The organism is Aquibium carbonis, assembly GCF_003970795.1.
GTDB classification, from domain to species: Bacteria; Pseudomonadota; Alphaproteobacteria; order Rhizobiales; family Rhizobiaceae; genus Aquibium; species Aquibium carbonis.
Map to the genome: position 1 here is coordinate 1 of NZ_RWKW01000093.1, position 55784 is coordinate 55784.

At 65.8% G+C, this 55784-nt stretch carries 57 protein-coding genes and 1 tRNA gene (1 of these 58 running past the window's edge); 38 read left to right on the top strand and 20 right to left on the bottom strand.

Going from position 1 to position 55784, the window contains the following annotated elements:
• Positions 1-72 precede the first annotated feature (72 nt).
• The 5 genes from EJC49_RS20790 to EJC49_RS20810 form a co-directional block, all read right to left on the bottom strand.
• Positions 73-149 (bottom strand) — tRNA-Arg (locus EJC49_RS20790).
• 106 nt (positions 150-255) lie between these two features.
• On the bottom strand, positions 256-1455 hold the full coding sequence (locus EJC49_RS20795; RefSeq protein WP_126701850.1) for an acyltransferase family protein: 1200 nt from the start codon (positions 1453-1455) through the stop codon (positions 256-258).
• Positions 1456-1619: 164 nt separating this feature from the next.
• Positions 1620-3443: a monovalent cation:proton antiporter-2 (CPA2) family protein gene (locus EJC49_RS20800; RefSeq protein WP_126701906.1), complete on the bottom strand. Its 1824-nt coding sequence runs from the start codon at positions 3441-3443 to the stop codon at positions 1620-1622.
• A 91-nt stretch (positions 3444-3534) separates the two neighbouring features.
• Positions 3535-4404 (bottom strand): N-carbamoylputrescine amidase, encoded by an 870-nt coding sequence (gene aguB / locus EJC49_RS20805; RefSeq protein WP_126701851.1) that lies wholly within the window; start codon positions 4402-4404, stop codon positions 3535-3537.
• On the bottom strand, positions 4401-5438 hold the full coding sequence (locus tag EJC49_RS20810; RefSeq protein WP_126701852.1) for a histone deacetylase family protein: 1038 nt from the start codon (positions 5436-5438) through the stop codon (positions 4401-4403). The genes aguB and EJC49_RS20810 overlap by 4 nt, the downstream gene beginning before the upstream one ends.
• A gap of 259 nt (positions 5439-5697) precedes the next feature.
• Here EJC49_RS20810 and EJC49_RS20815 point away from each other — a divergent pair, with 259 nt between their 5' ends.
• From EJC49_RS20815 to EJC49_RS20845, 7 genes are all read left to right on the top strand, one after another.
• Positions 5698-7365, top strand: coding sequence for an amidohydrolase (locus EJC49_RS20815; protein ID WP_126701853.1), 1668 nt, complete (start codon positions 5698-5700; stop codon positions 7363-7365).
• Between the two features lie 142 nt (positions 7366-7507).
• Positions 7508-8602 carry an ABC transporter ATP-binding protein gene (locus EJC49_RS20820; RefSeq protein WP_126701854.1) on the top strand — a complete coding sequence of 365 codons (1095 nt, stop codon included), beginning with the start codon at positions 7508-7510 and terminating at the stop codon, positions 8600-8602.
• 4 nt (positions 8603-8606) lie between these two features.
• Positions 8607-9527, top strand: coding sequence for an ABC transporter permease (locus EJC49_RS20825; RefSeq protein ID WP_126701855.1), 921 nt, complete (start codon positions 8607-8609; stop codon positions 9525-9527).
• Complete coding sequence (locus tag EJC49_RS20830; RefSeq protein ID WP_126701856.1) at positions 9520-10320, top strand: ABC transporter permease; 801 nt, start codon at positions 9520-9522, stop codon at positions 10318-10320. The genes EJC49_RS20825 and EJC49_RS20830 overlap by 8 nt, the downstream gene beginning before the upstream one ends.
• A gap of 38 nt (positions 10321-10358) precedes the next feature.
• On the top strand, positions 10359-11393 hold the full coding sequence (locus tag EJC49_RS20835; protein ID WP_126701857.1) for an extracellular solute-binding protein: 1035 nt from the start codon (positions 10359-10361) through the stop codon (positions 11391-11393).
• Positions 11394-11606: 213 nt separating this feature from the next.
• The gene (locus tag EJC49_RS20840; protein WP_126701858.1) at positions 11607-12188 is read left to right on the top strand and encodes a hypothetical protein; all 582 of its coding nucleotides are present in this window, start codon (positions 11607-11609) and stop codon (positions 12186-12188) included.
• Between the two features lie 53 nt (positions 12189-12241).
• A complete protein-coding gene (locus EJC49_RS20845) occupies positions 12242-14167 on the top strand; it encodes a methyl-accepting chemotaxis protein (protein ID WP_126701859.1) in 1926 nt (641 codons plus the stop codon).
• 27 nt (positions 14168-14194) lie between these two features.
• On the opposite strand, the gene EJC49_RS20850 is transcribed toward EJC49_RS20845, so the two are convergent.
• Positions 14195-14653 carry a DUF302 domain-containing protein gene (locus EJC49_RS20850; RefSeq protein ID WP_245453500.1) on the bottom strand — a complete coding sequence of 153 codons (459 nt, stop codon included), beginning with the start codon at positions 14651-14653 and terminating at the stop codon, positions 14195-14197.
• A 92-nt stretch (positions 14654-14745) separates the two neighbouring features.
• Between EJC49_RS20850 and EJC49_RS20855 the strand changes: the two genes are divergently transcribed.
• On the top strand, positions 14746-15693 hold the full coding sequence (locus tag EJC49_RS20855; RefSeq protein ID WP_245453501.1) for an MBL fold metallo-hydrolase: 948 nt from the start codon (positions 14746-14748) through the stop codon (positions 15691-15693).
• Here EJC49_RS20855 and EJC49_RS20860 read toward each other — a convergent pair whose 3' ends face one another.
• The 3 genes from EJC49_RS20860 to EJC49_RS20870 all read right to left on the bottom strand — a co-directional run bounded on the left by EJC49_RS20860 (position 15694) and on the right by EJC49_RS20870 (position 17721).
• Positions 15694-16785: a YeeE/YedE thiosulfate transporter family protein gene (locus EJC49_RS20860; RefSeq protein ID WP_126701860.1), complete on the bottom strand. Its 1092-nt coding sequence runs from the start codon at positions 16783-16785 to the stop codon at positions 15694-15696.
• Positions 16786-16836: 51 nt separating this feature from the next.
• A complete protein-coding gene (locus tag EJC49_RS20865) occupies positions 16837-17223 on the bottom strand; it encodes an ArsR/SmtB family transcription factor (RefSeq protein ID WP_126701909.1) in 387 nt (128 codons plus the stop codon).
• Positions 17224-17352: 129 nt separating this feature from the next.
• A complete protein-coding gene (locus EJC49_RS20870; RefSeq protein ID WP_126701861.1) occupies positions 17353-17721 on the bottom strand; it encodes a thioredoxin domain-containing protein in 369 nt (122 codons plus the stop codon).
• Positions 17722-17811: 90 nt separating this feature from the next.
• On the opposite strand from EJC49_RS20870, the gene EJC49_RS20875 reads away from it, so the two are divergent.
• From EJC49_RS20875 to EJC49_RS20925, 11 genes are all read left to right on the top strand, one after another.
• Positions 17812-18546 (top strand): cytochrome c biogenesis CcdA family protein, encoded by a 735-nt coding sequence (locus tag EJC49_RS20875; RefSeq protein ID WP_126701862.1) that lies wholly within the window; start codon positions 17812-17814, stop codon positions 18544-18546.
• Positions 18547-18555: 9 nt separating this feature from the next.
• A complete protein-coding gene (locus EJC49_RS20880; protein WP_126701863.1) occupies positions 18556-19152 on the top strand; it encodes a thioredoxin family protein in 597 nt (198 codons plus the stop codon).
• 164 nt (positions 19153-19316) lie between these two features.
• Complete coding sequence (gene soxX, locus EJC49_RS20885) at positions 19317-19781, top strand: sulfur oxidation c-type cytochrome SoxX (protein WP_126701864.1); 465 nt, start codon at positions 19317-19319, stop codon at positions 19779-19781.
• Positions 19782-19796: 15 nt separating this feature from the next.
• A complete protein-coding gene (gene soxY, locus EJC49_RS20890) occupies positions 19797-20252 on the top strand; it encodes a thiosulfate oxidation carrier protein SoxY (RefSeq protein ID WP_126701865.1) in 456 nt (151 codons plus the stop codon).
• A 27-nt stretch (positions 20253-20279) separates the two neighbouring features.
• On the top strand, positions 20280-20603 hold the full coding sequence (soxZ, locus tag EJC49_RS20895) for a thiosulfate oxidation carrier complex protein SoxZ (protein ID WP_126701866.1): 324 nt from the start codon (positions 20280-20282) through the stop codon (positions 20601-20603).
• Between the two features lie 37 nt (positions 20604-20640).
• A complete protein-coding gene (gene soxA, locus EJC49_RS20900; protein WP_126701867.1) occupies positions 20641-21507 on the top strand; it encodes a sulfur oxidation c-type cytochrome SoxA in 867 nt (288 codons plus the stop codon).
• An 87-nt stretch (positions 21508-21594) separates the two neighbouring features.
• A complete protein-coding gene (soxB, locus tag EJC49_RS20905; RefSeq protein ID WP_126701868.1) occupies positions 21595-23295 on the top strand; it encodes a thiosulfohydrolase SoxB in 1701 nt (566 codons plus the stop codon).
• A 116-nt stretch (positions 23296-23411) separates the two neighbouring features.
• Positions 23412-24677, top strand: a complete 1266-nt coding sequence (gene soxC, locus EJC49_RS20910; protein WP_126701869.1) for a sulfite dehydrogenase — start codon at positions 23412-23414, stop codon at positions 24675-24677.
• Positions 24661-25779 carry a c-type cytochrome gene (locus tag EJC49_RS20915; RefSeq protein ID WP_126701870.1) on the top strand — a complete coding sequence of 373 codons (1119 nt, stop codon included), beginning with the start codon at positions 24661-24663 and terminating at the stop codon, positions 25777-25779. The genes soxC and EJC49_RS20915 overlap by 17 nt, the downstream gene beginning before the upstream one ends.
• A 37-nt stretch (positions 25780-25816) precedes the next feature.
• Positions 25817-26230, top strand: a complete 414-nt coding sequence (locus tag EJC49_RS20920; RefSeq protein ID WP_210211830.1) for a c-type cytochrome — start codon at positions 25817-25819, stop codon at positions 26228-26230.
• 29 nt (positions 26231-26259) lie between these two features.
• Positions 26260-27549, top strand: a complete 1290-nt coding sequence (locus EJC49_RS20925; protein ID WP_126701872.1) for an NAD(P)/FAD-dependent oxidoreductase — start codon at positions 26260-26262, stop codon at positions 27547-27549.
• Positions 27550-27600: 51 nt separating this feature from the next.
• On the opposite strand, the gene EJC49_RS20930 is transcribed toward EJC49_RS20925, so the two are convergent.
• The 6 genes from EJC49_RS20930 to EJC49_RS20955 are packed head-to-tail and all read right to left on the bottom strand — an operon-like array spanning position 27601 to position 32992.
• Entirely contained in the window at positions 27601-28914 is a 1314-nt protein-coding gene (locus EJC49_RS20930; RefSeq protein ID WP_126701873.1) for a TRAP transporter large permease, read from the bottom strand.
• On the bottom strand, positions 28911-29483 hold the full coding sequence (locus EJC49_RS20935) for a TRAP transporter small permease subunit (RefSeq protein WP_126701874.1): 573 nt from the start codon (positions 29481-29483) through the stop codon (positions 28911-28913). Before EJC49_RS20935 ends, EJC49_RS20930 begins: the two co-directional genes overlap by 4 nt.
• A 30-nt stretch (positions 29484-29513) precedes the next feature.
• Positions 29514-30593, bottom strand: a complete 1080-nt coding sequence (locus EJC49_RS20940) for a C4-dicarboxylate TRAP transporter substrate-binding protein (protein ID WP_126701875.1) — start codon at positions 30591-30593, stop codon at positions 29514-29516.
• Positions 30594-30614: 21 nt separating this feature from the next.
• Complete coding sequence (locus EJC49_RS20945) at positions 30615-30998, bottom strand: YciI family protein (protein WP_245453502.1); 384 nt, start codon at positions 30996-30998, stop codon at positions 30615-30617.
• Between the two features lie 22 nt (positions 30999-31020).
• Positions 31021-32166 carry a CaiB/BaiF CoA transferase family protein gene (locus EJC49_RS20950; protein WP_126701876.1) on the bottom strand — a complete coding sequence of 382 codons (1146 nt, stop codon included), beginning with the start codon at positions 32164-32166 and terminating at the stop codon, positions 31021-31023.
• A gap of 10 nt (positions 32167-32176) precedes the next feature.
• On the bottom strand, positions 32177-32992 hold the full coding sequence (locus EJC49_RS20955; protein WP_126701877.1) for a citryl-CoA lyase: 816 nt from the start codon (positions 32990-32992) through the stop codon (positions 32177-32179).
• Positions 32993-33136: 144 nt separating this feature from the next.
• Between EJC49_RS20955 and EJC49_RS20960 the strand changes: the two genes are divergently transcribed.
• From EJC49_RS20960 to EJC49_RS21005, 10 genes are all read left to right on the top strand, one after another.
• A complete protein-coding gene (locus tag EJC49_RS20960; protein WP_126701878.1) occupies positions 33137-33994 on the top strand; it encodes a dioxygenase family protein in 858 nt (285 codons plus the stop codon).
• Between the two features lie 11 nt (positions 33995-34005).
• On the top strand, positions 34006-34821 hold the full coding sequence (locus tag EJC49_RS20965) for an IclR family transcriptional regulator domain-containing protein (protein ID WP_126701879.1): 816 nt from the start codon (positions 34006-34008) through the stop codon (positions 34819-34821).
• Between the two features lie 187 nt (positions 34822-35008).
• A complete protein-coding gene (locus tag EJC49_RS20970) occupies positions 35009-36508 on the top strand; it encodes an amidohydrolase family protein (protein ID WP_126701880.1) in 1500 nt (499 codons plus the stop codon).
• 59 nt (positions 36509-36567) lie between these two features.
• Positions 36568-37605: a uroporphyrinogen decarboxylase family protein gene (locus EJC49_RS20975; protein ID WP_126701881.1), complete on the top strand. Its 1038-nt coding sequence runs from the start codon at positions 36568-36570 to the stop codon at positions 37603-37605.
• A gap of 322 nt (positions 37606-37927) precedes the next feature.
• Positions 37928-38404 (top strand): DUF3830 family protein, encoded by a 477-nt coding sequence (locus tag EJC49_RS20980; RefSeq protein ID WP_126701882.1) that lies wholly within the window; start codon positions 37928-37930, stop codon positions 38402-38404.
• A gap of 87 nt (positions 38405-38491) precedes the next feature.
• Complete coding sequence (locus EJC49_RS20985) at positions 38492-39520, top strand: ABC transporter substrate-binding protein (RefSeq protein WP_126701883.1); 1029 nt, start codon at positions 38492-38494, stop codon at positions 39518-39520.
• Positions 39521-39584: 64 nt separating this feature from the next.
• On the top strand, positions 39585-40406 hold the full coding sequence (locus EJC49_RS20990) for an ABC transporter permease (RefSeq protein WP_126701884.1): 822 nt from the start codon (positions 39585-39587) through the stop codon (positions 40404-40406).
• Positions 40399-41199, top strand: a complete 801-nt coding sequence (locus tag EJC49_RS20995; RefSeq protein WP_126701885.1) for an ABC transporter permease — start codon at positions 40399-40401, stop codon at positions 41197-41199. Before EJC49_RS20990 ends, EJC49_RS20995 begins: the two co-directional genes overlap by 8 nt.
• Positions 41200-41205: 6 nt before the next feature.
• Positions 41206-42231 (top strand): ABC transporter ATP-binding protein, encoded by a 1026-nt coding sequence (locus tag EJC49_RS21000; protein ID WP_126701886.1) that lies wholly within the window; start codon positions 41206-41208, stop codon positions 42229-42231.
• A complete protein-coding gene (locus EJC49_RS21005) occupies positions 42228-43196 on the top strand; it encodes a LysR family transcriptional regulator (protein ID WP_245453503.1) in 969 nt (322 codons plus the stop codon). Before EJC49_RS21000 ends, EJC49_RS21005 begins: the two co-directional genes overlap by 4 nt.
• Before the next feature lie 58 nt (positions 43197-43254).
• Here the strand turns inward: EJC49_RS21005 and EJC49_RS21010 are convergent, their stop codons facing one another.
• Positions 43255-43668 carry a carboxymuconolactone decarboxylase family protein gene (locus tag EJC49_RS21010; RefSeq protein WP_126701887.1) on the bottom strand — a complete coding sequence of 138 codons (414 nt, stop codon included), beginning with the start codon at positions 43666-43668 and terminating at the stop codon, positions 43255-43257.
• A 126-nt stretch (positions 43669-43794) separates the two neighbouring features.
• On the opposite strand from EJC49_RS21010, the gene EJC49_RS21015 reads away from it, so the two are divergent.
• Positions 43795-44490 (top strand): GntR family transcriptional regulator, encoded by a 696-nt coding sequence (locus tag EJC49_RS21015; protein WP_126701888.1) that lies wholly within the window; start codon positions 43795-43797, stop codon positions 44488-44490.
• Positions 44491-44525: 35 nt separating this feature from the next.
• On the opposite strand, the gene EJC49_RS21020 is transcribed toward EJC49_RS21015, so the two are convergent.
• The 4 genes from EJC49_RS21020 to EJC49_RS21035 all read right to left on the bottom strand — a co-directional run bounded on the left by EJC49_RS21020 (position 44526) and on the right by EJC49_RS21035 (position 48142).
• Positions 44526-45281 carry an SDR family NAD(P)-dependent oxidoreductase gene (locus EJC49_RS21020; RefSeq protein WP_170314812.1) on the bottom strand — a complete coding sequence of 252 codons (756 nt, stop codon included), beginning with the start codon at positions 45279-45281 and terminating at the stop codon, positions 44526-44528.
• A gap of 16 nt (positions 45282-45297) precedes the next feature.
• On the bottom strand, positions 45298-46086 hold the full coding sequence (locus EJC49_RS21025) for an SDR family NAD(P)-dependent oxidoreductase (RefSeq protein ID WP_126701890.1): 789 nt from the start codon (positions 46084-46086) through the stop codon (positions 45298-45300).
• A gap of 2 nt (positions 46087-46088) precedes the next feature.
• Positions 46089-47273 (bottom strand): serine hydrolase domain-containing protein, encoded by a 1185-nt coding sequence (locus EJC49_RS21030; protein WP_126701891.1) that lies wholly within the window; start codon positions 47271-47273, stop codon positions 46089-46091.
• A gap of 68 nt (positions 47274-47341) precedes the next feature.
• Positions 47342-48142 (bottom strand): N-acyl homoserine lactonase family protein, encoded by an 801-nt coding sequence (locus EJC49_RS21035; protein WP_210211831.1) that lies wholly within the window; start codon positions 48140-48142, stop codon positions 47342-47344.
• A 138-nt stretch (positions 48143-48280) separates the two neighbouring features.
• Between EJC49_RS21035 and dctP the strand changes: the two genes are divergently transcribed.
• The 8 genes from dctP to EJC49_RS21075 form a co-directional block, all read left to right on the top strand.
• Positions 48281-49297, top strand: a complete 1017-nt coding sequence (dctP, locus tag EJC49_RS21040) for a TRAP transporter substrate-binding protein DctP (RefSeq protein WP_126701892.1) — start codon at positions 48281-48283, stop codon at positions 49295-49297.
• Between the two features lie 58 nt (positions 49298-49355).
• On the top strand, positions 49356-49886 hold the full coding sequence (locus EJC49_RS21045; protein WP_126701893.1) for a TRAP transporter small permease subunit: 531 nt from the start codon (positions 49356-49358) through the stop codon (positions 49884-49886).
• The gene (locus tag EJC49_RS21050) at positions 49879-51192 is read left to right on the top strand and encodes a TRAP transporter large permease (protein ID WP_170314813.1); all 1314 of its coding nucleotides are present in this window, start codon (positions 49879-49881) and stop codon (positions 51190-51192) included. The genes EJC49_RS21045 and EJC49_RS21050 overlap by 8 nt, the downstream gene beginning before the upstream one ends.
• A gap of 16 nt (positions 51193-51208) precedes the next feature.
• Entirely contained in the window at positions 51209-52138 is a 930-nt protein-coding gene (locus tag EJC49_RS21055; RefSeq protein WP_126701895.1) for an NAD(P)-dependent oxidoreductase, read from the top strand.
• The gene (locus tag EJC49_RS21060) at positions 52135-52851 is read left to right on the top strand and encodes an SDR family oxidoreductase (protein WP_245453504.1); all 717 of its coding nucleotides are present in this window, start codon (positions 52135-52137) and stop codon (positions 52849-52851) included. The genes EJC49_RS21055 and EJC49_RS21060 overlap by 4 nt, the downstream gene beginning before the upstream one ends.
• A gap of 454 nt (positions 52852-53305) precedes the next feature.
• The gene (locus tag EJC49_RS21065; protein WP_126701896.1) at positions 53306-54646 is read left to right on the top strand and encodes a class I SAM-dependent methyltransferase; all 1341 of its coding nucleotides are present in this window, start codon (positions 53306-53308) and stop codon (positions 54644-54646) included.
• Positions 54647-54648: 2 nt separating this feature from the next.
• Entirely contained in the window at positions 54649-55623 is a 975-nt protein-coding gene (locus tag EJC49_RS21070) for a rhamnan synthesis F family protein (protein WP_126701897.1), read from the top strand.
• A 4-nt stretch (positions 55624-55627) separates the two neighbouring features.
• Positions 55628-55784: the start of a methyltransferase domain-containing protein gene (locus tag EJC49_RS21075; RefSeq protein WP_126701898.1), read on the top strand. Its footprint extends 1460 nt past the window's final position; only the first 157 of its 1617 coding nucleotides appear in the window; it begins with the start codon at positions 55628-55630; its stop codon lies off the right edge, out of view.

Below are 55784 nucleotides of genomic sequence, written 5' to 3' on the forward strand. Positions count from 1 at the left end.
CGGCACGAGGTTGTCACCCATGTCTTAGGTACAAACTGTCACCCATGTCTCCGAGTCGTACACGGGAAGAAATGGCGCACCCGGTTGGATTCGAACCAACGACCTCTGCCTTCGGAGGGCAGCACTCTATCCAGCTGAGCTACGGGTGCGCGCCGCGAGGATCGGATCCCCGCATCGGCCCGGTCCGCCAGGAAGCGGCACGGGCACTGGCTACATAGCCGAAGCCGCGCGGCGCTTCAACAGCCGATGTCGGTTCTAGCGCACCGTGCGGGTCGTCGGCCCGGCCGGCGCGGCGCGACGCGCCGGGCGATCGCCGAAGCCGAAGGCCAGCCGCAACGGCCAGGGCAGGCGTTCGGCCGCCATCGCGATGGCGAGCGACAGAGCGACCGTGACGAAGACCACCAGCCCGAGCTTGGTCCAGGCGCCGGCCTCGATCGGCAGCACGTGGTAGAGCGCCCACACGATCACCGTCTGGTGAACGATGTAGAGGGCGAACACCTTGCCGTTCAGCCAGGACAGCGCAGCACTGCGTCGGTCGAGATGGATCGCGGCAAAGCCGACCGCCGTGAGGATCATCGTCCAGGCGAGCGCGAAATCCAGCGCCTTGAACACAGGCGTCTGGTTTTCCCACGAGCCGAGCGATCCAGCCGATCCGGCGGCGGGCACGAAACAGAAGGTGTAGAGCGCAACCGTGAGGACGAGCGCCAGTCCGGCGCTGACCCAGCGGCGGGCCACGACGGTGCCGATGATCTCGGCATGATGGCGCGCGAACAGGAAGCCGAAACCGAACCACGACGCCCAGACCGCGAACCAGGCGCCGTCATTGTAGAGCGCGTTGGTCTGGCGCGGATAGAACGGCGACAGGGCCAGGTTGAGCGCCAGCGGCACCAGAAAGACCAGATGGACGAAGGGCGAGCGGACGACCGCGACGAACAGGCGGGAAACCGGCGCCCCGCGCCCCGACTGCAGGAACCGGAAGATCGGGTACAGCCCGACCGCCATGACCAGCAGATAGGCGACGAACCACATGTGCGCCCAGGTGATGTTGCCGGCGGGATATTTGCCCTCGGTGAAGTAACGCTCGATCCAGAAGGTCCAGAGCGAGCCGCGATAGCCCTCCTCCATGACGCGTTCGAGCCAGACCTGCGGCACCACGACCACCGCCATGGCGAACAGGAGCGGCACAAGCAGGCGCACGGTGCGGTCGCGCAGGAAAGCCCGGCCGGGCGAGGAGCGGAATGCGAACCACGTGCCCATGCCCGAGACGAAGAAAAGCAGCGCCAGCCGCCAGGCGCGCGGGAAGTCCATCGCCCAGGACAGGGCCTGGCTGGTCTGGGCGCTCTTCACCAGCCAGGACATGTCCGGAAAGAAGGCGACCGAGCAGTGGTAGAGGATGAGAAGGCCGAAGGCGAGAACCCGGAGCCAATCGACATAGTGGAGCCTGCCAGTCGTCACGACATTCCATTCCGTTCAATGCCGCGAAGCGGCGTCTGCGCGAAGATGTCTAGCAGCACAACCTTAACGACCCTGCCGCCGGTCGCGAAAAGTCTTATGAATTCTTAGTGGGTGGTGAAACCGGCCGAGCGCCGCGCCGGACCGGGCTAGGCCGCTTCGGCCGGTCAGCCGCCTGCTTCCGGCGAGGACGGTGCCGCGCCGGGGTTCATCACTTGACCGGGTTGCCTCGGCTGGGCCAGCGGCGCGGGCGTCGGAGCATTTCCTTTCAACAGCCCGGTTCCGGCGTAGAGGCCGCCGGTGAGCTGCATCTCGAGCCGCTCGGAATCGCGGCGGCGGACGTCCTGCATGATCTCGTTCGCCTCGGTTTCGTCCAGACCGAGCGTCTTCAACGTCGCCTCGCCGAACACGAAGGCGGATTCGAGCATTTCGCGGATCTGGAAGTCGACGCCGGCGTGGATCAGGTCGAGCGCGGCGCCGCGATCCCAGGCGCGGGCCAGAACCGGAACGAGCGGAAACTCCGCCTTCAGGTGCTCGACGATCCGCACGGTGGTCTCGGCCTTGTCGACGCAGACGAGCACGGCGCGCGCGCGGCCCGCGCCGGCGGCGTGAAGGATGTCCAGCCTGGCGCCGTCGCCATAATAGACCTTGAAACCGAAGGTGGCGGCGACCTTGATCATCTCGACGTCGTTGTCGATGATCGACACGTCGATGCCCTTCAGAAGCAGCGGCTGGCTGGCGACCTGGCCGAAGCGGCCAAAGCCGATGACGAGCACGCTGCCGTCGAGCCCGTCGACCATGTCGACGCCGTTCATGTCGGGCGTCGGTCGCGGCATGAGGCCGCGCAGGCCCAGGATCGCCAGTGGGGTCAGCACCATCGAGATGATGACGATCGCGGTCAGCACGGCATTGGTCTCGCCGTCGATCAGGCCGACGCCGGCCGCCGCCGAATAGAGCACGAAGGCGAACTCGCCACCCTGCGCCATCACGACGGCCCGCTCCAGCGCCTGGCCATGGCCGTGGCGCAAAAGCCGGGCGACAGCATAGATGCCGGCCGCCTTGACGATCATGTAGACCACGACCGACAGCGCCACGATGACCCAGTTGGCGGCGACGACCGACAGGTCGAGCGACATGCCGACGGCGAGGAAGAACAGGCCGAGCAGGATGCCGCGGAACGGCTCGACGTCGGCTTCCAGCTGGTGACGGAAGCTCGATTCGGACAGGAGCACGCCGGCCAGGAACGCACCCATGGCCATCGACAGGCCGCCGAGCTGCATGGCGAGCGCGGAGCCGAGCACGACTAGGAGGGCCGCTGCCGTCATCACTTCACGGGCATGTGCGTCGGCCAGGATCCGGAACATCGGGTTGAGCAGCCAGCGCCCGGCGACGAGCAGGCCGACGATGGCGCCGACGCCGATGCCGACGTCGATCAGGCGCGACGAGAGGGTGGCTTCCTCGCCGCCTGGCGCCATGAAGGCGATCAGCGCCAGAAGCGGAACGATCATCAGGTCCTCGAACAGGAGGATCGAGACCATCCGCTGGCCGGGCTGGGTCGCGATGTCGCCCCGTTCCTCGAGCAGTTGCATGACGATCGCCGTCGAGGTGAGCACGAAGCCGGCCCCGGCGACGAAGGCGACGACGGGCGGCAGGCCGAGCGCCATGCCGACGCCGGTCAGAAGCGCCGCGCAGAGCGCGACCTGGAGCAGGCCCAGGCCGAAGATCTCCTGGCGCAGGCCCCAGAGCCGGGAAGGCCGCATTTCGAGGCCGATGATGAAGAGAAACATCACGACACCCAGTTCGGCGATGTGGAGGATCGCCTCGGGATCGTCGAAGAGGCCGAAGCCGAAGGGGCCGATGATCAGTCCGGCCGCGAGATAGCCGAGGATGGAGCCGAGGCCGAGCCGCTTGAAGATCGGCACCGCCACGACACCGGCCGCCAGCAGGACCACAACCTGGACCAGTTCGTTGCCGCCCGCCTCGCCAGCCATGCCGCCGGATCCCGTTACGCCGAAGCCTCGATACAGCACAGTTGCGCCGCCGGTGGTAGCATCCTGCCGCATGGCAGGCATCACGAAGCGGTCAACCGCCGTCGGTCGTCGCCAGCGCTGAATAGAGTTCGGGCCGACGGTCGCGGAACAGGCCCCAGGCCGCGCGCTGGCGGGCGAGTGCGGCGCGGTCGAAACGAGCGGTGAGGACCGCCTCGCCATCCCGCCCGGCCTCGGCGACAAGCTCGCCGGACGCGCCCGCGATGAAGGAGGAGCCGTAGTAGGTCTGGACACGCCCGCCGACGATCTCGACGCCGATCCGGTTGGCGGCGGCCACCGGCATCAGGTTGGCGCCGGCATGGCCGCGCATGGTGATGCGCCAGTGCTCCATGGAATCGAAATCCGGCCGGCCGGGCTCGGAGCCGATGGCGGTCGGATAGAGCAGCATCTCGGCGCCCATCAGCGCCATGGCCCGTGCGGCCTCGGGAAACCACTGGTCCCAGCAGATGCCGACGCCGATGGCGCCGAAGCGGGTCTGCCAGACCCTGAATCCGGTGTCGCCGGGGGTGAAATAGTACTTCTCCTCGTAGCCCGGCCCGTCTGGAATGTGCGACTTCCGGTAGACGCCGAGCACCGAACCGGTGTCGTCGACCATGGCGACGGCGTTGAAATAGGCCTGGTTGCGGCGCTCGAAGAAGGAAACGGGGATCACGATGCCCAGTTCGCGCGCCAGGGCCGAGAAGGCCGCGATCGTCGCATGCCCCTCCGATGGCCGGGCCCGGGCGAAGTGGCTCGGGTCTTCCTCCTGGCAGAAATAGAGCCCTTCGAAGAGTTCCTGCACGAGCACGACGTTTGCGCCGCGCCCCGCCGCGTCGCGCACCAGTCTGGAAGCGGTCGCGAGGTTTTGCGCCACGTCGTCGGTGCAGGCGAACTGGACGACGCCGAGCGTGACGGTGTTGCTCACGTGTTGCCTTCCTCGAAGCCCGTCAGAACGCCGACGGCGTTGACGCCGATCTCCTCGACGGCGTAGCCGCCTTCCATGACGAAGAGGGTCGGCAGGCCCAGCGCCTCGATGCGGCGGCCGATCTTGGGGTAGTCCTCGGTGACGAGCTTGAACTTCGAGATCGGATCGCGCTCGAACGTGTCGACGCCGAGCGAAACGACGACGACGTCCGGCCCATAGGCGACCAGTTTCAGGCAGGCATCGACGAGGGCCGCGCCCCAGCCGTCCCAATCCGTGCCCCAGGGCAGCGGATAGTTGTGGTTGAAGCCTTCGCCCTCCCCTTCGCCGCGTTCGTCGGCATGGCCGAGGAAATAGGGGTACTCCACCTTCGGGTCGCCGTGCAGGTTCAGCACCTGGACATCGCCGCGTCCGTAGAAGATTTCCTGCGTGCCGTTGCCGTGGTGATAGTCGACGTCGAGGATCGAGACCTTGCCGGCCCCGTGGTCGAGCAGCCATTGCGCAGCGATCGAGGCGTTGTTCAGGTAGCAATATCCCCCCATGAAGGCGCGGCCGGCGTGGTGGCCTGGCGGCCGGCAGAGCGCGAAGGCGGCACGCTCGCCCCCGGAGACCAGGCTGGCGGCCGTCAGCGCCACGTCGTGCGACGACCTGATGGCATCCCAGGTTCCCTCGACGAAGCCCGCGCCCGCGTCGAACGAATAATAGCCGAGCTGCGCCTCGATGGCGTCGGGCACGACGTCCCCGCGCAGGCCACGCGTCGGCCAGGTGTAGGGCAGCGCCGTGCCGTCGAAGCCGGCCGCCGTCCAGCGTTCCCAGACCGTCGGCATGAAGTCGACATAGGCAGGGTCATGGACGCGGCGGGCGGTGTCGAGGTCGAACGCGTCCGGCGGCAGGATGGGCCCGAGGCCGACCTCTTCGGCCCGCGCCCGGATGAACTCGGCCCGCGACGGCATTTCGAAGGCCGGCATGATCTTGCCCGTCATCAACTCGACATTGCCGGCATGACCCGCGTGCCGGGGCGAAAAGATGGTCTTCATGCTGTCCCCACTGGTCGATCGTCACTGCGGCAAAACCCTAATCAGACTTGTGCGGCTTCGCCAACGTCGCGCCCGCCGGCACCCTTCTCCGCATCCGCTTTTCGCGTGGAAAACGGTCAGACTGCGTCGCGAGGCGCGGCAGCCACGATCCCGCGCGTCCCCTCATGGACGACTGGGCCAAAGCGCCCCGGCGGGCTGGCATGGCGCCGAGGCGGGAGTCGGTGCTAGCCTTTCCCAGAAACCGGGGAACGATCACACCATGCCAAGTCCCGCCGATCTCATCGTCACCAACGCCCGTGTCCTGACCATGGACGACGACACCCCTCGCGCGGAAGCGCTGGTGGTGTCGAACGGCGAAATCGCCTTCGTCGGCGCGGCCTCGGAGGCGGCGAAATGGGCCGGACCGGAAACCACCATCATCGACGCCAGGGGCGCCTCGGTTCTGCCAGGCTTCATCGAAAGCCACGTTCACCTGTTCATGGGCGCGGCCGAACTCGTTCACCTGCAGCTCTTCGGCGTGCACGGCTTCGATGCGCTGAGCCACAAGCTCAAGGCCTATGCGGAGCAGCGGCCGAACGACAAGGTGCTATTCGGGCAGGCTTGCGACTACACGGTGCTCGGTGGCGGCGAGACGCTGACGCGGCATCACCTCGACCGGATCATCGCCGACCGCCCGGTCGCTCTGGTGGCGCCAGACCACCATACGATGTGGGCGAACACGAAGGCACTGGAACTGGCCGGCATCCTCAACGGAAAGGCCTGCAACCCCGGCAACGAGGTCGTCATGGGGACAGACGGGCTCGCCACGGGCGAGCTGCGCGAATCCGAGGCGATGACGCCTGTGGTGCACCTGGCCGGCGAAAGCCGGGTGCGGCTCGGCATCCAGACCGGCGGCGAGCCCGACCGCAAGCCGACGCCGCAGGAGTGGGAGGCCGACAAGGCGATCATGTGCCGCGGCCTGGAATATGCGGCCAGCCATGGCATCACCTCGTTCCACAACATGGACGGCAATCTCTACCAGCTCGAGATCCTGGCGGAGATCGAAAAGGAAGGCAGGCTGCTCTGTCGCGGACAGGTCCCGTTCCACTTCAAGAAGCCGATGACGCTCGCCGACCTGGAGAAAGCCTCAGGGATGGCTAGGGACTACTGCTCCGAATGGGTGTCGTCCGGCATGGTCAAGGTCTTCATGGACGGCGTGCTGGATTCGGGCACCGCGCACATGATCGAGCCCTATGCCGACATGCCGGGATGGCGCGGCGAACCTTATTTCTCGGATGCCGAGTTCGCCGATCTCGCCACCGAGATCGACGGGCGCGGGCTGCAGATCGCGGTGCATGCGATTGGCGACGCGGCCGTGCGCACGGTGCTCGACGGGTATGCTGCGGCGCGCGAGGCGAATGGTCCCCGTGACAGCCGCCACCGGATCGAGCACATCGAGGTGACGACCGACGCCGACATGCCGCGCTTTGCCGATCTCGGCGTCATCGCCTCGATGCAGCCGCCGCATCCGCCCGGATCCATGGGCCTGCCGCTCGAGCCGACGGTCTCGAAGATCGGCCGCGACCGCTGGCGGCTGGCCTATGCCTGGCGCACCATCAAGGAGACCGGCGCCCATGTCGTCTTTGCCTCCGACTGGCCGGTGTCGCCGATCGACCCGATTGCGGGCATCCAGGCTGCCGTGCTGCGCAAACGATGGGCAGACGACCTGCCCGACCATGCCTTCAGCCTGCACGAGGCGATCGCCGCCTACACCGTCGAGGGCGCCTATGCCGAATTCATGGAGCACCGGAAGGGACGCATCAAGGCGGGTTACCTCGCCGACATCGTGGTGCTGTCCAGCGATATCGAAGCGGTCGCGCCCGAAGCGCTGCACGAGGTGCGGCCGGTCACCACCATCTGCGGGGGAAGGATCACCTACCAGGCCTGAAGCTGGCATGGTCGTTGCGTGGTGACCACCGTCGTCTGCGCCGAAGGCTTGGTTGCCAAGCGCGATGCCATGTGGTGACATTGGCCGCAAGAACAACCATCCGCGGCCAACGGCGGAGACGGGTTCGCGAGAGGGGTGCATTTTGCCGGAAAAACCGGACCAGATCGCCATCGACGTCAGGCATGTGACGAAGGTCTTCGGCTTCGGCCCCGACAAGGTTCACGCCCTCAAGGACGTTTCCGTCGCGATACGGGAAAACGAGTTTTTCACGCTTCTGGGTCCGTCCGGCTGCGGCAAGACCACACTTCTGCGGCTGATCGCCGGTTTCGATTTCCCGACAGACGGCGAAATCCTCCTGCACGGTCAGGACATCGCGCCGCTGCCGCCTTACAAGCGGCCCGTCAACACCGTGTTCCAGAGCTACGCGCTGTTCCCGCATCTGACGGTCGCGCAGAACATTGCGTTCGGCCTCGAGATGCTCGGCCGTCCAAGGGCCGAAATCGATGCGCGCGTCAGTCAGATGCTCACGCTCGTGCGGATGGAAGAGTTGCGCAACCGGTCGACCGCCCAGATCTCGGGGGGCCAGCAACAGCGCGTCGCACTGGCCCGGGCGCTGGCGCCGCAGCCCAAGGTTCTGCTCCTCGACGAGCCGCTCTCGGCGCTCGACTTCAAGCTGCGCAAGGAGATGCAGATCGAGCTCAAGCGCCTCCAGCACGAGACCGGCATCACCTTCATCTTCGTCACCCACGACCAGGAGGAAGCGCTCACCATGTCGGACCGTATCGCGGTCATGTCGGCGGGCAACATCCTGCAGGTCGGTTCACCGAAGGACATCTACGATCGTCCGGCAGTGCGCTTCGTGGCCGACTTCATCGGTGAAACCAACTTTCTCGAGGCCGCCATGGTGTCGTCGACCAAGGACCGGGCCAGCGTGCGGCTCGGCTCCGGGGCCGTCATCGACGCATCGGTGCCAAAGGGCTTTTCGCCGTCCGGAAAGGTCACCGTGGTGATCAGGCCCGAGCATGCGCGGCTGGCGGACGACGGCGGCGAACTCTCGGGCAGGCTGGCGAACATCGTCTATTTCGGGACCGACACACATTTCCACGTCGATCTCGACGGTGGCGGCAGCTTCATCGTTCGCCAGCAGAACACCCGGGACGAGAGCAGGCGCGCGCAGGAGGGCGACAAGGTGTCGATCGTGGTCGGCACAGGCGCCGCCCAGGTTCTGAGGGACTGACGGCATGGCGAGCGCCGCAGAAACCGCCCGCAAGGCCGAACGCGACGACATCCGCAAACGCTGGCTACTTTCCGCTCCCGCGCTCCTGATCATCTTCTTCGCCGCCGCAGGGCCGCTCGGAATCGTGATCGTCTACTCGTTCCTCGAACCCGGTTCCTACGGAGACGTGCGCTGGAGCTTCTCGACCGACGCCTGGGTGAGCGTCGTCCTGCAACGCGACATCTTCGACGAGACGCTGTCCATCGCCGACGCGCATGTCGCGATCTTCTGGCGATCGGTGACGCTGTCGCTGGCCACCACCGTATTCGCCTTCATCTTCGGCTTCCCGACGGCCTACTTCATCGCCACGCGCCCGGAGCGCACGCGCGCGCTGTGGCTGTTCCTGATCACGATCCCGTTCTGGACCAACCTCCTGATCCGCACTTTCGCGATCCAGGAGGTGATCCGCAACGAGGGCCTGTTCAACATCGTGCTCCTGAAGCTCGGGCTGATCTCGACCCCGATCCAGATCATCTACACCGACACCGCCATCATGATCGGCATGATCTACGTCTATCTGCCGCTGATGGTGCTGCCGCTCTACGCCTCCATGGAAAAACTCGACTTCCGGCTGGTCGAGGCGGGCTACGACCTCTACGCGACGCGTTTCCAGGTTCTTCGGCGCATCATCCTGCCGATGGTGAAGCCCGGCATCGTCGCCGGCTCGATCCTGGTGTTCATCCCCTCGCTCGGCGCCTATGTGACGCCGCGGATCCTGGGTGGCGGACGCAACCTGATGCTGGGCAACCTCATCGAGTTGCAGTTCGGCCAGGGTCGGAACTGGCCTCTCGGCGCCTCGCTGTCGATCACGCTTCTGATCATCGTGCTGGCGGCTCTGCTGATCTACATCCGCTATGCCGGCACCGGGGCGCGCAATCATGGCTAGCCGGTTCGACATCCGCCGGCAGACCGGCTTCCCGACGGTCGCCCTGTTCTGCTTCTTTCTGCTCTACCTGCCGCTGTCGGTCGTCGTCATCTTCGCCTTCAACTCCGGAACGTCGATCGCCGTGTGGGAAGGGTTCTCGTTCCGCTGGTTCGTGCAGGCGTGGAGCAACCAGCAGGTGGTCGACGCCTCGATCCGTTCCGTGCAGATCGCCAGCGTGGCCGCGGTGATCGCCACGGTGGCCGCCACCATGGCGGCGCTCGCCACCACCCGGACGCGGCCCTATCGGGGGCTCACCTTCAAATATGCCTTCATCAACCAGCCGCTGATGGTGCCGGAGATCGTCACGGCGGTGGCGCTGCTGATCTTCTTCTCGCGCATCAAGATCGCGACCGGTTATTCCGGCCTCGGCTACCTGATGATCGCGCACGCGGCCTTCTGCATTCCCTTCGCCTATCTCCCGATCCGGGCCCGGCTCGAAAGCATGGATACCGCGCTGGAGACCGCCGCGGCCGACCTCTACGCCACGCCCTGGCAGGCCTTCCGCCGCGTGACGCTGCCGCTGCTGTGGCCCGGCATCATCGCCGGCCTGATGCTGGCTTTCGTGATCTCGCTCGACGACGTCGTCATCACGGAGTTCGTCAAATCGGCCGGTCAGGATACACTGCCCACCTACATGCTCGGGCAACTGCGTCGCGTCGTGACGCCCGAGATCAATGCGATATCGACCGCCTTCCTTGGCATATCGGTCGCTATCGTCACCGTATTCTTCCTCATCAGCAGGAAGAAGACCTGAGCAACGATACAACGACGCCAATGAATGGGAGAACGACGATGCACTGGAAACTGACCGCGACCGCTGCGGGCGTCGCTATGCTGGCCTCTTCCGGGCTGGCGAACGCCGCCGGCGAACTCAACATCTACAACTGGGGCAACTACACCAGTCCCGAACTGATCAAGAAGTTCGAGGAAGCGCACGACGTCAAGGTGACGCTCACCGATTATGATTCCAACGACACCGCGCTCGCCAAGGTGCGCCAGGGCGGCCACGGCTTCGACATCGTGGTGCCGTCGGCGAGCGTCATCCCGATCTGGATCCGGGAAGACCTGCTGCTCGAAACCAATCCGAACGAGATGGAGAACTTCAAGAACGTCGCCGACCGCTGGAAGGACGTGCCGTTCGATCCGGGCCGCAAGTACACCGTGCCGTGGCAATGGGGCACCGTCGGCCTGTCGGTGAACACCGCCGACTACAAGGGCGACATCAACACCTCGGCGATCTTCCTCGATCCGCCCGCCGAACTGGAAGGCAAGATCAACGTCATTCCAGAGATGGCGGACGTGATGCATCTGGCCATCACCTATCTGGGCGGCGAGCCCTGCACGTCGGACCGGACGATCCTCAGGCAGGTGCGCGACAAGCTGCTGGAGGCCAAGCCGAAGTGGATCTCGATGAACTACGGCAACATCGAAGCCATGACCAAGCGTGACTTCCTGGCGACGGTGAACTGGAACGGCGCCTCGCTGCGCATGCGCGAACAGGATCCCAACATCAAGTACGGCTATCCGAAGGAGGGCTATCCGATCTGGATGGACAACGTGGCCGTGTTGAAGGACGCACGGAACGTCGAGAACGCCAAGCTGTTCATGAACTTCATCATGGATCCGGAGAACGCGGCCATGATCTCGGATTTCGCGAAATACGCCAACGGCATCGACGGGTCCGAGGAGTTCATGCCGGCCAACATGAGCGACGCGCCGGAAATCGTCGTTCCGGAAGAGCTTCAGGCGGCGGGAACCTTCGCGCTGACCTGCCCGGAAGAAGCCCGCAACCTCTACACGGCGATCTGGACCGAGTTGCAGAAATAGCGGCCACCGCCCGTCTGACCACCCCGCCCCGGCGCGACGCGCCGGGGTTTATTCTTATAAAACCATTGGATTTCCACCCATGTAAGGGTTCGTTCATAATTGATTAAGTTTCGCGAAACTTTTCTCGCGGATGCTCCGTCGGGTGAGGCGATTCGCGGCCGGGACACGGCGTGTTCCAAGCGGGAGAATCGTCAGGCACCAAGGGGGTGAAACATGAAATTTCTTGCAGCGACGGCCATGTCGGCCGTCATCTGGGCAAGTGCATTCGGCGGCCAGGCATTGGCGCAGGACCATGTCGGTCCGATCACCGACTACGTGAAGGCCAACATCGAGCCCTGGCTCTCCGATCCCGTCGTGATCGGCGCGATCAACGAACAGAACGCCGCTCATGCCGGGCTGACCCAGGCCGACATCGACGCTCTCGACAAGCAGTGGCGCGCGGAGGTGGATGCCGGATCCAAGCCGCTCATCGACAAGGTCATGGGCAATGCGCTGTCGAAGTTCCTCGCCGCCAAGCAGGCCGAAGCGGGCGGCATGATCACCGAAGCCTTCGTGATGGACAACAAGGGCCTCAATGTCGGCCAGAGCGAGATCACCTCGGACTACTGGCAGGGCGACGAGGCGAAATGGCAGAAGTCCTATGCGCTCGGCGCGGGAACCATCTTCGTCGACGATGTCGACAAGGACGAGTCCACGCAGAGGCTGCAGTCGCAGGTCAGCGTCGCCATCAGCGATCCGGCCACCGGCCAGGCCATCGGCGCGATCACGCTCGGAATCGACGTCGAAGGCCTCTGAGGCCTTCGCGGGGCGCGTTGTATCGGGCGAAGAGTATGGGGGTTGTGTCTGGCATGTTCGGCAAGCGATCGATCACGTTCAAGCTCGTGCTGGCTGCGCTCGGCGTCAGCCTCGCGGGCCTCGGTGCATCCGTGACCCTCATCGACCGGACAGCCAAGAGCAGCCTCCACGATCTGGCCACCGACGCCTGGATCATCCAGACCGGCCAGATCGCCACGGCCGCGGCAGGCGGCATCCGCTGGAAGAAGCCCGAGGTCGTCGCCGATGCCTGGGCGGCCTACCAGAACAACCCGGACCGCATTCTCTCGCGTGCGGTCGCTTTCGATACGACCGGCAACGTGATCGCCGAATTCACCGCTCCCGGCGTTTCGGCCGCGGCGATCGACACGTCGCTGCGGCGTCTGCTTGCCGCGCCGAGCGAAGGCACGGCCGTCGAGGCGGTGGGCGGCAACGTGCTGATGGTGACCCCGGCCGGCACCAGCGCCGAAGGCAAGCCGCTCGGCTATGTTGCCGTTGCGTGGAACACCAGCACCCTGGAGGCCGTCCGGTCCTCGCTCTGGCTCGGCGCCACCGGCGTCCAGTCGATCTCGGCCCTCATCCTGGTGGTCCTGCTGTTCATCAGCATTCGTTTCGTGGTCGGTCGTCCGCTGGGCGAAATCACCCAGCGCATCGAGAAGCTCTCGAACGGCGACCTGGAGTCGACCGTGCCGAACCTCGATCGATCCGACGAGGTCGGCGTGATCGCGCGGTCGCTGGAGGGCTTCCGCAAGGCCTCGCTCGACAAGCTCGAGGCCGATCGGGAACTCGACGCCCAGCGCCGCCAGATGGAGGAGCAGCGCGACGAGAACGACGCCTCCCGCAGTTCGGCCGCCAAGCTGCAGGCAGCGGTCGTCAAGCTCATCGGCGCAGCACTCGCACGACTGGCCGATGGCGACCTGACGACCCGGCTCAAGGTGGACTTCCCGCCGGAGTACCGGAAGATCAAGGAAGACTTCAACACCGCCATGGACCGGCTGCAGGACGCCATGCAGCAGATCGTCGCCACCGGGCGCCAGCTCGAATACGGCACCGACGAGATCAGCCGCGCAGCCGATGAACTCGCCCGCCGCAGCGAGCAGCAGGCGGCCACGATCGAGGAGACGGTGGCCGCCGTCGGCGAGATCACCCGTTCGGTCTCGGCCACCGCGGCCGGAGCCGGGGAGGCCCGTGCAGCCGTGATCGACATGACGACCGACACCGGCCACAGCGACAAGGTGGTGGGCGCCGCCATCTCGGCGATGGGCGGCATCGAGAAATCGTCCGAAGAGATTTCCAAGATCATCGGCGTCATCGACGAGATCGCATTCCAGACCAACCTCCTGGCGCTCAACGCGGGCGTCGAGGCGGCGCGCGCCGGCGAAGCTGGCCGCGGTTTCGCCGTGGTCGCGCAGGAGGTTCGCGGCCTGGCGCAGCGCTCGGCCGACGCCGCGCGCGAGATCAAGCAGCTGATCCAGACGTCGGCCGGCCAGGTGAAGACGGGCGCGAAGCTGGTCGGCGAGACCGGCGACGTCATCGGCCGCATCGCGGCACGGGTCGAAAGCATCAGTTCGATCGTCACCGAGATCGCCCGCGGCGCAGAAGAGCAGGCCGCCACCCTGCGCGGCATCAATTCGGCGATGAACGGCATCGACACCGCGACTCAGCAAGGCGCGGCGATGGCGCAGCAGTTCACCTCGACCAGCCGCGGCCTCGCCCGTGACGGCGAGGAGCTGAACCGGCTGATGTCGCATTTCCGCGGCGCGGAAAGCCATGTCGACGAACGCCCGGCGGCGCATCGCCCGGCTCAGGCCCGCCGGGCGCCCGCACTTGCGACCGTTGCCACGAGCCGCCGGCCCGAGCCCGCGAACACCTGGCGTGAGCCACCTCGCGCCCGCCCGGCCACCCTCGGCGCCAACGCGCTCGACATCGAGGCCGAGTCCGACGGCTGGGAAGAGTTCTGATACGCTCAGGCCTTCCTTTGCGGCCGCTCAGAGCCCCTCGGCAGCCTCCGAGACGATCTCGTCCAGCAAGGCGTTGACCTCGTCGCGCCCCGGCCCGGCCGGCAGCCGACGGAAGCCCACCACGACCTTGCCCGGCTCCGCCTCGGTTTCGTAGGCGAAGAGGACATAGGGGCAGAAGGCGATGTTGCCCATGTCGGCTTCCATGGCCTTGCGCGACACCACCGCCGAGCAGAATTGCAGAAACTCCGCTTCACGATAGAGCGGCATGGCGGCGCCGACATCTCCCGCCGTCCGCTTCAGCATCTCGCCGATATGGCCGTGATAGTCGATCACGTAGCCGCGGTTGACCACCGCGTCCTCGAGATCGGCGATCACGCTGGCGAAGGGCGACTGCGTTTCGTGAGTCGTGACCATGTCGTCCGCCAGCGCCGGGCTGGCCAGGCCGAGGGCTGCGGCCAGCGCCGCTGCCATCACATTTGCGCGCATCTTTTCCTCCCGTGAGGCTCATTGCCCCTCGACAAGCGTAGTCCAGTCCTCATAAATATGCAAAAAATAATATATTTGCATGGGAGGACGACATGAACTTCACGCGTATGCCCCTGCCGGGCGTCGACCGGCGACGCTTTCTCGCTGCGACGGGTTCGGCGGCGCTCATTGCCCTCTCCGGCGGCCTGCTTCCGACGCGCACGGCGCGCGCGCAGCCGCTGTCGACCGGCTCGGCCGAGATTACGATTCTCAGCGACGGCAATCTCGTGCTGCCGATGGGCTTTGCGTTTCCCGCCGTCGATCAGGGCGAACTGGCGAAGCTGCTCGCCGACAACGGAATGGCCACGGACGCACTGCTGCCCGACTGCAACGTGACGCTGGCGCGGATGGGCGACAGGCTGGTCATCTTCGACGTCGGGGCCGGCGCCAACTTCATGCCCAGCGCCGGCAAGCTCGCCGACAGCTTGGCTGCGGCCGGCGTCGACCCGGCAGACGTGACGGACGTGATCTTCACGCATGCGCACCCGGATCATCTCTGGGGCCTGATCGACGATTTCGACGAACTGGTGTTCCCCAACGCCGAGTATCGGATCGGGCGGGCGGAATGGGATTTCTGGTCGGCACCGGATGCGATTTCGCGGGTGCCGGAGGATCGCCAGACCTTCGTGATCGGCGCCCAGAACCGGTTCGCGGCGATCGAGGACCGCGTGATCTTCATCGAGGGCGGGCAGGACGTGCTGCCGGGGATCGAGGCGGTCGCGACGCCAGGCCATACGCCTGGGCACCTGTCCTTCATGATCCACGGCGCGGAGCCGGTGCTGATCGTCGGCGACGCCATCACCAATTCGGTGATCTCGTTTGCGCGGCCCGACTGGCCGTCGGGCAGCGACCAGGATCCCGGGCTCGGCGCGCAGACGCGACTGTCGCTGCTCGACCGCCTGGCCGCGGACAAGGCGCGCGCGATCGGCTTCCATTTTCCGCATCCGGGGGCGGGGTACGTGGAACGCAGCGAAGGCGCCTATCGCTACGTGCCGGCCTGATCACTCCGCCGGGCCGGCCGCGGCGCGGAAGGCGCCGAAGGGCGAGCCCTCGATGAGATAGGCCAGGCCCATGCGGGCGCCGAGGAAGATCGAGGCCAGCACGACAGGGGCGGATATCGCCAGCGCCGATACGGCGGTTACGCCCTGACCGATGGTGCAGCCCATGGCGAAAACGCCGCCGACCCCCATCAGCACCCCGCCCGCCAGGTGGCGACCGAGTTCGCGCGCGTCGTCGCAGGCCTCCCAGCGCACGTCACGCTTCCACAGCGCGCAGCCAGCCGCGCCGAGCACCACCCCGACGACGAGCCCCACGCCATAGTCGGGCAGCACGCCGGTGAAGGTGACGAACTGGAGAATCGTGTCGGAGACCGGGACGACGAAGGAACCGGCCTCGATCTGGACGATCTCGAACGAATGCGCTGCGGCGTGGCTGGTCGCCCACCAACCGAATCCGATGACGAGGCCGACCGTCGCGCCCGTCGCGATGGAATCGAAATGGCGTCGATAGTCGGCGGACGAGAAGATCCAGCCCGTCAGGACGAGGGCCACGAGCGAAGCGACGGCCAGGTTGATGTCCGCGCCGGAGAAGTGTCCGGCGATGGCGCCCAGCGACTGCCCGCCGACGCCAGAGAGGTCTATGGCGAAGTTGTCGGAGAGCGCGACACGCGCCTGCGCGATAACGCCCTTCTGTGCCGACATGGCGGCCAGCCCCAGCACGATCAGCACGATCAGCGAACGCAGGCTGCCGCCGCCGAGCCTGACCAGAGCGCCGAACCCGCATGTGCCCACCAGCGCCATGCCGAAGCCGAAGCCTATTCCCCCGACGATGGCTCCGATCCAGGCGAAGTCAGAGCGGATGTAGAAGCTCTCGGCCGTGTCGACGTAGCCGGCCGCCTGGAGCGCCTGGGTCGCGACCAGAGCGACCACCGCCGCCAGCATCCAGGTTCTCAGCCCGCGCCCGTCACCGGCGTACCAGTAACGCTCCAGACCGGACATGGTGCAAAAGTGGTTTGCCCTCGCGGCGAAGCCGAGAACGGCGCCCGCACACAGGCCGGCAACCGGAAGGAACCACGCGTGGGTGGCCAGGCTCATCCATCCCTCCCTCGGGCTTGCGCCCAACGGCAGGTCTCGAGCCTGCCTCGTTCAGTTGGCGTCGTTGGCCGACGCCTCACTCTTGTCGTTCTTCTCCGGATTTCGAACCGGAGCGCAGAAGAGATTGTACAACGTTTCGATGACCGAGGACACTTCCTTGCTGGCGATCGAATAGTAGATGACCCGCCCTTCCCGGCGCGTGTTCACCAGTCGGTCGAAACGCAGGCGTGCAAGCTGCTGCGACACGGCCGCCTGGGGCAGGCGCATCGCCTCCTCGAGCTCGGACACCGACTTCTCGCCTTCCGAGAGCAGGCACAGGATCAGCAGGCGCCCCTCATGCGCGAGCGCCTTGAGAAGTTCGCTCGCCTCGCGCGCCTGCGCGAGCAGCTCGTTGAACTGCTCGGGGGTCTGGGCATCCTTGATGTTTGGAAGGCTCATGAGAACGGAAAGGTTCATCGGTTTCTTTGGCGCCATTTCGACATGGCGCGAACCGTGCCAAATGTCCAGATCGCGAGGCATGATCCAGGTCAAGCGGTCGTGATTTCCCAAGCCCACGGTCAGGAAGCGTCAGGGCTGCTCCGGGAGACGTGCCAGGAGTTCCCCGATGCGGAACCAGAAAAACTCGTCGCCGACATAGCCCCGAATGCGGCCGACTTCGCGACCTTCGTCCATGAGGACGAAGGTCGGCGTGAACCGTTCCTTCGCAATACCGTCGAGGTCGGCCGGCCAAGGCCTGGTGATGTCGACCCGCCTGAGCGGCGCGCGGCGCCCCTCCTGCGTCTTCGGCCAGGCGGGCGCGATCTGCGCGTTGAACTGCGCGCACCAGACGCAGCCCGGTTGCTCCAGCATCAGGAGTTCCGCTGCCTGCACCTTCGCCGACAGCGCAACAATGCTCGCCGCCACGAGGCCGCACCGAGCCAATCCCGCAAGCTTCATGATCCAGCAGTCCTCCGTTGCATATAAATATAGCATTTTTTGAATGCTTCTGCCAAGGTGATGCCCTGTCGGACGGCGGTGGGAGGAACGATGCTGGATGTCAGTCTTGGGGCAGCGCTGCTGGCGGGGCTGCTGTCGTTCGTCTCGCCTTGCGTGCTGCCGATCGTACCGCCCTATCTCGCCTGGCTGGCGGGCGTCAGCTTCGACGAGCTGAGGGACGACGAACCGGGAACTGCGCAACGGCGGCGCGTCGTCGTCGCCGCGATCGCTTTCGTGCTCGGCTTCGCCACGGTGTTCATCGCGCTTGGGGCAACGGCCAGCGTCGTCGGCAAGACCATCGCGCAGTACTTCGACACGCTGTCGGTCATCGCCGGCGTCATCATCATCATCATGGGCCTGCACTTCCTGGGCGTCTTCCGGATCGGGATGCTGTATCGCGAGGCGCGCGTGCAGGTGGCCAGGAAGCCGGCCGGCGTGATGGGGGCCTATGTCATCGGGCTGGCCTTCGCCTTCGGCTGGACGCCCTGCGTCGGGCCGGTGCTTGCCGCCATCCTGTTCATCGCCGGAAGCGAGGGAAGCGCAGCGCAGGGCGCGCTTCTGCTCGCCGCCTATTCTCTGGGCATCGGCATTCCCTTCGTGCTCGCCGCCCTGTTCGCCAGCAGGTTCCTCGGCTGGGCCGCACGCTTCAAGCGCCACATGCACAAGGTCGAGATGGCGATGGGCGCCCTGCTCGTCCTCACCGGCATCCTGTTCATCACCGGCCAGATGTCGACCATTTCGTTCTGGCTCCTCGAAACGTTCCCGATCTTCCAGACCATCGGATAGGAGGTTCCCATGTCCCGGATCGCATCGCTCGTCGTCACCCTCGTCGCGGCAACCTTCGCCCTGCCCGCCCTGGCGGTCGAGATCGGCGGGGACGGCCTTCACAAGCAGGAGTGGTTCACCATCACCTTCCGCGACATGGCCGAGGACATCGAGCAGGCGCGCAGCGAGGGAAAGCGGCTGGCCATCACCTTCGAGCAGCGCGGCTGCATCTATTGCCGCGACATGCACGAGAAGCTGCTCTCCGACCCCGAGGTGCGCGACTACATCCGCGAGAACTTCATGATGGTTCAGTACAACATGTTCGGCGACGAGGAGGTCACCGACCTCGACGGCAGCATCCTGACCGAGAAGACCGCCGCGCGCAAATGGGGCTACGTGTTCACGCCGACCATCGTCTTTTTGCCGGAAGTGGCCCCCGAGGGCGGCACCGCGGCGCAGGCGGCGGTCGCGACGATGCCCGGGGCCTTCGGCAAGTGGACGTTCCTCAACATGTTCAAGTGGGTCAACGAGAAGGGCTACGAGAGCGGCGAGCACTTCCAGCACTACCACGCCCGCATCATCAACGAACTGCGCGCGGAAGGCCGGCTCGGCGAAGGCGAGAACTGAGGTCGCAGCCCGGGACCGGGCGCCCCGCAGGGCTGTCGGCGGGCGCATTTCTCAATACATGCAGAAATTCATATTTTTGTATTGATTAGCATCATGACCCGATCTATCGTCGTCGATGGAGGAACGGATCACCCAGGCGATCCGACAGGTTGGAGGAGAAAAACATGAGGCGCATTCTCGCGGGCGCGGCCTGTGCCATCGCGCTGGCCGTCCATCCGCTGGCGGCATTCGCCGACGAGATCGCCCCCGCCGACGTCGCGTTCGACGACATGAAGGTGACGACGTCGCTGACGGGCGTGCCCGGCAATCCCGAGGAAGGCGCGAAGGCATTCGCGAACCGGGGTCTCGGCAACTGTCTCGCCTGCCATGCGCTGGAAGCCCTCTCCAAGGAGCAGTTTCACGGCGACGTGGCGCCAACGCTCGACGGTGTGGCGGACCGGTGGTCGCCCGAGGAGCTTCGGGCCATCATCGTCGATGCCAAGCAGGTCTTCACGGAAGAAACCATGATGCCGGGCTTCTACAGCCTGAACGTCGGGTTGAACGTGCGCAAGGATCTCGTCGGAAAGACGGTCCTGACAGCGCAGCAGGTCGAGGACGTCGTGGCCTTCCTGGCCACGCTCAAGGAATAGGAAAAGGAGGTTCGCATGCCCCTGTCGAGGCGTCGTGTGCTGATGCTGGCCGCCGGAGCGGCGGCCATTCCCGCCCTGCAGCTTCTTCCGGGCGCGGCCTTCGCCGCGGCCGAGGACGTTGCCGCGATGATGGCGGATTTTTCCGGCGGCAAGGAGCCGCAGGCCGGCAAGATCACCCTGACGGCACCGGAAATCGCCGAGAACGGCAACACCGTGCCGATCTCCGTGGACGTCGCGAGCGCCATGGAAGGCGACGACATGGTCGATGCCGTCCTGATCCTCGCCGATGGCAACCCCCGTCCCGAGGTCGCCACCTTCCACTTCACGGCCATGAGCGGAAGCGCGGCCGCCACCACGCGCATGCGTCTGGCCAGGACCCAGAACGTGATCGCGCTGGCCAGGATGGCGGACGGCTCGGTCTACATGGACAAGAAGGAAGTGAAGGTCACGATCGGCGGCTGCGGCGGCTGAGGCAGAAATCTTCGGAGGAACGAGAACATGTCATCCAAGCCCAGGGTCAAGGTACCCAAGACCGCGTCCGCTGGCGAAGTGATCGTCATCAAGACGCTCATCAGCCACGAGATGGAATCCGGCCAGCGCAAGGACAAGGACGGAAATCCGATCCCGCGCAAGATCATCAACAAGTTCACGTGCGAGTTCAACGGCCAGCCCGTTTTCTCCTGCGACCTCGACCCGGCCATCTCCGCCAACCCGTATTTCGAGTTCAGCGCCAAGGTGCCGGAAAGCGGAACCTTCAAGTTCACCTGGGTGGACGATGACGGATCCGTCTACAGCGACGAGCAACCCATCACGGTGGAATAGGCCAGACACGGCAGAGGGGCCGCGGTCCAGCGGGAGGATGAACGTGGAGAGGATTTCACTGGCGGCCGGTACCGCCCTGTGTCTGCTGCTGACCGGACTTGCGGTCGAGCGGGCTTTCGGCGAACCGGTTGACGATACGCTCGAGATCGACGGCGTGCCGATGATAACCCGGGCGGCGGCGCCGGAGGGACATCCCTTCGACGAAGTCCTGTCGGGATGGCTGTTTCGCGAGGCGGAGACGCGGGCGACGCAGGAAGACTCCTTCGAGAACCCGGGCATGCTCGCCGTCGAACGCGGCGGCGAGATCTGGGAAACGGTCGACGGATCGATGGGCAAGTCCTGCGCGTCCTGCCACGACGACGCGGCGGTGTCCATGAAGGACGTGGGCGCGACCTATCCCAAGTGGGACGCGGACGCGCAGCGGCCGATCAACGTCGAGCTGCAGATCGACAAGTGCCGCGTCGAGAACATGGGCGCGGAACCCTACAAGTTCGACGATGCCGAGCAGGTCGCATTGACCGCCTTCGTCAAGCACCAGTCTCTCGGCAAACCGCTTGCCATCGACCTCACGCAGGGCGAATTGCAGACGTGGTGGGAGAAGGGCAAGGACGTCTACTACACGCGCACGGGCCAGCTCAACTTCGCCTGTGCCTCGTGCCACGAAGCCTCGATGGGCAAGTACATCCGGGCCGACCATCTGAGCCAGGGCCAGGTCAACGGCTTCCCGACCTACCGTTTCAACACGGCCGGGATGGTGTCGCTGCACAACCGCTTCCGCGGCTGCATCCGCGACACGCGCGCCGAAATGCCGAAAGCGTTCTCGGACGAACTCATGGCGCTCGAGGTCTACGTGACCTGGCGCGGTACCGGCCTGTCGGTCGAGACGCCGGCCGTCCGCCAATAGGAACGACCGGCCGCATCAGCCGCACCCGGCGGGAGCCGCCCGCCGGGACCGGATCACTGCACTCTTGCGCCGTCCACAGGACTGACGATGAGCCACACCAGACGCGATTTCCTCCAGTTCGCCCTCAATGCGAGCGTGGCGCTCGGCGCGGCCGGCTATGCGGCCAGTCCGCTGCGGGCGCTGGCCCAGCAGAAGCTGACGCAGGAAGACCTGTTGCGCTTCGATGCGAAGGGGCAGGTGACGCTGCTGCATTTCACCGACGTGCACGCGCAGCTGCTGCCCGTCTACTTCCGCCCGCCGGACACCAACATCGGCGTCGGCGCCTTTGCCGGCATTCCGCCGCATCTGGTCGGCGAAGCCTTCCTGAAGGAGTTCGGCATCGAGCGCGGCAGCGCCTATGCCTATGCGCATACATTCCTCGACTACGTCGACCTAGCGCGCAGCTACGGCCGGCTCGGCGGCCTCGACCGCACCGCCACCCTCGTCAAGGCGATCCGCGCCGACCGGGGCGACGACAAGGTGCTCTTCCTCGACGGGGGCGACACCTGGCAGGGCTCCTACACCTCGCTCAAGACCGCCGGCCAGGACATGGTCGACTGCATGGCGCTGTTGAAGCCCGATGCGATGACCGGGCACTGGGAGTTCACGTTCGGCGAGGATCGCTTCACCGAGATCGTGGAAAGCCAGGCCTATCCCTTCCTGGCCTCCAACATCTTCGACGCCGAATGGGACGAGCCGGTGTTCGAGCACACCAAGATGTTCGAGAAGGGCGGCGTCCAGGTCGCGGTCATCGGCCAGGCGATGCCCTACACGCCGATCGCCAACCCGCGCTGGATGTTTCCGCAATGGTCGTTCGGAATCCGCCCCGACGTCCTGCAGGCGAACGTCGACGCGGCCCGCGCCGCCGGTGCCGAGGTCGTGGTGCTGATCTCGCACAACGGGTTCGACGTCGACCGCAAGCTGGCGACGGTGGTGTCCGGGATCGACGTGATCCTGACCGGCCACACACACGACGCCGTGCCGGAAGCCGTGCGGGTGCGCGAGACGCTGATCCTGTCATCGGGTTCGCACGGGAAATACCTCGGGCGCGTCGACCTCGAGGTCGCCAACGGCAAGGTGACCGGGTCGAGCTCGAACCTGATCCCGGTGTTCTCGGACGTCATCGCGTCTGATCCCGAGATGGCGGCGAAGATCGCAGAGGTGCGGGCGCCCTACGAGGCCGAAACGGCCGAGGTGCTCGGCCGCACCGAGTCCCTGCTCTACCGGCGCGGCAACTTCAACGGCACATGGGACGATCTGATCTGCCAGGGGATCATCGAGGAGCGCGACACACAGATTGCCCTGTCGCCCGGATTCCGGTGGGGCACGACGCTTCTGCCCGGGCAGGACATCACCCGCGACGATCTCTACACCGAGACGTCGATGAGCTATCCGGCAGTCTATCGCAACGAGATGACCGGTCAGCAGCTGAAGGAGGTGCTGGAGGACGTCTGCGACAACCTCTTCAATCCCGATCCCTTCCTGCAGCAGGGCGGCGACATGGTGCGCGTCGGCGGGATGACCTACACCTGCGCCGTCAACGGCACGATCGGCAACCGTATTTCCGACATGCAGCTTACGGCGACAGGCGAGCCGATCGATCCCGGCAAGACCTATGTCGTGGGCGGCTGGGCATCGGTGAACGAGGGCGTCGAGGGCCCGGCCATCTACGACCTGATGGAAGGCTTCATCCGGCGCAAGGGCACGGTGACAGTGCCCGACGAGCGGACCGTCAGGATCGTGCTCTGACCGGTCGGCCCGAGCACGGACGCCGGCCGGCAGAAACGGCAACAAAGCGATTGACTGCCGCGCTAATACATATAAAAATTCATATGTAACTATCTTCGGATGTCTGGGAGGAGCCGATGACAACGAATGCGGGCGCGTCGCGCCGCGCCATTCTGAAGGGCGGGCTCATTGGCGCCGCCGCCCTGGCGGGCGGAGCGACGGCCAGCCGCGCCGGCGCCAGCGAGAGCCTGATCACCGAGATCCAGGACTGGAACCGCTATCCCGGCGACGGCGTGGATGCCCGACCCTATGGAAAGCCGTCCGAGTTCGAGGCGCATGTGGTCCGCAAGAACGTGCCCTGGCTCACGTCGGACGCGATCTCCTCGGTGAACTTCACCCCGCTGCATGAACTCGACGGCATCATCACCCCCAGCGGGCTCTGCTTCGAGCGTCATCATGCAGGCATTGCCGAGATCGAACCGGCCAACCATCGTCTCATGATCCATGGGCTCGTCGAACGCCCGCTGGTGTTCACCATGGCGGATCTGAAGCGCTTCCCGCGGGAGAACAAGGTCTACTTTCTGGAATGCGCGGCGAACACGGGCATGGAGTGGCGCGGTGCGCAGCTCAATGGCTGCCAGTTCACTCACGGCATGATCCACTGCCTGATGTACACCGGCGTTCGCCTGAAGCACCTGCTCGACGAGGCGGGCGTGAAGACCGAAGGTAAGTGGCTGCTTGCCGAGGGCGCCGATGCCTCCGGCATGACCCGCTCGATCCCGCTCGACAAGGCGCTGGACGACTGCATGGTGGCCTTCGGAATGAACGGCGAGGCGCTGCGGCCCGAACAGGGCTATCCGATCCGCCTGGTGGTTCCGGGCTGGGAAGGCAACATGTGGGTCAAGTGGCTGCGCCGGCTCGAGATCGGCGACCAGCCCTGGCAGCACCGCGAGGAAACCTCGAAATACACCGACCTGATGGCGAACGGGAAGGCGCGGCGCTTCACCTTCGAAATGGATGTGAAATCGGTCATCACGAATCCGAGCCCGCAGGCGCCGATCCTGCATGGACGCGGGCCTCTGGTGCTTTCCGGCCTCGCCTGGTCGGGCAAGGGGCGCATCAGCAGGGTGGACGTGTCGATGGACGGCGGCCGCAACTGGACGACGGCGCGGCTCGACGGACCGAGCCTGCCCAAGGCGCTGCACCGCTTCTACCACGAGTTCGACTGGGACGGTTCGGACCTCTTCTTGCAGTCGCGGGCGATCGACGAACATGGTTTCGTGCAGCCGACGAAGGATCAGCTCCGCTCCGTGCGCGGCGCGAACTCGATCTATCACAACAACGGCATCCAGACCTGGCACGTCAATTCCGACGGAGTGATCGAGAATGTGGAAGTCTCCTAAATCCCTCCTGCTGGCCGCCGCGGTCGCGACCGTCTCCATCGGCGCGGCGCAGGCGCAGGACATCGCGGCGGGCGAGAAGGTGTTCGCCAAGTGCAAGGCCTGCCACATGGTCGGCGAAAATGCCAAGAACCGCGTCGGCCCGATCCTGAACGGCATCGTCGGTCGCGCGGCCGGAACCGTCGACGGCTTCAAGTACTCCCCGGCAATGGCCAAGGCAGGAGCCGACGGCCTCCTTTGGGACGAAGCCAACCTGTCCGGCTACCTTCGCGATCCGAAAGGCTTCCTGAAGGGCAACAAGATGGCCTTTGCCGGTCTCAAGAAGGACGAGGAGGTGGTGGACGTCATCGCCTATCTCGAAAGCTTCGATGCCGACGGAAAGCCTGCCACGCCCGCAAAGCAGTCGCAGGCGCCAGCCGGAGCGGCTGCGGCTGTGACCACCGCCGATGCAGCCGGACCGTCGCGCGAGACCACCGGAAGTGTGACTGAAGCGGCCGGTCTGAAACTCGGTCTCGGCCGCACCGCGACGCCCGAGGAAATCGCTGCATGGGACACCGACGTCAGGCCGGATGGCGAAGGCCTTCCAGAGGGCTCGGGCACCGTGGCGCACGGGATGGAGATCTACGACGAACGCTGCGCGAGTTGTCATGGCGATTTCGGCGAGGCGATCGGCCGCTGGCCGGTGCTTGCCGGCGGACAGGGCACCCTCCAGGCGGAGCGGCCGGAGAAGACCATCGGCTCCTACTGGCCCTATCTGTCCACCGTCTTCGACTACGTCCATCGCGCGATGCCGTTCGGCGACGCGCGGTCCCTGAGCAATGACGACGTCTATGCGCTGACCGCCTACCTTCTCTACCTGAACGACATCGTCGACGATGAATCCTTCGAACTGTCGAAGGAGAACTTCACCTCGATCCGTCTGCCGAACGAGGATAATTTCTTCGATGACGATCGCGACGAGGAGCCGTTCTACGCCGACAAGTCAGAGCCCTGCATGACCGACTGCAAGCCGGGCGCACCGGAAATCACCATGCATGCGGCCGTGCTCGACGTCACGCCGGAGGATGGCGGAGAGGAAAACGCATCGGGAGGCGGCATCGACTGACGATTCCGCCGGCCCGGGCCTTTGGGAGGAGTGCCTGGTGATCCGACACTGCATGCCGCCCTCGCGGGCCGCTGCCGGCACCCGCATGGCGGTGCTGATCGGGGCGATCGCGGTCGCCGTGCCAATGGCATGGCCCCTGCCGGCGAACGCGTCGGACAACGCAGCCTTGGCGCTCGAGGTCGAGCACGCCGTGACCCGCATTCTCGCCCTCGACGGCGACCCGGCCTACGGCGAGTACCTCGGCGGCGAGTGCGTGACGTGCCACCAGGCGTCCGGCGCCGCCAGCGGCATTCCGCCCATTCACGGACTTCCGGTCGACTACACCGTCCAGGCGATGGTGGAGTACAAGCTCGGCACCCGCACCAATCCCGTCATGAAACTGATGACCGCCCGTCTCTCGGACGAGGAGATCGCGGCCTTGGCCGTCTACATCGCGGACATGGAAGAATGACCTGAAACGGCTCAACCGGGAGGAAAACCATGAGCACGACACCGACAGGCACGATCTCGAGACGGCGTTTTGGACTGCTCGCGGGCGCGGGGTTCGCGACCCTCGCCCTGCCCACCTATCTGCGAGCGCAGGACAAGGCGAAGGTGGTGATCATCGGCGGCGGCGCGGGCGGCGCAACTGCGGCCAAGTATCTGGCGAAGGATTCGAAGGGCGCACTCGACGTGACCCTGATCGAAGACAACGACACCTTCACGACCTGCTTCTTCTCGAACCTCTATCTCGGCGGCTACCGCGACTTCGCCTCGATCACCCATGGCTACGACGCGCTCGTTTCGGCCTACGGCATCCGCAAGGTGACCGGCATGGCGATGTCGGTCGATCGGGCGGCAAAAACCGTCACCATGGCGGATGGGGCCGTCGTTCCCTACGACCGGCTGGTGCTGTCGCCCGGTATCGACATGGTCTACGATTCGGTGCCGGGCTATTCCGAAGAGGCAGCGCAGACGGCGCCGCATGCCTGGAAGGCCGGCCCGCAGACGGAACTCCTCAAGGCCAAGCTCGATGCGCTGACGGATGGCCAGAACATCGTCATGGTCGCGCCGCCCAACCCGTATCGCTGCCCGCCCGGCCCCTACGAGCGGGTCTCGATGATGGCGCATGTGCTGAAGTCGAAGGGATATTCGCAGTCGAAGATCTTCGTCATCGATCCGAAGCCGCAGTTCTCCAAGCAGGCGCTCTTCCAGGAAGGCTGGGAGAAGCACTATCCAGGCATGGTCGAATGGTACGGACCGGACGTGCATGGTGGAATCCAGTCGATCGACGTCGCGGCCGGCACGGTGGAGACCGACCTCGATACCTTCGAAGGCGCGCTTCTGAACATCATCCCCGCCCAGAAGGCCGGCGCGATCGCCACGGCCGCGGGCGTGGCCGGCGAAACCGGCTTCTGTCCGATCGACGCTGCCTCCATGCGCTCGACGATGGACGAGGCGATCTTCGTCATCGGCGACGCGTCGATCGCCGGGGACATGCCGAAATCGGGCTTCTCGGCCAACAGCCAGGCCAAGGTGGCGGCGATGAACATCCGGGCCGACCTGACGGATTCGAAGGCCTTCCCGGCGAAGTACTCGAACACCTGCTGGTCGCTGATCGAGACCGATGACGGCGTCAAGGTCGGCGCCCTGTACGAGCCGAAGGACGGCAAGATCACGTCCGTGGAGGGCTTCGTCTCGCAGACGGGCGAGGATGCGGCGCTGCGCAAGGCGACATACGAGGAATCGATCGGCTGGTACGACGGCATCGTCGCCGACATGTTCAGCTGACACTCCTTCCGGATCCGGAACCGGGCGGCGCAGGCGTCGCCCGGTTTCACCTCACAGGCGAGCCAGCCACACCGCGATCGGCGGGAAGGCGATGATGATGGCCAGCGCCGCGATCATGGCGAAGACGAAGGGCGTCGCGCCCATGAAGATCTCGCCGACCTTCAGCGTCCGGTCGCCGAGCGCGGACTTGATCGTATAGACCGACAGCCCGAAGGGCGGCGTCAGGAGACCGATCTCCACCGCGACGACGGTCAGGACGCCGAACCAGATCAGGTCGAAGCCGGCCGCCTTGGCCACCGGCAGCGCGATCGGCAGCAGGATGAGCATGATCGAGATGGAATCGATCAGGAAGCCCATCACGATGACCAGCACGAGGAAGATCAGCAGGAAACCATAGGGGCCGATCGTGCTCTGCAGGAGCGTTTCGGCCAGCGCGTTCGGCAGCCCCGACATCGCCAGCATGCGCGAGAAGAACGTCGCCGCCATGATCAGGAACAGCACGGACACGGTGACCTGACCGGTTTCCACCAGCAGCGACCAGAAGCGTCCCCGCGTCAGTGAGCGACGCAGAAGCGCGATGGCGAGCGCGCCCAGCGCGCCGACGGCGCCGGCCTCGGTCGGGTTGAGGAAGCCGCCGTAGAGGCCGCCGAGCACCAATGTCACCAGCACCACGATCGGCACGCCCTTGCCAGCCAGCGCAAGCGCCGACACGGGATCCTGATGGATGAGATCGGGCTCGCGATCGAAAACGCTCTTCGGGCTCAGATAGGCCATCAACAGAATGGTGATGGAGAACAGGACGGACAGCAGCAGCCCCGGCCCGATCCCCGCCAGGAACATGCGGCCGACGGATTCCTCGGCCAACACGGCGTAGACGATCATCAGAAGCGAGGGCGGGATCAGCATGCCGAGCACGGAACTGCCGGCCACCACGCCGGTCGCGAAGCGTCGGCGATAGCCGTGACGCACCATTTCGGGCACCGCGATGCGCGAGAACACGCTGGCCGAAGCAATGGAGATGCCGGTGATGGACGCGAAAACCGCGTTGGCGAAGACGGTGGCGATCCCGAGCCCGGCCCGCACGCGCCGCAACAGCCGCTCGAACACGTCGAACGTGTCCTTGCCCACCCCGGACGCCGTCACCAGAAGGCCCATCAGCACGAAGAGCGGCACCACCGCATAGAGATACTCACGCAGGCTGTCGTTGGCGACGGCGCCGATCATGCGCATGGCCACCGTTTCGTTGCGGATGAAGCTCACTCCGACGAACGACACGACGATCATGCCTAGCCCGATGGGCATGCCGAGGACGATCAGCAGGATGAGTGCGGCAATGGCGAAAGCGCCGATCTCGATACCGGTCATGCGCGTCGCTCCGGGCGGCCGGCCGCGCGGCGGAACGCGATGGCAGCCTGCACCACGAACTGGAGCGTGGCGACCGCGATGCCCAGCAGGATGAGCGACCGGAAGGGCCAGGTGGGCATCGTCGCCACTCCCGGGATGCCGATGAAATTGCGGGCGGACAGGTCGCGCATCAGGATGCCCCAGGTCGACCAAGCGATGCCGGCGCACACCGCCACTCCGGACAGATGCCAGAAACCGGTGACGAAGGCCGCCAGGCGCGGTCGCCGCGCTCCGACCGCGTCGAGGAAGAATTCCGTACGTGCCAGCCGATCGTTGCGCACGGTCGTGCCGAGCTGGAGAAAGACGATCATCACGAGCGTGAGCGCGCCGAGTTCGGAGATCAGCGGCAGGGAGCCGCCGATGAGATTGCGGGCGAGCACGTCGGCGAAGATCATTCCCATCAGGACGACGATCATCAACGTGCCGAGTGCGGCCAGGCCGTCGACGCCATGGTTCCAGAGCCGCAGAGGGAGGGGCTCGCGCGAGGGCGCCGGGGCGTCCTCGCTCGGGATGTCCGTTTCAGGCCGCATCGTCCCCCTCCCAGGTCCGGTCGCCTTCGGCTATTGCGCCTGGTCCCAGTTGCGGGCCGGCGTCTCGCCGCGGGCGCGCAATCCCTCCATGTAGGCTTTCAGGAACTCCTTGCCCGGCAAGCCACGGGTCTCCGCGTCGGCCGCCCATTCGCCCGCGAGATCGGGCAGACCATCAACCCACGCCTGGCGGTCTTCCATCGACATCTCGGAAATGGTCACGGGCGGGTTCTGGCTGGCGCCGGCTTCCACCATCTTCTCGAAGGCCGCTTCATGGCGCTCGAGGAGATCCTTGCCGTGCGACTCGGTGTAGAACTGGCCGGCGGCGACCATCGCCTCCTGCACTTCCTCGGGCAGGCCGTCCCAGCTGTCCTGGTTCACCGCCACCGCGCCGGAAAAGGCCGTGCCGATCCGGACCCGGGTGATGTAGGGGGCGACCTCGTAGATCTTGGCCGGGAAAACGCCGAGCGCCAGCGACAGCACGCCGTCGGACACGCCGGTCTGGATGTCGGTGTAGAACGTCGTCAGCGCGCCGTCGACGGCGTTGGCACCCGTGCCGCGCAGCCACGAGCCCAGCACGCCCGGCGCGGAAAGCTTCATGCCGTTCAGGTCCGCCAGGCTGTTGATCGGCTGCTTCGTGTAGAGGTCGTAGCCGTCGGTGCCGGTCAACCCCAGTACCTTGATGTTGTGCTGCTCCCACTCGTTGCGGAAGGCGTCGTTGGTCTGCAGCAGATCCCACATCACCTCGAGCTGGACCGGCGGGTTGGCGGTCGAGAAGGGCGCATAGCTCGACACCTGGCTCAGCGGCAGCTTGGGCACTTCGAGGAAGGAGAACACCCAGCCGACATCCGTCACGCCCTCCGAGACCGACGAGAGCGTGGCATTGGCTTTGTAGAGCGTGCCGCCGAAGGCCTCGTTCCACTCGATCTTGTAGTTGCCCTTCTCCGCCAGGATACGATCCGTCTCGGCCATGAAATGGGTCTTGATCATGCCCACCCATGGGATTGCTAGCGGGTGACTCGATGCCACGGTCAGGTTGATCGTTTCCTGAGAGAGTGCTGCCGTCGGAAAGGCGATCGTCGCGGCCAGCAGCAGTCCAGTCAGCTTTCTCATGTTCATTCCTCCCGGTTTCTTCTACAGAATAGCGAATGTCTGGCTCGACATGTCGAGCCGTATCGACAACGTTCCCTCGTTGATCATCCACGGCCTCACCGTGAACCTGCGTGCGCCGCTGCGATGCATGGGATCCCGCTCGGCGATGGCTATCGCCTCGCCGCGCGATCCGGCGCGAACCACGACGAGCCCCTCTCCCTCCCAGGTTTTCTCGTCGTCCGACCACATCGGCCCGGCGGCGTAGAGGACGCCTTCCCTTTCCAGCGAGACCTGAAAGGCGAGATGCTCCTCCATGTTCGCAAGAACGGGCTCGATGGCGCCGGCAGGGGTCGTGAAAATGGCGTACAACTGCTTCTGCAGCATGGCGCTGCTGGCCTGCATGACGCCCTCGACCGGAATGCCCATGCTCTCCTCCCCGATGGCGGCCTCAGCCGGCCTTGCGCCTGGCCACTTCAGCTCTGATCTGGTCGCCATGTTCGTCGAGCGTCGGCGGCGGCAGGACGTCGAGGTCCGGCTGGCCGTCGAAGCTGTAGGGCGCGCGCACCGTCTTGAAGGCGCCCATGGTCGGGTGCTCGGCCTCGACGGCAATATGAAGATGACGCGCCTGCGGATCCTCCAGCGCTTCGTTCGAATCATAGGCCGGCGAGTGCGGCACCTCGTTTTCGAGCAGGATGGCGCACCATTCGTCGCGCGTCCTTCCGGCGAAGATCGGAGCCATGATGTCGATCAGTTCCTGCTGGTGGCGGATCCGGTCGAGCCGGTCCTCGAAGCGCGGGTCGATGCGCAGTTCCTCAAGGCCGATCGACTTGGTCAGCCCTTCCCAGAACTTCTGCGGCGATGACAGATGGATCGCCACCCATTTTCCGTCGGAGCAGGGGAACGTGTAGGATTGCGAGACCATCGGCCGGCTCAGCGGTCCCATCACCTCGCCCATCGAGAAATAGTGTGTGAAGGAATCGAGGTTGAAGTGGCACATCGCCTCGAGCATCGAGATGTCGAGCAGTCTTCCCTTGCCCGTGGTCGAACGCTCCAGCAAGGCCGCGACGATGCCGAGCGCCGCATAATGCCCGGTGACCGCGTCGGCGATTGCGGGGCCGATGACGCGTGGATTGGTCGGCGGGGTGAGCAGGCGAAGATAGCCGCTCGCCGCCTGCGCCACCGTGTCGAAGGCAGGCCGGTCGCGGGCGGGGCCTGTCTGGCCGAAGCCGGTGATGGCGCAGTAGACGAGCCGCGGGTTGATGCGCTGCAACTCGTCGGCGCCTGCGCCGAGCCGATCGGCCACGCCCGGCCGGAAGTTCTGGATGAAGACGTCGGCGCCGGCGATCAGGTCGTGGAACACCGCGCGATCGCCGCTTTTGCCAGTGTCGAGCGCGATCGAGCGCTTGTTGCGGTTGTACGTCTGGAAGTGCGGGGAGTAGAGCCCGCCCTTGAAGGCGCGGAACGGGTCGCCGCCGTCCGGCCGCTCGACCTTCACCACATCGGCGCCGAGATCGGCCAGATGCATGCCGGCCGCGGGACCGGTGATGTAGGTCCCCATCTCGATGACACGGATGTCCTTGAGAATCTTGGTCATCTGGCCGACCTCACGCGGTCTTCCGGTCGGCGGCGTGTCCGCTGGCCGGGCCGTCATAGCTGATCGCGACATCGGCCTTGTGGGACATGATGAAGCCGATGGAGCGCTGCGATTCCTCGTAGAGATGCGCAACAAGGCCGGCCGCGCGGGCCAGCAGCGGGATGCCCTTCATCGCCTCGATCGGCCAGCCGGCATCCAGCATCAGCGCGGGGATGGCGCCGGAGACGTTGATCGGCAGCGGACGGTTCATGACGGTTGGTGCCTCCTCGCCCAATGCACGCAGGCAGGCGACATGATCGCCCGAAATGCCGAGCTCGTCGGCATAGGACAGAAGCACGTTGGCGCGCGGATCGCCGGCGCTGTGCTGCGGATGGCCGAGACCCGGCACCTTGGCGCGTTTCGCCTTCAGGCCCTCGAGACTGCGGCGCGCGGCGGTCTTCAGGTCGATACCGTCGCGGCGGGCATCGCCGACGACTTCAACGATGTAGCGTCCGGCGATCTCGGAACTGCCGGCCACCACGCTGCCCATGCCCAGAAGACCGGCGGCCATGGCGCCCTGCCAGGCCTCCGGCGCGGCCGCAAGGGTCATGCGCGACGCCTGCACGCTCGGAACCAGCCCGTGCTCCGCGATCGCCACCATGCAGGCATTGGCGATGGCACGCTGCGTCTCCGTCGGCTTGCGCCCCAGTACGAGCAGCCAGAAATAGTCGGTGAAATCGATCTTGCCGATCAGGTCGGCGCAGAGGTCGTGGCCCCGCACCGTGATCGAGTGCGCGTCGGAGGTCGCTATCGCCGTGAAGGCGCCCTCCTGCTTGCCGATGCGCATCGTGCCTCCCTGCGTAGAATTTTCGCATTCCGAAAACTTTTTCTCTTGTCGGAAAGTACGGGCGCCTTTACGCTCCTGTCAAGTGCCGCCGTGCCCGTTCCGGGTGTCAGGCATCCGTCGAAGATGAGGGGAGGACCAGCGCCGATGGCCGACATCAACCAGTTCACGATCACCGAGGCCGTGAAGAAGAGCTTCCGCACCGAGGAGGGTTCGCGCTTCGAGTTCCTGCTGCGCTCGCTGATCGATCACGTGCATGATTTCGCACGCGAGACGAACATGACGCACGAGGAATGGATGCGGATGCTCACCTTCCTCTACGACTGCGGCAAGATCTCCACCCCCGAACGGCACGAATTCATCCTGCTGTCCGACGTGCTCGGCCTGTCGGCGCTGGTCGACATGATCAACACCCGCGGTGGCGCCACCGAAGGCAGCAATCTCGGACCGTTCTATCTCGACAACGCGCCGCGCAAGGCGCTGGGCGCCGACCTGGCCGGCCCGCGCGAAGGCGTTTCGGTCCTGTGCCATGGCATCGTGCGCGACTCGCTCGGGCATCCCCTGCCCGGCGCCATTGTCGACACATGGCAGGCCGACGGCTCGGGCACCTATCCGATCCAGGAGGAAGGCCAGGACAAGTACGACCTGCGCGGCATCTTCGAGGCCGACGAACAGGGCCGCTACTACTACACGACCGTCTTGCCCAAGCCCTACACCGTGCCTTATGACGGCCCGGTGGGCGAACTGCTGCGGGCCGGCGACCGGCATGCGTGGCGCCCCGCCCACCTGCACTACATGATCCGGTCGCCCGGCATGCGCTCGATCACGACGGAAGTCTTCTTCGAGAACACCGAATATGTCGACAACGATGCCGTGTTCGGGGTCCGCAAGTCGCTGCTGGCCAGGATCGCACCCTACAAGGCGGACAAGGTCGGCGACCTGCCGCTGGAGCGCAAGCCGGACGCGATGCTGAAATTCGACTTCATCCTGGCCCCAGGGGACTGAGAACCACCTCGATGCTCGAAGACAATCTGGACGCGGCCCGGCCGGCGGAGTTCGTCGAGGCGCTTGCCAAGGGACTCTCGATCCTCGAGAGCTTCGATTCCGAGCATCCCGAGATGACGCTGAGCGACGTCGCGCGGCGGGTGGGGCTCAGCCCCGCCGCCGCCCGGCGCAGCCTCATCACCTTGCAGGCGCTGGGCTATGTCGGCCAGACCAACAAGCGCTTCCACCTGCGTCCGAAGGTGATGAGCCTCGGCTCGGCCTTCTACTTCTCCGCCCGCGTGGACGAGATCCTGCAGCCGGAGCTGCGCCATCTCGTCGGAACCTTCGGCGACGCCTCGTCGGTCGCCACCCTCGAAGGCCACGACGTGCTCTACATCGCGCATTATTCGGAGCAGCGGGCGCGGCGGCCCACCGCCGTGGTTGGCGCACGCTATCCGGCCCATGCGACATCGCTCGGCCGCGTCCTGCTCGCCGGGCTTCCCGATGCCGAGTTCGACCGCTACCTGCGCGAGGTCGAGCCCGTGCCGCTCACCAAGAAGACGGTCGTCGACAAGGCGGCGCTGAAGGACATCATCGTCGAGGTGCGCGAGAACAATTATTCGACCACGACCGACCAGCTCGACTATGGCATCACGGCGCTGGCCGTGCCGATCCGCGGCGCGGCGGGCCGGCCGATCGCGGCCCTGAACACGTCCGGTTACACCGGCCTTGTCACCGCCGAGGAACTGCTCGAGAAACGCCTGCAACCGCTGCGCGCCTCTGCCGCGCGGCTGGCGAGCACGCTGTCGCGCTATCCGGTGCTGGAATCAATCATCGGCACGCGCTGAGCGACCTGTTCGGCCAGATCGTCCCTTCCAATGTTGCCGCTACGGAAACTCCGATTGACAGCGGTTCGTGCCGCGGCATACACTTTCCGAAAATAATTTCGCTTAGCGAAAACTTGGACCGCAGGTTTATTGACTGGAAAGTCGATGCCACCTGTCATGAAAACGAATGTCCTCGGGAGGAGAGACCATGTGCAGGTTATGTGATCAGGGACGTCCGGCGGTCGACTGCGAGTCGAGGCGCGACTTCCTCAAGGCGTCGCTCGTGGCGGGCGCGGCTGCCGCCGGCGTCTTTGCCGCTACCGGCGTGGCATCGGCCCAGGACGCGCCATCGGGAACGGGCGAAGACGGGCGGCGCGTGCTGATCAAGGGCGGGCATGTGCTGAGCATGGATCCGGAAGTCGGCGACTTCGCGGAAGCCGACGTCCTCGTCGTCGGCCGCCGCATCGAGGGGATCGGACCGAACCTCGACGCGACGGGGGCCGAGATCATCGATGCCACCGGCATGATCGTCATGCCCGGCTTCATCGACACGCATCACCATCAGTTCGAAACCGCGCTGCGCAGCTTCCTGGCCGACGGCATCCTCGTCAATGACGGCCGGCCGGAGAACGCGATCAACTACTACGAATACATCCTGCAGAAGTTCTCGATGGTCTACCGGCCGGAGGACGTCTACATCAACGAGCTGTTCGGCTCGCTGGCCCAGCTCGACGCCGGCGTGACGACCGTGATGGACGTGTCGCAGATCCATCATTCCCCGGAACACTCGGATGCGGTGGTGAAGGCTCTGCAGGACGCCGGACGCCGCTCGGTCTTCGGCTATTTCGAGGGTTGGGGCGACCGGGCGAAGTATCCGGGCGACGCGAAGCGCTTGAAGGAGCAGTATTTCTCCTCCGACGACCAGCTGCTGACCATGGTGATGGGCGGCGAGATCTACATTCCCGGCTACGAGGAGGCCTGGAAGATCGGCCGCGAGCTCGACATCCCGGTCGCGCTGCACGTGGTCGGCACCTTCGGCATGCGGCCGACCTTCGACCAGCTGGCGGAGGCCGGCATGTTCGGAGCCGACAACATCTTCATCCACATGACCGGCATGTCGGACATGGCCTGGCAGAAGGCGGCGGACGCCGGCAGCCACGTCTCCCTCGCCGTGCCGATCGAGATGGCGATGCGCCACGGCATGCCGCCGATCCAGAAGGCGCTCGACATGGGGATGCAGCCGTCCCTGTCGTCGGACGTCGAATGCACCATGACGGCGGATCCCTTCACGCAGATGCGCTCGACCTTCACCCTGCAGCGCGCTTTCGCGAACGAAAAGGCGCTGGCCGGCGACGCCGACGTGCCGCGCCTGATCACGTCGCACGACGTGATCCGCTATGCCACGCTGGAAGGCGCGAAGGGTCTCAAGCTCAGTTCCCGGACCGGGTCGCTGACCCCGGGCAAGGAAGCCGACATCGTGCTGCTCGATGCGACCGCCATCAACGTGACGCCGCTGAACCATGTGCCGGGCGCCGTCGTCACCTTGATGGAACGGTCGAACGTCGACAGCGTCATGGTCGCCGGCAAGCTGCGCAAGTGGAAAGGCAAGCTGCTCGACGTCGACCTGCCCAAGCTGAAGCGCGAGCTGGAAGCCAGCCGCGATCATCTCTTCGCGGCAGCGGGCGTCGAGAGGAACCTCTTCCGCTGACCCTGGCATGGCGGCGCAGGAGGCGCCGCCCTGTCCATCCTTCCCTGGGAGAACCACCGATGGCCCGGCCCTTGCCGCTTCTGCCGACCTCGCTCGTCGGTTCCTACGCCCAGCCGGAATGGCTGATCGACCGCGCCAAGCTGGCGGGACGCTTTCCGCCACGCGTGCGGGCCACCGAACTCTGGCGCGTGGCGCCCGAGCATCTGGAAGAGGCGCAGAACGACGCCACGCTTCTGGCCATCCGTGACCAGGAGCGGGCGGGCCTGGACATCATCACCGACGGCGAGATGCGGCGCGAGAGCTACTCCAACCGCTTCGCAACCGCGCTCGACGGGGTCGACATCGACAATCCCGGCTCCGCGCTCGACCGGTCGGGGCACCCCAACCCTGTGCCGCGCGTGGTGGGCAGGATCTCGCGCCGCCATGCCGTGGAGGTCGGCGACGTGACGTTCCTGCGGGCCAACACGGACCGGACGATCAAAATCACCGTCCCCGGCCCCTTCACCATGTCGCAACAGGCGCAGAACGACTTTTACGACGACCCGGCCGAGATGGCGCTCGACTATGCGGCGGCGGTGAACGAGGAGATCCGCGACCTCTTCGCCGCAGGCGCCGACATCGTCCAGATCGACGAGCCCTACATGCAGGCGCGGCCGGAGCCGGCGCGCCAGTACGGGCTTGCCGCGCTCAACCGGGCGCTGGAGGGCATCGAGGGCGAGACCGCCGTGCACATCTGCTTCGGCTATGCCGCGATCATCCACCACCGTCCGGAGGGCTATTCCTTCCTGCCGGAATTCTCGGGCTGCTCGTGCAAGGCGGTGTCGATCGAGACGGCGCAGTCGAACCTCGATACGTCCGTGCTGAAGACGCTGCCCGACAAGAAGATCATCCTCGGTGTGCTCGACCTGTCCACCCACGAGATCGAGACGGCGGAGACGGTGGCGGCCCGGATCCGACGGGCACTGCCGAACGTCGACGCAGCGCGGATCGTGATCGCCCCGGATTGCGGGCTGAAGTACCTGCCGCGCGAGGTCGCCTTCGGCAAGATGAAGGCGATGGCCGACGGCGCAGCGATCGTGCGGCGGGAACTTCAGTAGGACGCGTCGAGCGTCCTTCGTACGGCCTACCCCGCAACCGGGATGGCTGCCCGTACCCCGCCGCGCGGCAACGCCGGGGCATATCGGCACACCGAGTGACGGTGCCCGGCGGGCCTACATACGGCAGTAGCCGCGACGACGGGCAACGCAGGCGACAGGTCGGCCGATTTCGCCTGCCCGTTTCCCGGAAGTCACCCGAGGCATGCCGCCGCATCGGCGGAAAGCGGCTGATAATATTTTCTGATCGATCCGATCTTGCGATTGAATTGGACCAATCCCCTGTTTTCTGCTCCCATTGGGCATTAACAGGGAGTATGGACCCATGTCCGAGCGCAAGCTCTACATCAAGTTTCTCGAAGCTGACGTCACTGGCATCATTTCTCTTTATGAGGATGTGGCGCCCAAGACCTGCGACGCGATCTGGGGTGCGCTGCACCAGCCCATCCAGTGGCCGGCGCTGCACGCCTCCTTCACCGGACCCGAGATCATGATGGGCCTTCCCGAAAGCGCCCAGACGTTCGATCCAAAGTCTCTCGGACCCGAGAACATCACCAGCTTCCCGGCGCCGGGCGAACTGCTCTGGTTCTACCAGCCCAAGAACTACTTCAAGATGGATCCGGACGAGTTCTGGGAAATCGGCCTGGTCTATGGCGAAGGCGCCCGCACCGCCGGTCCGACGGGATGGACCGCCCCGAATTTCTGGGGCAAGGTCACCGAAAATTTCGACGCCGTGGTCCAGCAGTGCCGGGTGATCCGTCGCAAGGGCGAGCGCATGGTCGAGCTCGGCCGGGTGAAGTAAGGCTGCCGGCGCGCTCCGGCGCGCCGTCGACTTCGAAGACATCAGGCGTAAAGCCTCTTCCGAAAACGCATAACAAAGGGAACCGTCATGACCGCCACCGCACGTCTTGCTTTGACTGCCACGCTCTGTGCATTCGCCGCTCCGGCGCTGGCGCAGGAGATCACCATCAACTCCTTCGGCGGCGCCTACGAAGAGGCCCACCGCAAGTGCGTCATCGATCCGTTCACGGCCGAGACCGGCGCGAAGGTCAACATCGTCACCGCCTACTCGGCCGATGCGTTCGCACAGCTGCGCGCCCAGAAGGACGCGCCGCAGTATGACGTGATCCATTTCTCGGGCGGCCAGGAGATCGTCGGCGCGTCCGAAGGGCTGCTGCTGCCCGTCACCGAGGAGATGGTTCCTTCGCTGGCCGACCTCTACGACTTCGCCAAGGCCGGCGTAGCCAACGGCGAAGGCCCGGCCTACCAGATCGCCGCCGTCGGCCTGGTCGTCGCCGCGGACAAGGTTCCGAGCGAGCCGACCAAGTGGGCCGACCTGATGAAGCCGGAATATGCCGAGCATCTGGTGCTGACCAACATCACCAACGGCTATGGCATGATCGGCCTCCTGATGCTGAACCAGATCGCGGGCGGATCCGGCGACGATATCCAGCCGGGCCTCGACGCCGTGAGCCAGCTTCTCGACGCGGGCGCGGTCGTCGTCTCGACATCGCCCGAAATCCAGGCGGAGTTCGCGCAGAACGACGCGTGGATCGCGCCCTACGCCTCGGATTATGCCTTCACGCTGAAGAAGGCCGGCCTGGACGTGAAGTTCATCCAGGGCGAGGAAGGCACGCCGGCAAGCTTCATCACCGCCAACCTCGTCGCCGGGCGCGACAATGTGGAGCTGGCGTCGAAGTTCATCGACAAGTCGCTTTCGCCGGACGCGCAGGCCTGCTTCTCGGAAGCGCTGCGCTACACGCCGACCAACTCCAAGACCGTGCTGACCGATGAAGTCGCCGCCGACGTCGTCTACGGCGCCGACGCCGCCAAGGGCCTGATGCGTTTCGATCCGCGCGTCATCGAGGCCAATCGCTCGGCCTGGACCGAGGCCTTCGCAAAGACGATCGCCCGCTGAGCGGGACCGGCCCGGCCCGCGCCGAGGCGCGGGCCGGGTTCCCGGCGCGACAGAAGCGAAAGCAATGACAGACCGTCGCGAAACATGGCTGTTCCTGCTCCCCGGACTGGCGCTGCTGGTCCTCGGATTCGTTCTCCCGATCACCCGGATGCTGGTGCTCTCGGTGCAGGGCCCCGACGGCTTCACCACCGACCAGTTCGCACGATTCTTCCAGGACGGCTTCTACCCGTCGATACTCTGGCGCACCGTCTATCTGTCGGCGATCATCACCGCAGTCTGCGCCGTCATCGGTTTCCCCCTGTCCTACATCATGGCGCGCAGCGGTCCTCGCGTGAGGCTCTGGCTGGTGATCATGGTGATCCTGCCGCTGATGACCTCCGTCGTCGTGCGCACCTTCGGCTGGATGGTGCTCCTGGGGCGCAACGGGCTGATCGCCTCGACGCTGCGCGATTTCGACCTCGTGGGCCGGAGCTTCCAGCTCATGCACACCGAAACCGCCATCCTGCTCGGCATGGTGCAGGTGCTTCTCCCGTTCATGGTGCTGTCGCTGCTCGGCGTCATCGTCCGCCTCGATCCACGGCTGGAGGAGGCGGCGCGCACGATGGGCTGTTCCTTCCTTCAGACGATGCGCATGGTGGTGCTGCCGCTGGCGGCCCCGGGCCTGCTGGCCGGGTCGATCCTCGTCTTCACGCTCTCCGCATCGTCCTTCGTGACACCGGCGCTGCTTGGCGGACCGCGGATCGAGGTGCTGGCCGGCTCGATCTACAAGAACGTCACCCAGACGCTGGACTGGAATTTCGCCGCGGCTCAGGCAGTCATCCTGTTCGCCGGCATCGCACTCCTGCTGGTTCCCTATCTCAGGCTGGGGAGGCGCGCGCATGGTTAGGGCGGTTCCCGGCTGGCTGCGCGTCGGCGCGTGGGTCTTCGTGGCACTGGCGGCCGTCTTCATGCTGGCGCCGCTGGTCGTGGTGATGGGCGTCTCGGTTTCCGCGAGCCAGTTCATCGCCTTTCCGCCGAACGGATTCTCGTTCCGCTGGTACGAGAGGGCGCTGGGCTCACCGGCCTATCTCAACGCGTTCTGGCTGTCGCTGAACCTCGCGGTCCTGGTCACGATCTCGGCCAGCCTCCTGGGCGGCGCGGCGGCGATCGGGCTGTCGCGCGGCGGGCGGTCGGGTGGAGCGGTCGAAACCTTCTTCCTGTCGCCTCTCGTGCTGCCCTCGATCATCTTCGCCATCGGCCTGCTGATGCTGTGGAGCGCCGTCTTCGGACCCACTTCGTTCCAGGCTCTGTGGCTTGCCCACACGGTCATCGCCATCCCCTACGTCATCCGCACCACGCTGGCGGTGCTCGCCGAACGCGATCCCTTCCTGGAGGAGGCGGCCCGCACGATGGGCGCCACGCGCCTGAAGCGGCTCTGGTTCGTCACCTTGCCGCAATGCCGTCCTGGCCTTCTCGCCGGCGCCTTCTTCGCCTTCAACATTTCCTTCGACGAGGCGGTGCTGTCGCTCTTCCTGCGCAATCCCAACCTCACGACCCTGCCCGTGCAGATCTACGGCCAGCTCGAATTCTCTCCCGACCCGACGGTGGCTGCGGTTTCGACGCTGATGATCCTGATCACGATTGCTCTCATGCTGATCCTCGAGCGCATGCTGGGCCTCACCCGTTTCGCGAGTGGTTAGAGAGCGATGTCCGACCTGACGCTGACCAACATCACCAAGTCCTTCGGCAAGGTCGAGGTTCTGCGCGGAATCGACCTGACCATCCGGTCGGGCGAGTTCGTGTCGCTGCTCGGCGCGTCCGGTTGCGGCAAGACCACCCTGCTGCGAATCGTGGCGGGACTGGAGGGCGTCAGCTCGGGCAAGGTCGAGATCGGCGGCAGCGACGTCACCGACCTGCCGCCCGAGAAGCGCGACATCGCCATGATGTTCCAGAGCTATGCGCTGCTGCCGCACATGAGCGTGTCGGACAACGTCCGCTTTCCGCTCCGGATGCGCCGCGTCGGCAACCGCGAGGAACAAGATGCGAAGGTGAAGGCGGCACTGGAAACCGTGCAACTGACGCATCTGGCCGACCGCGCGCCGCGCCAGCTTTCGGGCGGACAGCAGCAGCGCGTGGCGTTGGCCCGCGCCATCGTGTCGAACCCGAAGGTACTCCTCCTCGACGAGCCGTTGTCAAACCTCGACGCGCGGCTGCGCGAGGAGATGCAGGTCGAACTGATCGAGATCCATCGCCGCATCGGCCTGACGACGCTCTTCGTCACGCATGATCAGGACGAGGCGCTGTCGCTGTCGGATCGGGTCGTGTTGATGAATGCCGGCGAGATCGAGCAGGAGGCTTCGCCGCGCGAGATCTACGATGCGCCCGCGACCGCCTATGCCTCCTCGTTCCTTGGCGCCGCGAACCTCGTGCCCGCCCGGATCGAGGGCAACGTTGCGCGGCTGGCCGACGGACAGACGCTGCCGGTTTCCGCCGGGTCGCCGGACGGCAAGGCAACGCTCGCCCTGCGGCAGGAAAATGTCGACTTCCTCGACGAGGGCGGCCTCACGGCAACGGTCATCACGCGGGTCTATCTGGGATCGCGGCACCGCTACATCCTCGACCTCGCCGGCCAGAAGATCAGCGTGCTGGCGCCTGCGTCCGTCATGCTGGAACCCGGCGCCCAGGCACGCATCGGCATCGCGCCCGATCGCGTACGGATCCTGCCCGCGTGAGCGGCGACGAGCGGCCCCCAAGCCGGGCCGGCCGCGGCCTGCAGGTTCGCAGCGTCGACCTGCGCACCTTCGTCGTGCTCTCCAGGACACGCCATTTCCGCCGGGCGGCCGAGGAACTGGCCACCAGCCAGCCGGCCATTTCGGCCCGCATCGCCGCGCTCGAGGACGAACTGGGCTGCCGGCTCATCGAACGCGGCGACGGCGCCTTCCGCCTGACGGAGGCCGGCGAGCAGGCGCTGGTGACCTTCGAGACCGTTCTGGCCGAACTCGACCGGCTCGGCGCCCGGTTGCGGCAAGAGCCGGAGCCTGTCGCCGCCACGCTGCGCATCGGTGCGATCGACACGGTGGCGGCCACCTGGCTGCCGGGCCTGATCGAGACGCTGCACGCCCGCTATCCGCATCTGCGCGTCGAACTGACCGTCGACGGCACCAAGGCGCTCGCGCTCGGGCTGAAAAAGGGCTTCTTCGACATCATCTTCGCCATCCAGCCGGTGGTCGACGAAGGCTTTCGCAATTTCACGGCCTGTGTGCTGCAGATCGTGTGGGTCGGCTCACCCCGGCTGATCAATCCGGACCGGACCTACACGCCGCAGGATCTGGCGGCGATGCCGATCATCTCGTTCCCGAAGGATTCGCCGCCATTCCAGATGGTGGCGCCCTATTTCCACGACGAGCAGGTGCTTGCGTCCAAGCTGACGTCCTGCAACTCGCTCTACGCCATCGTCAGCCTGATCCTCGACGGCTTCGGCGTCGCCGCGCTCCCCTCGGTGGCGATCCGGCGCGAACTCGCGAACGGTCGCCTGGTATCGATGAAGGTGACGAAGCACTTTCCTTCCATGCCGGTGGTCGCCAGCTACCAGGCACTGACGCACCAGCAGTTCATTCGCGCGGTGGCGGACGAGAGCCGCCGCGCCGCCGCGCTCTTCTGCGCTGCGGCCAAGCCGGGCACGGCCTGGGTCGAGTGACCTGCCGCGACGTCGAGCCAGACTGGCATCGACGTCGGCACCCTGACCGGTCCCGCGTCTACTTGGCGGGGCTGTCGAACGCCTTCATTTCGGTCAGCACCTCGTTCGCCGCCTTGAACGCGTCGAGACCCGCCGGAATGCCGCAATAGACGGTGGCATGGAGCAGGACTTCCTTGATCTCCTCGACGGTGACGCCGTTGTTCACGGCACCGCGAACGTGCAGCTTGATCTCCGCGGCGCGGTTCAAAGCCGTCAGCATCGCGAGATTGAGCATGCTGCGTGTCTTGAGGTCGAGCGTGTCTCGGCCCCACGCGTAGCCCCAGCACCATTCCGTCGTGATGTGCTGGAACGCCATCATGAAGTCGTTGGCGGAACTGATCGACCGGTCGACATATTCGTGACCCAGCACCTGGCGGCGCAAGGCGAGGCCCTCCTCGAACAGGTCGCCGATGGTCTTTGACGGGTTGGTCATAGGTCCCTCTTGTTCTTTGACATACAAAAATACAATATGGCGATGTTCAGATTCGCCCTGGATTTACGGTGACGTTTGCCGTGCGTTCAAACGATCCGGATCGAAACCGCGGAGAGGAGCGCGCGAATGGCATTGATGACGAGCACGAGCGACGACATGTCGATGAAGGTGCAGACCTTGCCGGGACTGCGCGAGCAGGTGGCCGAGCGGCTGCGCATGGCCATCGCCACCGGCAAGTTCCCGGCCGGCGCGCGCCTCATCGAACGCGAACTCTGCGAGATGATGGGCGTATCCCGCACCTCGCTGCGCGAAGCCCTCCGCGAGTTGCAGGCTGACGGCCTGATCACGCTGCAGCCCAACAAGGGCCTCAGCGTCAGCGTCGTTTCGGAAGAGACCGCCCGATCGATCTACGAGGTGCGCGCGATGCTGGAAGGTCTTGCGGCGCGCCTGTTCGCGCGCCACTCGACGGCCGAGCAGATGCGCGAACTGCGGCAGAGCGTCGATCGCCTCGCGGAGGTGTACGACAATTTCTCCTCGGAGGCGTTCATCGCGGCGAAGACGCATTTCTACGACGTCCTGCTCGAAGGCGCCGGCAATCCGGTTGCCGCCGACATGCTCCGGCGTATCCACACGCGGGTTTCGCAACTTCGCGTGGTGTCCCTGTCGAGCGCCACGCGGGCGCAGCAGTCGATCCGGGAGCTGCGGGAGTTCCTCGACGCACTGGAACAGCGTGACGAGGAACGCGCCTGGCAGGTTTGCGTCGCGCATGTGGAGGCGGCGGCCACTGCGGCGCTGAAGACGATCGGCGCCAAGAACCCCTGAAGCGCGTCGCGAGGGCGTCACGGTCATCGCGCGGCCTACATCGACTTGACGGTGATGCCGCCATCCGCATGCAGCACTTCACCGGTGACGAAACTGGCGTCGGGTCCGATCAGGAAAGCGATCGCGGCCGCGATCTCGTCCTCCCCGCCGAGACGGCCGAGCGGCGTCTGCGCGCGGCGCTTGGCATAGCCAGCCTCGTCGACGATCGCACGGGCGCCGGGCGTCGGCACGGCGCCGGGCGCGACGGCATTGACGCGGACGCCTTTCGGCCCGAGTTCAACGGCAAGCTGGCGGGTGAGCGCCACGATCGCACCCTTCACCGCGGTGTAGGAGGCGGTGTTGGCGGTGCCGAGATCGGCCACCGGCGAGGCGAGGTTGACGATCGAGGCCGGCTGGTCGCCGCGATGGGCGAGCAGCGCCTGGACGCCCCAGAAGGCGCCCTTGATCCCCACCGCGAACATGCGGTCGAGCACCTCTTCCTCGACCCCTTCGATGGGCCCGTAGCGAATGAATATCGCGTCGTTGACGATGCCGGTGAGCGGACCATGGGCACCGGCCAGCGCGGCCGCCGCGTCGAACACGGCTTGCCGGTCGGAGGCGTCGGCAACGATGGCCAGCGCCTTGCCGCCGGCGGCGGTGATGGCTTCGGTCGTCGCATGAGCGAGGTCGCCGTCGATGTCCAGCACGCCGACGCTGGCGCCGCGCGCGGCCAGAAGACGCGCCGTCGCCGCGCCGATGCCGCGCCCCGCGCCGGTGACCAGCACGACCTGGCTGGTGAGATTTTCTGACATGGTCATCCTCCCTCGATCAGGTCCGCGGATCCGGCACGCCGCCGTAGAGGCTCCACAATTGGGTGGCCAGCGTGCCCGAATCGACGGGAAGTTCGATGCCGGTGATGGCGCCAGCCTCGTCGGACAGGAGGAACGCGATTGCGTTCGCCACCTGCTCCGGTTTCACCAGGCGCCCGAGCGCCGTCTGGCGGATCATCGTATCGGGGTTGCGCTCGCCGCGCGCATAGCTCGCCTCGACGGCTGGCGTGCGGGTCGGCCCGGGGCAGACGCAGTTGACGCGAATGCCGCGGCGGCCCCATGCCACCGCAAAGTTCCGTGACATGTTGATGATCGCCGCCTTCGTCGGGCCATAGGCCTGAAGCGGGCTGGAATTGAAGGCGGTGATCGAGCCCACGGTGACGATCGAGCCGGCGCCGCGCTCCAGCATGCCGGCGCCGAAGGCGGTCAGGGTGCGGAACGTGCCCGTCAGGTTGACGCGCAGGATCGCGTCCCATTCGGCCTCGTCCTGCCTTTCGGGCATATGCGGGTTCTCGAGATGCGCGGCGACCGCGGCAAGCGCGGAGCACGGCCCGACCTCGCGTTCGACCCAGGCGGCGGCGGCGTCGATGCTCGCTGTATCGGCAAGGTCGATCTCGTGGGCGATGGCGCCATGACGATCGGCGACCTGTCGGGCGAGATCCATGTCACGGTCGAGAACCACGACCTGCCAGCCGTCGCGGCGCAGACGGGCGACGCAGGCCTCGCCGATGCCGCCTGCGCCGCCCGTGATGGCCGCGACGCGTTCCTGGGAGGAGGATGCGGCCATGGTCAGATCGCCTCGTAGAGAGCTTCGATGATGCGGCGCGCCCGCGGGCCATTGTCCCCGCGCGCATGCATCTTGTTGCAGCCGTAGGAGAAGCCGATCTTCGCGTCGGGATCGCCCATGCCGATCGAGCCGCCGAAGCCGTGATGCCCGAAAGCGCGGCTGTTCGGCCCCATCCAGACGGAGACCGGCGTGTTCAGGAGGATGCCGCGGCCCTGATGGTAGGGCCGCTGCTGCATGCGCTCGAACTGGTTGTGCTGCTCGACGAGCATGTCCTCGACGGTCTTGGCCGACATCAGCGCAACGCCGTCGAGTTCGCCGCCGCGAGCCACGGCGCCATAGATGCGCGCAACCGCGCGCGGGTTGCCGTGCCCGGAGGCGCTGGTGATTTCCGCCCGCCGCCAGGCGGTGGAATTCAAGGTGACCGGCAAAGGCTCGTCGGGAAACTGGGTGAAGCCTTTCGCGACCAGGGTGTCCGGCTCCGAATCGCGCTTGGCGAGCAGCGTGCCTTCCACGGTCGGAACCAGCGTCGCACAACGCGCAAGGTCCTCGTCGGAAAGATTGCCGTACTGATAGTCGGCGCCCAGCGGACCCGTCATCTCGGCGGCGATGAATTGCGGAAAGCGCTTGCCCGTGACGCGGCGGGCGATCTCCCCGAGGAGATTGCCCTGGGTATGAATGTGGTAGGCCGCCGTCGTCCCGGGCTCCCAGAGCGGCGCCTGTCTTTCCAGCGCGCCCACGATGGCGTCGCAGTCGAACACCGCGCCTTTCCACAAGGGCTCCAGAACGACCGGCAGGCCGGCGGTGTGGTCCAGCACATGGCGTACGAGGACGCCTTCCTTGCCGTTCTGCGCGAATTCCGGCCAGTAATGCGCGACAGGCTTTTCGGGATCGACCAGACCGCGATCGATCAGGATGTTGAATGCCATGCCGGCGATGCCCTTGGCGACCGACATCATGCAGAGGATCGTATCCTCCCGCCACGGCTCGCTCGACGCCGCGTCGCGATAGCCGCCCCAGAGATCGACGACCTTTCGGCCGTCGACATAGACGGCGGTGGCCGCGCCGATCTCTTCTTCCACGGCGAAGTTTTCCGCGAAGGCTTCCGCGACCCCTTCGAAGGCCGCGTCATAGGTGCCCTGAAGACGATAGGCGTGCCCACGGGCGCTGACGGTTTGTTCGAACTGCATGTGTCCTCCCGGAATTACCTTCGAGCGGATATCAGTTTGTATGACAGTATGTCAACACTACAGGCAGATCAAATCGGCTCCAGATCCAGCCGCACGATGTCGGGGAAGCCCGGAATGAGCTCGGGCCAGCGCTCGCGGACTTCGGGATCGTGCCCGGCAATGAGGAGATCCTCGCGGCCGTCCGCCAGTTCCTCGCACCGGATGAAGCCGTCGAGCATCTCGCCGACGTGATGCACCAGCGGAAACGGCGCCCTTCGCCTGCGGTTCTCCGCAAAGTGAAACGCGTCGGACGCAAGCACGAGCGGTCCCCTGGCGGTCGACACCCGAACCACCTGGAGGCCGCCTGTGTGGCCGCCCACCCTGTGCACCGAAATGCCGGGAAAGAGTTGCGCGTCTCCATCGTGGAACTTCATCCGCCCGCCATGGACCAGCGTGACGGCATCGATGACGTCGCGCAGATTGAATGGCGCGCGCAGGCAGGCATGACACATGGGACGCCCCGTGGCATAGCGCATCTCCTCGTCCTGCAGATGGAAGGTCGCAGCCGGGAAGTCGTGGAGCGAACCGGCATGGTCGTAGTGCAGATGCGTCAGCACCACGTCCTTGACGCCTGCGCTGTCAACTCCGATCCGCGCCAGCAACGCAGCCGGCGAGTGGATCAGGTTGCGGCCACGCTCCCGCGCCGCTTCCTCGCCGAAACCGGTATCGACCACCACCACGCGTCCGTCGCCCCGGATCACCCAGATGTAGTAGTCGAGCGGCATGGGACCGTCGTGCAGGTCCATCCCGGGCATGAAGTTCTCGCTCCGCGGCCGGTCGGGCGCGGTCTGCGCGAACCTGAGTGCCAGCACCTCGTAATGGGGATTCACCGTTTCCTCCTCGCCTCTGCTACCCTGCTTGCATTATCATACCGTCATGTTGTATGACAGACTGCCATTGCGGCAAGGACGCCGCAATGCGTGATACCAGCCCTGCGCGCTGCGCAGTACGATCCGGGGAGGATTCCGATGAAGTTTTCACGCCTTTTGGCGCCCATCGCTGCATTCTGCTCATTCGGCGTCGGCGCCGGATTTGCACAGGACTATCCTGAAATGACGCTTCGCTACTCCTCCAACATCCCGGAGGTGGTGAACACGTCGAAGATCGACACGTATTTCTCGTCCGAGATCGAGAAGCGCAGCGGCGGCAAGATCAAGATTCGGCATTTCTGGGCCAACACGCTGGGCGGCGAGGCCGAGATGGTCGATCTGGTCGGTTCCGGCGCGGTCGACCTCGGCCTCATCGTGACCGGCAACCAGTTCTCCCGCATGCCCTTCACGGCGGTCACCAACGCCCTGCCCTTCACCTACACGGACGGGCCGAAGCTGAACCGGCTGACGGCGGACATCTTCACGACGAACGAGACCATCAAGGCGGAACTCGCGGCGGCAAACATGCACCCGCTGCTCTATCGCTACCTGCCCGACTACCGCGTCTACTGCACCAAGCCGATCAAGACGATGGCAGATCTGGAGAACACCAAGATCCGCTCCTACGGCTCGTTCGTGCCGGTGATGTTCAGCGCCATCGGCGCCGTCCCGGTCAACATCCCGCCGGTCGACATGATCCAGGCCATGCAGTCGGGCGCGATGGATTGCACCTACATGTTCAACTCGGCGGTCAAGGCCTTCAAGATCGACCAGGTGGCCAAATTCGGCACCGACCTGTCCTTCGGCGTCATCAGCGCCCACACGCTGTTCATCTCGAAGACCAAGTGGGAAGGCTGGCCCGACAACGTGCGCACGCTGTTCGAGGAAGTGGCGGCCGACGCCGAGGCCTTCGGCAACGATCTGATCGCCGGCGACGAGGCCAAGGCCGAGGACGGATTGAGGGAAGTCGGCATGGAGATCGTTCCCTTCGAAGACGCGGACGCGCTGAAGGCGAAGGTTCCCGACATGCTCGACGTCTGGGCCGCGAAGATGGAAGAGATGGGCAAGGGCGCCGAGGCGAAGGAACTCGCCGACTACATCCGCGCCAATCGCTGATCACGTGTCACCGCGCCGGCCTCGTCGGGCCGGCGCGTTCCAACAGTCCGGTGACTCCATGGCCCTGTTCGCCTTTCTCGACCGTCTGCTGCGGCGGATTTCCTACGTCGGCTTTCTTGCCGCTTCCGCGCTTCTCCTGATCGTCGGGCTGATGGGCGCGACCGATGTGGTGTCGACCAACATCTTCCTGAAGCCCATCCCGGGCATGGTGGAACTTTCGGGCGCGCTTCTGGCCGTCATCGTCTTCCTCGGCCTGGCCGAAGCACAGGCGCGCGGCTCCAACATCGTCATCGACGTCGCCACGCAGAACATGGGTCCGCGCCTGAAGCGCGTCTCCGGGATCATCTCCCTTTCGATCGCCGGCGTGCTGATCGGCCTCGTCGCGTGGCAGACGACCAAGCTCGCCATCAATTCATGGGCCATCCGCGAGGCGGCGCTGGGTGCGCTGGCCTTTCCGATGGCCCCCTTCAAGACACTGGCCGCGGTCGGCGCCTGGCTGGCCACCGCCGAGTTCGCCCGACAGCTGTTGCGGCTGATCGCCGGCGTCGACGCGCCTGCGACCGAGACCAAGGATGGCCAGGATGCTTGATCCGTTGACGATCGGCTTCATCGCGATCGCCGCGATGCTGGCCCTCTCGATCATCGGCGTGCCGGTCGGCATCGCCATGGCGGGCGTCGCCGTCGTCGGGCTCTGGACGACCGGCGGGCCGGCGTTCGCGCTCAACACGCTGATGAACCTGCCCTTCGCGATGGCCTCCGACTACAGCTTCGTGGTCATCCCGATGTTCATCCTGATGGGGGCGATCGCCTCCGCCTCCGGGATCACGCAGGAACTCTTCTCCTTCTCCAACCTGATCCTGCGCTCGACGCGCGGCGGTCTCTACCAGGCGACGATCCTCGCCTCGGCCGGTTTCGCCGCCATTTCCGGATCGACCCTCGTCAATGCGGCGCTGTTCACGCGCATCGCGTTGTCGGAAATGCTTCGCCTTGGCTATGACCGCGCCTTCTCGGCGGGCTGCATCGCCGCCGCGGGCACGATCGCCGCGCTCATTCCGCCCTCGATCAGCTTCGTCATCTACGGCCTGCTGACGGGAGAATCGGTCGCGGAGCTCCTGATCGCCGGCGTGGTGCCGGGCATCCTCACGGCTGCCGCCTACATGATCGGTTCCGCCTTCCTCGTCCGGGCCAAGCCGAGCCTGGCGCCGCCGCCGCAGCCGCGCGCCAGCTTCGGCGAGATCGGCCGCAGCGCCATCGCCCTGTGGGCTACCTTCCTCTTGGCCGGCCTCGTCATCGGCGGCATCTATCTGGGCTTTACGACGCCTTCCGGCGCGGGTGCGCTCGGCGCGATCGGCGCGCTGGTGATCGCCGTCGCGCGGCGTCGGCTGTCGACCGCCGACCTCGCCGACTGCCTTCGCTCGGCCGCAGGCGTGACGGCCGCGCTGTTCATCGTCATCATCGGCGGGCTGATGTTCACGCGCTTCTTCCTCGTCGCCGGCACCGTGACCTCGGCGACCGATCTGCTGCAGGCGCTCGAACTGTCGCCCATCGTCTTCATGCTGATCCTGATCGCGGTCTTCATCGTGCTCGGCATGTTCATGGATCCGCTGGCGATGCAGGTGATGACGCTGCCCTTCGTCTATCCGATGGTCACCGCGCTCGGGTATGATGGCGTGTGGTTCGGGGTCATCATGGTGAAGATGGTGGAGCTGGCGGTCCTCAGTCCGCCGGTCGGCATGAACCTGTTCGCAGTCATCGGCGCGGCCGAAGGCAAGGTGCGGTTGCCCGACATCTATCGTGGCATCCTGCCCTTCATCGCGATGGAGGCGGTCGTTCTCGCGCTGCTGCTGTCCTTCCCGGAACTGTCGCTTTGGCTGCCGCGCCAGATGTTCAACTGACCAGCAAGGAATGACCATGGACGACAAGACCAGCATTGGCTTCATCGGCCTGGGAGCCATGGGCGAACCGATGGCGGCTCGCCTGGTGGCGGCGGGCTTCGCACTCTCGGTCTTTGACGCCGACGCGGCCCGCACCGGCGGCATCGCGGCGGCGATCGGCGCGCGGGCGGCGGCGTCGCCACGGGATGCGGCGACCGGCTGCGAGATCCTGATCACGATGCTTCCCTCCAGCGCCATCGTGGAAAAGGTGCTCGACGGCGAGGACGGAGCGCTGGCCGGCCTGGCACCGGGCGCGCTGGTGATCGACATGTCCAGCGGCGTGCCGGATGCGACGCGGTCGATCGCCGCGCGGATCGCCGGCCAGGGCATCGCGATGATCGACGCGCCGGTCTCCGGCGGCGTTTCGAGGGCGAGGACCGGCGAGCTGGCGATCATGGCGGGCGGCGAGGCGGCCGACATCGATCGCGCCGAGGCGGCCCTGAAGCAGATGGGAAGCTCGATCGTGCGGACGGGCCCGATCGGCAGCGCCCACGCGATGAAGGCGCTCAACAACCTCGTCAGCGCGGGCGGCTTCCTGATCGGCATCGAGGCGCTGCTGATCGGCCAGCGCTTCGGCCTCGATCCGGCGCTGATGGTCGACGTGCTCAACGTCTCGACCGGAATGAACAACTCGACGCAGAAAAAATTCAAGCAGTTCGTGCTGTCGCGCAAGTTCGACGCCGGATTCGGGCTCGACCTGATGGTGAAGGATCTCGGCATCGCCATGGGTGTGGCCCAGGGAACCTCGACCCCGGCCCCCTTCGCCAACCTGTGCAAGGAGATGTGGGGCGGCGCCCAGAAGGTGCTCGGCCCCGGCCAGGATCACACCGCGCTGGCGCGGTTCTGCGAGCTTCTGGCCGGCTCGACGCTCGAGGCGAAAGCCGACCACGAGGACGCCCGGCCTTGAGCGCCGCGCCGCTGGCAGGCCAGTCGGTCGCCATCTTCGGCGGTTCCTCCGGCATCGGCTTCGCCGCAGCGCGCGCCGCGCTCGCGCTCGGCGCACGGATCAGCCTGGTGTCGCGAACGCCCGAGCGCCTCGCGCGGGCCAGCAGCGCGCTTGGCGGCGCGGCGACCGCATCGATCGACGTGCGCGATGCCGCGGCCGTGAAAACCTTCTTCGACGAACGCGAACCGTTCGATCACGTGGTCGTCTCGGCGGCGGAACTGTCGGTCGGCCCCTTGCGGGCCCTCCCGCTAGCCGACGCGCACGCGGCCATTGACAGCAAGTTCTGGGGCGCGGCGAACGTCGCTCATGCGGCGCGGATCCGGCCCGGCGGCAGCCTGACGCTGGTCTCGGGGATGATCGGCACGCGTCCCACCGGCGCCGCGACCATGCTGAGCGCGATCAATGCGGCCATCGACACGCTGGCCAGGGCGCTGGCGACGGAGATGGCGCCCGTCAGGGTCAATTCCGTCTCTCCCGGGCGAATCGATACACCTTGGTGGGATCACCTGCCCGAGGAGCAGCGGCTGGCGCTGTTCGAACGCACCGCGGCGGCGCTGCCGCTGAAGCGGGTAGGCAAGCCCGAGGAGATCGCGGCGCAGATCGTCCACCTGATGCAGAATGGCTTCATGACCGGCAGCGTCATCCTGGTCGATGGCGGCGGCAGCGTGGCGTAGGCTCCGCTCCCGAACGGGCGTGACGATCCCGGCGCACTTCGATGCGCTCGATCACCGGGCCCGGTCATCCCGCGCCCAATCCCGATGGTGATTCGTCGCTGGGCGGGCGAGGACCCCAAGCCGAAAGCCGGGACCCGTTGCCGGCTCCGGCATCGTCCGCCGACATCATTTCCGTTTCTTTCGAGACGCTCGCAACCCTTGGTAGCGCAAGCATGTTCGCTCTTTCGTCCGCCGCCAGTGAAACGGCGGCGAAAGGCGCGCAGGAGGTGCGAATTGACATTGGCCCCCCATTCGCGGCAATCGACCGTTCGACGGTCTGGTCTGGAGTCCCGGTCGAACGATGGCTTGCCCGGCCCCCGGGCCTGGCAATGGCTCGGGTGCTCCTTCCAGCGGAATGCACGAGAAAGCTCCAAGCCTGGTTCCTTGCGGCGGGTGAGAATAGGAATGTCCTGACATGAACGTCGATTTTGCGCACACCGGCGATGTGCCGGTGAAGCCATGTCGGGTCTGCGGTGCGGGAGGGGCGACGCTTCACCTCACGCTCTCGCCGGGTCCGAACGGGCGCACTGCGCCGCTGCGTCTGTTTCGCTGTCCGTCCTGCGCCTCCTTCTATTTCGACGGCGAGGAACCGGCGGGCGCCTACGAGGACATGCCACTTTCCGAGACGTTCTGGCTCGACTATGTGCAGGTCGGGGCCGGCATCAGCGCCATGCTCGCGCCGCTCCTCGCCCTGCGCCCCCTGCCTGACACATCACTGATCGACGTGGGCGCCGGTTTTGGTTTCATCGTCGACTTCTGGCGGCGGAGGGGCCATGCGGCGGTGGGCATCGAACCGTCGCACTATGGCCAACTCGGGCGCGAAAAACTCGGGATCGACAACCGACCCGGCGATCTCGACGCCTTCATCGCCGCCAATCCGGGCCAGCGTTTCGGCATCGTGTACAGCAGCGAGGTCATCGAGCACACACCTGACCCGCAGCGCTTCATCGATTCTCTCGTCGCCCTCATGGCTGACGACGGGACGCTGATCCTGACGACCCCTTCCACCGCGGCCGTCTCGCCTGAAACGGAGAGTTCCAGCCTGATCGCGGTGCTTTCTCCGGGTTTCCACTACACGATCATCTCCCCCCAGGCCCTGAGCGACATGCTGAGCCGCCACGGCCTGCAGGTGAGAACCCATACCGAGGGTGTCCAGACATTCGTCTGGGCACGGCGTCGCCAGATGCCGGACGTCGTCGTGAACGAGCCCCAATGGCCGCTCTACCTCGACTATCTCGAAAACCTCGCGGCAGCACAGGATCCGCACGTCTCGACGGGCGCCCTTTGCCGACTTTTCAAGGATTCGCTGAACACGGGCGATGCCGCCCGCGCCGGTCGGGCCTACGAGCGTCTTCTGACCGCGACCAGGCGCATCTATGCTTTCGAGATCGAAGAGCCCAATCTGACGGAACTGCTCCAGAACAGCCTGCCGCTGGCCCTGCTCGATCGCTTTCCGGCATGGCTCGGCAACGCGCTTCTGTTCGGCGCGCTGCAGGTCGGATTTACGCGAGGAGACTACCGCACCAAGCTGCGCATGCTCGATGCCGCAGTGCGCGTGCTGGAGCGGCGTGCGGAGGTTGAACGGCAGTTTGGCCAGGAAGCTGCCCACTTCCTGCCGTTTGCGCGCCGTCAGTATCAGATCGCCTTGTGCGAAAACCTCCAGACGTCGCTGCCGGGTGTGGAAAAGCCCCTGCCGGACGATCTGCGCCGGAACCTCGACTCGCTTCAGACGCTCATCTCCGGTCTGGAAGACTGACCATGGCCAGATATCCACTCTCGCAGGCGGCGCGCATTCTCACCCGTGATCTCCGCGTTCGTGCGAGCTCCTTGCTCCTCGGCGAGGTTCGCTCCCGCATCGCCGGCGCAGATCCATGCCGCGCGTCGACATCGATGTGCATCTATGTCCACTACGATGGCGGACGGCTGCTGCACCGCTACGTACGCGATCAGATTGCCGCCCTGTGTGATCACGGATACCGGGTCGTCTTCGTGTCGCACGCGCGGTCGAGGCCGGACCTGGAGTCGCTGGCGCCCCACTGCCTGGAACTCGTTCACAGACGCAATCTGGGACATGACTTCGGCGCCTATCGTTTCGGCCTGAAATGGCTTCGCAGCCAGGGCTTTCAGCCCGCGGAAGTGCTGCTGACGAATGATTCCTGCTACGGCTACTTCGGCGGGCTGGGCCGGATGCTGCAGGCTTCGCGTGCTTCGGACGCGGCGCTGTGGGGCATCACCGACTCCTATGATACCGCCTACCATATCCAGAGCTACTTCATGCGCCTATCGGCCGAACTCTTCGGAACCAAGAGCTTCTGGAGGTTTCTCGACCGGTTGCCGAACACCACGGACCGGAGGCGTGTCATCCATTCAGGCGAAGTGGGCCTTACGCAGTACCTCCTCCGCCACGGATTTTCGACCGACTGCTTCGTTCCCTACAAGGAACTCGTCTCCGATTGGCACGCCCATGGCAAGCAGCGCTATTCGGATCGCCCGGGCGAGCGCGAGTTCGTCGAATGGCTCGAGAGCTGTCTGCTCCGTGGTCGCCCGATGAATCCCACGCATTGCTTCGCGGATCGGCTGATCGAGCGTTTTCAGGTCCCGCTCGTCAAGAAGGACCTGCTGCGAAAGAACCCCCTTGGCGTTCCCAATCTCGACAGGATCGAGCACATCGTCACCGGCAATGGCGGCGATTTTTCGCCTGTCGTCGAGCATCTGAAGTTCGGGGATTTCTAGGGTCGTGAAGTCCTATTCCTGGCAATCGTCCGTGCCCCCACCGGCGCAGCCGCCCCGCGATGTGATCGAGGTGACGCCGACCTTGATCGATCCCGCCAGCACCACTCTGGCCGCGCATGGCCGGACCTTCGAGATCGCCGGCACGGGCGACGAGGCGGCGC

Excerpts from the sequence above, each read along its gene's own strand:
- EJC49_RS20935 (WP_126701874.1), bottom strand. The coding sequence starts at position 29,483 with ATGCGGCCTGAAACGGACATCCCGAGCGAGGACGCCCCGGCGCCCTCG.
- EJC49_RS20965 (WP_126701879.1), top strand. The coding sequence starts at position 34,006 with ATGCTCGAAGACAATCTGGACGCGGCCCGGCCGGCGGAGTTCGTCGAG.
- EJC49_RS21070 (WP_126701897.1), top strand. The coding sequence starts at position 54,649 with ATGGCCAGATATCCACTCTCGCAGGCGGCGCGCATTCTCACCCGTGAT.
- EJC49_RS20850 (WP_245453500.1), bottom strand. The coding sequence starts at position 14,653 with ATGCGCGCAAATGTGATGGCAGCGGCGCTGGCCGCAGCCCTCGGCCTG.
- EJC49_RS20985 (WP_126701883.1), top strand. The coding sequence starts at position 38,492 with ATGACCGCCACCGCACGTCTTGCTTTGACTGCCACGCTCTGTGCATTC.
- EJC49_RS20975 (WP_126701881.1), top strand. The coding sequence starts at position 36,568 with ATGGCCCGGCCCTTGCCGCTTCTGCCGACCTCGCTCGTCGGTTCCTAC.
- EJC49_RS20970 (WP_126701880.1), top strand. The coding sequence starts at position 35,009 with ATGTGCAGGTTATGTGATCAGGGACGTCCGGCGGTCGACTGCGAGTCG.
- EJC49_RS20950 (WP_126701876.1), bottom strand. The coding sequence starts at position 32,166 with ATGACCAAGATTCTCAAGGACATCCGTGTCATCGAGATGGGGACCTAC.
- EJC49_RS20840 (WP_126701858.1), top strand. The coding sequence starts at position 11,607 with ATGAAATTTCTTGCAGCGACGGCCATGTCGGCCGTCATCTGGGCAAGT.
- EJC49_RS20855 (WP_245453501.1), top strand. The coding sequence starts at position 14,746 with ATGAACTTCACGCGTATGCCCCTGCCGGGCGTCGACCGGCGACGCTTT.
- EJC49_RS20870 (WP_126701861.1), bottom strand. The coding sequence starts at position 17,721 with ATGAAGCTTGCGGGATTGGCTCGGTGCGGCCTCGTGGCGGCGAGCATT.
- EJC49_RS20875 (WP_126701862.1), top strand. The coding sequence starts at position 17,812 with ATGCTGGATGTCAGTCTTGGGGCAGCGCTGCTGGCGGGGCTGCTGTCG.
- EJC49_RS20990 (WP_126701884.1), top strand. The coding sequence starts at position 39,585 with ATGACAGACCGTCGCGAAACATGGCTGTTCCTGCTCCCCGGACTGGCG.
- EJC49_RS20930 (WP_126701873.1), bottom strand. The coding sequence starts at position 28,914 with ATGACCGGTATCGAGATCGGCGCTTTCGCCATTGCCGCACTCATCCTG.
- dctP (WP_126701892.1), top strand. The coding sequence starts at position 48,281 with ATGAAGTTTTCACGCCTTTTGGCGCCCATCGCTGCATTCTGCTCATTC.
- EJC49_RS20815 (WP_126701853.1), top strand. The coding sequence starts at position 5,698 with ATGCCAAGTCCCGCCGATCTCATCGTCACCAACGCCCGTGTCCTGACC.
- EJC49_RS20865 (WP_126701909.1), bottom strand. The coding sequence starts at position 17,223 with ATGAGCCTTCCAAACATCAAGGATGCCCAGACCCCCGAGCAGTTCAAC.
- EJC49_RS20940 (WP_126701875.1), bottom strand. The coding sequence starts at position 30,593 with ATGAGAAAGCTGACTGGACTGCTGCTGGCCGCGACGATCGCCTTTCCG.
- soxC (WP_126701869.1), top strand. The coding sequence starts at position 23,412 with ATGACAACGAATGCGGGCGCGTCGCGCCGCGCCATTCTGAAGGGCGGG.
- EJC49_RS20980 (WP_126701882.1), top strand. The coding sequence starts at position 37,928 with ATGTCCGAGCGCAAGCTCTACATCAAGTTTCTCGAAGCTGACGTCACT.
- soxY (WP_126701865.1), top strand. The coding sequence starts at position 19,797 with ATGCCCCTGTCGAGGCGTCGTGTGCTGATGCTGGCCGCCGGAGCGGCG.
- soxA (WP_126701867.1), top strand. The coding sequence starts at position 20,641 with ATGAACGTGGAGAGGATTTCACTGGCGGCCGGTACCGCCCTGTGTCTG.
- EJC49_RS21010 (WP_126701887.1), bottom strand. The coding sequence starts at position 43,668 with ATGACCAACCCGTCAAAGACCATCGGCGACCTGTTCGAGGAGGGCCTC.
- EJC49_RS21030 (WP_126701891.1), bottom strand. The coding sequence starts at position 47,273 with ATGCAGTTCGAACAAACCGTCAGCGCCCGTGGGCACGCCTATCGTCTT.
- EJC49_RS21015 (WP_126701888.1), top strand. The coding sequence starts at position 43,795 with ATGGCATTGATGACGAGCACGAGCGACGACATGTCGATGAAGGTGCAG.
- EJC49_RS21025 (WP_126701890.1), bottom strand. The coding sequence starts at position 46,086 with ATGGCCGCATCCTCCTCCCAGGAACGCGTCGCGGCCATCACGGGCGGC.
- EJC49_RS20955 (WP_126701877.1), bottom strand. The coding sequence starts at position 32,992 with ATGCGCATCGGCAAGCAGGAGGGCGCCTTCACGGCGATAGCGACCTCC.
- EJC49_RS20825 (WP_126701855.1), top strand. The coding sequence starts at position 8,607 with ATGGCGAGCGCCGCAGAAACCGCCCGCAAGGCCGAACGCGACGACATC.
- EJC49_RS21000 (WP_126701886.1), top strand. The coding sequence starts at position 41,206 with ATGTCCGACCTGACGCTGACCAACATCACCAAGTCCTTCGGCAAGGTC.
- soxB (WP_126701868.1), top strand. The coding sequence starts at position 21,595 with ATGAGCCACACCAGACGCGATTTCCTCCAGTTCGCCCTCAATGCGAGC.
- EJC49_RS20830 (WP_126701856.1), top strand. The coding sequence starts at position 9,520 with ATGGCTAGCCGGTTCGACATCCGCCGGCAGACCGGCTTCCCGACGGTC.
- EJC49_RS20860 (WP_126701860.1), bottom strand. The coding sequence starts at position 16,785 with ATGAGCCTGGCCACCCACGCGTGGTTCCTTCCGGTTGCCGGCCTGTGT.
- EJC49_RS20880 (WP_126701863.1), top strand. The coding sequence starts at position 18,556 with ATGTCCCGGATCGCATCGCTCGTCGTCACCCTCGTCGCGGCAACCTTC.
- EJC49_RS20915 (WP_126701870.1), top strand. The coding sequence starts at position 24,661 with ATGTGGAAGTCTCCTAAATCCCTCCTGCTGGCCGCCGCGGTCGCGACC.
- EJC49_RS20810 (WP_126701852.1), bottom strand. The coding sequence starts at position 5,438 with ATGAAGACCATCTTTTCGCCCCGGCACGCGGGTCATGCCGGCAATGTC.
- EJC49_RS21045 (WP_126701893.1), top strand. The coding sequence starts at position 49,356 with ATGGCCCTGTTCGCCTTTCTCGACCGTCTGCTGCGGCGGATTTCCTAC.
- EJC49_RS21055 (WP_126701895.1), top strand. The coding sequence starts at position 51,209 with ATGGACGACAAGACCAGCATTGGCTTCATCGGCCTGGGAGCCATGGGC.
- EJC49_RS21065 (WP_126701896.1), top strand. The coding sequence starts at position 53,306 with ATGAACGTCGATTTTGCGCACACCGGCGATGTGCCGGTGAAGCCATGT.
- EJC49_RS20995 (WP_126701885.1), top strand. The coding sequence starts at position 40,399 with ATGGTTAGGGCGGTTCCCGGCTGGCTGCGCGTCGGCGCGTGGGTCTTC.
- EJC49_RS21050 (WP_170314813.1), top strand. The coding sequence starts at position 49,879 with ATGCTTGATCCGTTGACGATCGGCTTCATCGCGATCGCCGCGATGCTG.
- EJC49_RS20925 (WP_126701872.1), top strand. The coding sequence starts at position 26,260 with ATGAGCACGACACCGACAGGCACGATCTCGAGACGGCGTTTTGGACTG.
- EJC49_RS20960 (WP_126701878.1), top strand. The coding sequence starts at position 33,137 with ATGGCCGACATCAACCAGTTCACGATCACCGAGGCCGTGAAGAAGAGC.
- EJC49_RS20945 (WP_245453502.1), bottom strand. The coding sequence starts at position 30,998 with ATGGGCATTCCGGTCGAGGGCGTCATGCAGGCCAGCAGCGCCATGCTG.
- soxX (WP_126701864.1), top strand. The coding sequence starts at position 19,317 with ATGAGGCGCATTCTCGCGGGCGCGGCCTGTGCCATCGCGCTGGCCGTC.
- EJC49_RS20800 (WP_126701906.1), bottom strand. The coding sequence starts at position 3,443 with ATGGCTGGCGAGGCGGGCGGCAACGAACTGGTCCAGGTTGTGGTCCTG.
- EJC49_RS21020 (WP_170314812.1), bottom strand. The coding sequence starts at position 45,281 with ATGTCAGAAAATCTCACCAGCCAGGTCGTGCTGGTCACCGGCGCGGGG.
- EJC49_RS20835 (WP_126701857.1), top strand. The coding sequence starts at position 10,359 with ATGCACTGGAAACTGACCGCGACCGCTGCGGGCGTCGCTATGCTGGCC.
- soxZ (WP_126701866.1), top strand. The coding sequence starts at position 20,280 with ATGTCATCCAAGCCCAGGGTCAAGGTACCCAAGACCGCGTCCGCTGGC.
- EJC49_RS20845 (WP_126701859.1), top strand. The coding sequence starts at position 12,242 with ATGTTCGGCAAGCGATCGATCACGTTCAAGCTCGTGCTGGCTGCGCTC.